The sequence below is a fragment of the Corynebacterium sp. KPL1986 genome (genome assembly GCF_000477975.1).
Taxonomy (GTDB): domain Bacteria; phylum Actinomycetota; class Actinomycetes; order Mycobacteriales; family Mycobacteriaceae; genus Corynebacterium; species Corynebacterium accolens.
In genome coordinates, this window is the sequence record NZ_KI515719.1 from 1,869,885 (window position 1) to 1,926,200 (window position 56,316).

General features: G+C 59.7%; 53 protein-coding genes and 4 pseudogenes (1 of these 57 cut by a window edge). 34 read left to right on the top strand and 23 right to left on the bottom strand.

The window, feature by feature from the left end; all coding sequences use genetic code 11:
- Positions 1–449: 449 nt before the first annotated feature.
- Together HMPREF1287_RS08565 and HMPREF1287_RS08570 are read right to left on the bottom strand one after the other, a co-directional pair.
- Positions 450–1,598 (bottom strand): hypothetical protein, encoded by a 1,149-nt coding sequence (locus HMPREF1287_RS08565; RefSeq protein ID WP_018121658.1) that lies wholly within the window; start codon positions 1,596–1,598, stop codon positions 450–452.
- Between the two features lie 81 nt (positions 1,599–1,679).
- Positions 1,680–2,012, bottom strand: a pseudogene (locus HMPREF1287_RS08570) (transposase); the annotation flags it as partial.
- Positions 2,013–3,129: 1,117 nt separating this feature from the next.
- On the opposite strand from HMPREF1287_RS08570, the gene HMPREF1287_RS08580 reads away from it, so the two are divergent.
- Complete coding sequence (locus tag HMPREF1287_RS08580) at positions 3,130–3,864, top strand: hypothetical protein (RefSeq protein ID WP_225746187.1); 735 nt, start codon at positions 3,130–3,132, stop codon at positions 3,862–3,864.
- A gap of 29 nt (positions 3,865–3,893) precedes the next feature.
- Positions 3,894–5,624 (top strand): hypothetical protein, encoded by a 1,731-nt coding sequence (locus HMPREF1287_RS08585; RefSeq protein WP_156905086.1) that lies wholly within the window; start codon positions 3,894–3,896, stop codon positions 5,622–5,624.
- Between the two features lie 548 nt (positions 5,625–6,172).
- Here the strand turns inward: HMPREF1287_RS08585 and HMPREF1287_RS12465 are convergent.
- The 7 genes and pseudogenes from HMPREF1287_RS12465 to HMPREF1287_RS08615 form a co-directional block, all read right to left on the bottom strand.
- A complete protein-coding gene (locus tag HMPREF1287_RS12465) occupies positions 6,173–6,295 on the bottom strand; it encodes a VOC family protein (protein ID WP_005276107.1) in 123 nt (40 codons plus the stop codon).
- Positions 6,296–6,360: 65 nt separating this feature from the next.
- Positions 6,361–7,071: pseudogene (locus tag HMPREF1287_RS08590) on the bottom strand (IS6 family transposase).
- A 267-nt stretch (positions 7,072–7,338) separates the two neighbouring features.
- A complete protein-coding gene (locus HMPREF1287_RS08595; RefSeq protein WP_023016443.1) occupies positions 7,339–7,953 on the bottom strand; it encodes a YdhK family protein in 615 nt (204 codons plus the stop codon).
- Positions 7,954–8,000: 47 nt separating this feature from the next.
- On the bottom strand, positions 8,001–10,235 hold the full coding sequence (locus tag HMPREF1287_RS08600) for a copper-translocating P-type ATPase (RefSeq protein ID WP_023016444.1): 2,235 nt from the start codon (positions 10,233–10,235) through the stop codon (positions 8,001–8,003).
- A gap of 51 nt (positions 10,236–10,286) precedes the next feature.
- Entirely contained in the window at positions 10,287–10,613 is a 327-nt protein-coding gene (locus HMPREF1287_RS08605) for a heavy-metal-associated domain-containing protein (protein ID WP_023016445.1), read from the bottom strand.
- 113 nt (positions 10,614–10,726) lie between these two features.
- Positions 10,727–11,854 carry a cell wall metabolism sensor histidine kinase WalK gene (locus tag HMPREF1287_RS08610; protein ID WP_005280523.1) on the bottom strand — a complete coding sequence of 376 codons (1,128 nt, stop codon included), beginning with the start codon at positions 11,852–11,854 and terminating at the stop codon, positions 10,727–10,729.
- Complete coding sequence (locus HMPREF1287_RS08615; protein ID WP_023016446.1) at positions 11,851–12,573, bottom strand: response regulator transcription factor; 723 nt, start codon at positions 12,571–12,573, stop codon at positions 11,851–11,853. Before HMPREF1287_RS08615 ends, HMPREF1287_RS08610 begins: the two co-directional genes overlap by 4 nt.
- Before the next feature lie 404 nt (positions 12,574–12,977).
- Here HMPREF1287_RS08615 and HMPREF1287_RS08620 point away from each other — a divergent pair, with 404 nt between their 5' ends.
- The 5 genes and pseudogenes from HMPREF1287_RS08620 to HMPREF1287_RS12865 all read left to right on the top strand — a co-directional run bounded on the left by HMPREF1287_RS08620 (position 12,978) and on the right by HMPREF1287_RS12865 (position 16,464).
- On the top strand, positions 12,978–13,553 hold the full coding sequence (locus tag HMPREF1287_RS08620) for a CueP family metal-binding protein (RefSeq protein WP_023016447.1): 576 nt from the start codon (positions 12,978–12,980) through the stop codon (positions 13,551–13,553).
- 71 nt (positions 13,554–13,624) lie between these two features.
- Positions 13,625–15,107, top strand: a pseudogene (locus HMPREF1287_RS08625) (multicopper oxidase domain-containing protein).
- Positions 15,108–15,179: 72 nt separating this feature from the next.
- Positions 15,180–15,378 (top strand): annotated as a pseudogene (locus tag HMPREF1287_RS12855) (hypothetical protein).
- Positions 15,379–15,556: 178 nt separating this feature from the next.
- Positions 15,557–16,225 (top strand): DDE-type integrase/transposase/recombinase, encoded by a 669-nt coding sequence (locus HMPREF1287_RS12860; RefSeq protein ID WP_023016450.1) that lies wholly within the window; start codon positions 15,557–15,559, stop codon positions 16,223–16,225.
- A gap of 11 nt (positions 16,226–16,236) precedes the next feature.
- A complete protein-coding gene (locus HMPREF1287_RS12865; protein ID WP_023016451.1) occupies positions 16,237–16,464 on the top strand; it encodes an integrase core domain-containing protein in 228 nt (75 codons plus the stop codon).
- Positions 16,465–16,753: 289 nt separating this feature from the next.
- On the opposite strand, the gene HMPREF1287_RS08635 is transcribed toward HMPREF1287_RS12865, so the two are convergent.
- On the bottom strand, positions 16,754–17,335 hold the full coding sequence (locus HMPREF1287_RS08635; RefSeq protein ID WP_023016452.1) for an LURP-one-related/scramblase family protein: 582 nt from the start codon (positions 17,333–17,335) through the stop codon (positions 16,754–16,756).
- A 28-nt stretch (positions 17,336–17,363) separates the two neighbouring features.
- Positions 17,364–18,497 carry an HNH endonuclease signature motif containing protein gene (locus HMPREF1287_RS08640; RefSeq protein ID WP_232215086.1) on the bottom strand — a complete coding sequence of 378 codons (1,134 nt, stop codon included), beginning with the start codon at positions 18,495–18,497 and terminating at the stop codon, positions 17,364–17,366.
- Between the two features lie 229 nt (positions 18,498–18,726).
- On the opposite strand from HMPREF1287_RS08640, the gene HMPREF1287_RS08645 reads away from it, so the two are divergent.
- Genes HMPREF1287_RS08645 through HMPREF1287_RS08655 form a run of 3 tightly spaced genes read left to right on the top strand, consistent with a single transcriptional unit; the run spans position 18,727 to position 20,181 of the window.
- Positions 18,727–19,068: a hypothetical protein gene (locus HMPREF1287_RS08645; RefSeq protein WP_023016454.1), complete on the top strand. Its 342-nt coding sequence runs from the start codon at positions 18,727–18,729 to the stop codon at positions 19,066–19,068.
- Complete coding sequence (locus HMPREF1287_RS08650; RefSeq protein WP_023016455.1) at positions 19,068–19,898, top strand: hypothetical protein; 831 nt, start codon at positions 19,068–19,070, stop codon at positions 19,896–19,898. The genes HMPREF1287_RS08645 and HMPREF1287_RS08650 overlap by 1 nt, the downstream gene beginning before the upstream one ends.
- Positions 19,876–20,181: a CHY zinc finger protein gene (locus tag HMPREF1287_RS08655; RefSeq protein ID WP_023016456.1), complete on the top strand. Its 306-nt coding sequence runs from the start codon at positions 19,876–19,878 to the stop codon at positions 20,179–20,181. Before HMPREF1287_RS08650 ends, HMPREF1287_RS08655 begins: the two co-directional genes overlap by 23 nt.
- Before the next feature lie 16 nt (positions 20,182–20,197).
- Here the strand turns inward: HMPREF1287_RS08655 and HMPREF1287_RS08660 are convergent, their stop codons facing one another.
- Positions 20,198–21,505 (bottom strand): M20/M25/M40 family metallo-hydrolase, encoded by a 1,308-nt coding sequence (locus HMPREF1287_RS08660; protein WP_023016457.1) that lies wholly within the window; start codon positions 21,503–21,505, stop codon positions 20,198–20,200.
- Between the two features lie 77 nt (positions 21,506–21,582).
- Between HMPREF1287_RS08660 and bioB the strand changes: the two genes are divergently transcribed.
- The 4 genes from bioB to HMPREF1287_RS08680 all read left to right on the top strand — a co-directional run bounded on the left by bioB (position 21,583) and on the right by HMPREF1287_RS08680 (position 25,102).
- Positions 21,583–22,563, top strand: coding sequence for a biotin synthase BioB (gene bioB / locus HMPREF1287_RS08665; protein WP_005276160.1), 981 nt, complete (start codon positions 21,583–21,585; stop codon positions 22,561–22,563).
- Positions 22,563–22,826: a hypothetical protein gene (locus tag HMPREF1287_RS08670; protein WP_023016459.1), complete on the top strand. Its 264-nt coding sequence runs from the start codon at positions 22,563–22,565 to the stop codon at positions 22,824–22,826. The genes bioB and HMPREF1287_RS08670 overlap by 1 nt, the downstream gene beginning before the upstream one ends.
- Before the next feature lie 220 nt (positions 22,827–23,046).
- Entirely contained in the window at positions 23,047–24,168 is a 1,122-nt protein-coding gene (locus HMPREF1287_RS08675; RefSeq protein ID WP_023016460.1) for an ATP-binding protein, read from the top strand.
- Between the two features lie 10 nt (positions 24,169–24,178).
- Positions 24,179–25,102, top strand: a complete 924-nt coding sequence (locus tag HMPREF1287_RS08680) for a Sir2 family NAD-dependent protein deacetylase (RefSeq protein ID WP_023016461.1) — start codon at positions 24,179–24,181, stop codon at positions 25,100–25,102.
- Here the strand turns inward: HMPREF1287_RS08680 and HMPREF1287_RS08685 are convergent, their stop codons facing one another.
- The gene (locus HMPREF1287_RS08685) at positions 25,103–26,116 is read right to left on the bottom strand and encodes a triacylglycerol lipase (protein WP_005276173.1); all 1,014 of its coding nucleotides are present in this window, start codon (positions 26,114–26,116) and stop codon (positions 25,103–25,105) included. It lies immediately after the preceding gene.
- 440 nt (positions 26,117–26,556) lie between these two features.
- Here HMPREF1287_RS08685 and amn point away from each other — a divergent pair, with 440 nt between their 5' ends.
- The 6 genes from amn (at position 26,557) to HMPREF1287_RS08715 (ending at position 31,859) form a co-directional block, all read left to right on the top strand.
- The gene (gene amn / locus HMPREF1287_RS08690) at positions 26,557–27,960 is read left to right on the top strand and encodes an AMP nucleosidase (RefSeq protein WP_005276174.1); all 1,404 of its coding nucleotides are present in this window, start codon (positions 26,557–26,559) and stop codon (positions 27,958–27,960) included.
- A 72-nt stretch (positions 27,961–28,032) separates the two neighbouring features.
- Positions 28,033–28,545 carry a phosphoribosyltransferase gene (locus HMPREF1287_RS08695; protein ID WP_005276176.1) on the top strand — a complete coding sequence of 171 codons (513 nt, stop codon included), beginning with the start codon at positions 28,033–28,035 and terminating at the stop codon, positions 28,543–28,545.
- A gap of 21 nt (positions 28,546–28,566) precedes the next feature.
- Positions 28,567–30,048: a SulP family inorganic anion transporter gene (locus tag HMPREF1287_RS08700; RefSeq protein ID WP_023016463.1), complete on the top strand. Its 1,482-nt coding sequence runs from the start codon at positions 28,567–28,569 to the stop codon at positions 30,046–30,048.
- A gap of 285 nt (positions 30,049–30,333) precedes the next feature.
- On the top strand, positions 30,334–30,822 hold the full coding sequence (locus tag HMPREF1287_RS08705) for a ferritin (RefSeq protein ID WP_023016464.1): 489 nt from the start codon (positions 30,334–30,336) through the stop codon (positions 30,820–30,822).
- A gap of 74 nt (positions 30,823–30,896) precedes the next feature.
- Entirely contained in the window at positions 30,897–31,250 is a 354-nt protein-coding gene (locus HMPREF1287_RS08710) for a hypothetical protein (protein WP_023016465.1), read from the top strand.
- A gap of 12 nt (positions 31,251–31,262) precedes the next feature.
- Entirely contained in the window at positions 31,263–31,859 is a 597-nt protein-coding gene (locus HMPREF1287_RS08715) for an HAD-IA family hydrolase (RefSeq protein ID WP_023016466.1), read from the top strand.
- Here HMPREF1287_RS08715 and HMPREF1287_RS08720 read toward each other — a convergent pair.
- Positions 31,842–32,975 carry an ROK family transcriptional regulator gene (locus HMPREF1287_RS08720; RefSeq protein WP_023016467.1) on the bottom strand — a complete coding sequence of 378 codons (1,134 nt, stop codon included), beginning with the start codon at positions 32,973–32,975 and terminating at the stop codon, positions 31,842–31,844. The genes HMPREF1287_RS08715 and HMPREF1287_RS08720 overlap by 18 nt on opposite strands.
- A gap of 108 nt (positions 32,976–33,083) precedes the next feature.
- Between HMPREF1287_RS08720 and HMPREF1287_RS08725 the strand changes: the two genes are divergently transcribed.
- Together HMPREF1287_RS08725 and HMPREF1287_RS08730 are read left to right on the top strand one after the other, a co-directional pair.
- Entirely contained in the window at positions 33,084–33,653 is a 570-nt protein-coding gene (locus HMPREF1287_RS08725; protein ID WP_034653731.1) for a TIGR00730 family Rossman fold protein, read from the top strand.
- Between the two features lie 71 nt (positions 33,654–33,724).
- Positions 33,725–35,395 carry a DUF885 domain-containing protein gene (locus HMPREF1287_RS08730; RefSeq protein WP_023016468.1) on the top strand — a complete coding sequence of 557 codons (1,671 nt, stop codon included), beginning with the start codon at positions 33,725–33,727 and terminating at the stop codon, positions 35,393–35,395.
- 22 nt (positions 35,396–35,417) lie between these two features.
- Here the strand turns inward: HMPREF1287_RS08730 and HMPREF1287_RS08735 are convergent, their stop codons facing one another.
- Positions 35,418–36,524 (bottom strand): AbrB family transcriptional regulator, encoded by a 1,107-nt coding sequence (locus HMPREF1287_RS08735; RefSeq protein ID WP_005276193.1) that lies wholly within the window; start codon positions 36,522–36,524, stop codon positions 35,418–35,420.
- A 58-nt stretch (positions 36,525–36,582) separates the two neighbouring features.
- On the opposite strand from HMPREF1287_RS08735, the gene HMPREF1287_RS08740 reads away from it, so the two are divergent.
- The gene (locus tag HMPREF1287_RS08740) at positions 36,583–37,353 is read left to right on the top strand and encodes a TSUP family transporter (protein WP_023016469.1); all 771 of its coding nucleotides are present in this window, start codon (positions 36,583–36,585) and stop codon (positions 37,351–37,353) included.
- Position 37,354: 1 nt separating this feature from the next.
- On the opposite strand, the gene HMPREF1287_RS08745 is transcribed toward HMPREF1287_RS08740, so the two are convergent.
- Both HMPREF1287_RS08745 and HMPREF1287_RS08750 read right to left on the bottom strand, forming a co-directional pair.
- A complete protein-coding gene (locus HMPREF1287_RS08745) occupies positions 37,355–39,625 on the bottom strand; it encodes an ATP-dependent RNA helicase (RefSeq protein ID WP_023016470.1) in 2,271 nt (756 codons plus the stop codon).
- Positions 39,626–40,291 (bottom strand): sugar O-acetyltransferase, encoded by a 666-nt coding sequence (locus tag HMPREF1287_RS08750; protein WP_023016471.1) that lies wholly within the window; start codon positions 40,289–40,291, stop codon positions 39,626–39,628.
- Positions 40,292–40,330: 39 nt separating this feature from the next.
- Between HMPREF1287_RS08750 and HMPREF1287_RS08755 the strand changes: the two genes are divergently transcribed.
- Genes HMPREF1287_RS08755 through HMPREF1287_RS08765 form a run of 3 tightly spaced genes read left to right on the top strand, consistent with a single transcriptional unit; the run spans position 40,331 to position 42,355 of the window.
- Positions 40,331–41,020 (top strand): alpha-ketoglutarate-dependent dioxygenase AlkB, encoded by a 690-nt coding sequence (locus HMPREF1287_RS08755; RefSeq protein WP_023016472.1) that lies wholly within the window; start codon positions 40,331–40,333, stop codon positions 41,018–41,020.
- A 39-nt stretch (positions 41,021–41,059) separates the two neighbouring features.
- The gene (locus HMPREF1287_RS08760; protein ID WP_005280576.1) at positions 41,060–41,599 is read left to right on the top strand and encodes an NADPH-dependent FMN reductase; all 540 of its coding nucleotides are present in this window, start codon (positions 41,060–41,062) and stop codon (positions 41,597–41,599) included.
- 36 nt (positions 41,600–41,635) lie between these two features.
- Positions 41,636–42,355, top strand: a complete 720-nt coding sequence (locus tag HMPREF1287_RS08765) for an SDR family oxidoreductase (RefSeq protein ID WP_023016473.1) — start codon at positions 41,636–41,638, stop codon at positions 42,353–42,355.
- Positions 42,356–42,423: 68 nt separating this feature from the next.
- Here the strand turns inward: HMPREF1287_RS08765 and HMPREF1287_RS08770 are convergent, their stop codons facing one another.
- Positions 42,424–44,001 carry an aldehyde dehydrogenase family protein gene (locus HMPREF1287_RS08770; protein ID WP_023016474.1) on the bottom strand — a complete coding sequence of 526 codons (1,578 nt, stop codon included), beginning with the start codon at positions 43,999–44,001 and terminating at the stop codon, positions 42,424–42,426.
- Positions 44,002–44,046: 45 nt separating this feature from the next.
- On the bottom strand, positions 44,047–46,287 hold the full coding sequence (gene betT, locus HMPREF1287_RS08775; RefSeq protein ID WP_005276214.1) for a choline BCCT transporter BetT: 2,241 nt from the start codon (positions 46,285–46,287) through the stop codon (positions 44,047–44,049).
- A 333-nt stretch (positions 46,288–46,620) separates the two neighbouring features.
- Here betT and betA point away from each other — a divergent pair, with 333 nt between their 5' ends.
- From betA to HMPREF1287_RS08800, 5 genes are all read left to right on the top strand, one after another.
- Entirely contained in the window at positions 46,621–48,396 is a 1,776-nt protein-coding gene (gene betA, locus HMPREF1287_RS08780) for a choline dehydrogenase (RefSeq protein WP_023016475.1), read from the top strand.
- Positions 48,397–48,586: 190 nt separating this feature from the next.
- Positions 48,587–48,715 carry a hypothetical protein gene (locus HMPREF1287_RS08785; RefSeq protein ID WP_023016476.1) on the top strand — a complete coding sequence of 43 codons (129 nt, stop codon included), beginning with the start codon at positions 48,587–48,589 and terminating at the stop codon, positions 48,713–48,715.
- A gap of 253 nt (positions 48,716–48,968) precedes the next feature.
- The gene (locus HMPREF1287_RS12870; RefSeq protein WP_023016477.1) at positions 48,969–49,178 is read left to right on the top strand and encodes a hypothetical protein; all 210 of its coding nucleotides are present in this window, start codon (positions 48,969–48,971) and stop codon (positions 49,176–49,178) included.
- Between the two features lie 113 nt (positions 49,179–49,291).
- A complete protein-coding gene (locus tag HMPREF1287_RS08795; RefSeq protein WP_023016478.1) occupies positions 49,292–49,651 on the top strand; it encodes a helix-turn-helix transcriptional regulator in 360 nt (119 codons plus the stop codon).
- Positions 49,648–51,540 (top strand): cation-translocating P-type ATPase, encoded by a 1,893-nt coding sequence (locus HMPREF1287_RS08800; protein ID WP_005280600.1) that lies wholly within the window; start codon positions 49,648–49,650, stop codon positions 51,538–51,540. Before HMPREF1287_RS08795 ends, HMPREF1287_RS08800 begins: the two co-directional genes overlap by 4 nt.
- A gap of 911 nt (positions 51,541–52,451) precedes the next feature.
- Here HMPREF1287_RS08800 and HMPREF1287_RS08805 read toward each other — a convergent pair.
- The gene (locus HMPREF1287_RS08805) at positions 52,452–53,177 is read right to left on the bottom strand and encodes a TIGR02391 family protein (RefSeq protein WP_023016479.1); all 726 of its coding nucleotides are present in this window, start codon (positions 53,175–53,177) and stop codon (positions 52,452–52,454) included.
- Between the two features lie 113 nt (positions 53,178–53,290).
- On the opposite strand from HMPREF1287_RS08805, the gene HMPREF1287_RS08810 reads away from it, so the two are divergent.
- Complete coding sequence (locus tag HMPREF1287_RS08810; protein WP_023016480.1) at positions 53,291–53,641, top strand: VOC family protein; 351 nt, start codon at positions 53,291–53,293, stop codon at positions 53,639–53,641.
- Here HMPREF1287_RS08810 and HMPREF1287_RS12875 read toward each other — a convergent pair whose 3' ends face one another.
- The 3 genes from HMPREF1287_RS12875 to HMPREF1287_RS08820 all read right to left on the bottom strand — a co-directional run bounded on the left by HMPREF1287_RS12875 (position 53,642) and on the right by HMPREF1287_RS08820 (position 55,543).
- Positions 53,642–53,941, bottom strand: coding sequence for a HEPN domain-containing protein (locus HMPREF1287_RS12875; RefSeq protein ID WP_366513730.1), 300 nt, complete (start codon positions 53,939–53,941; stop codon positions 53,642–53,644). It abuts the gene before it with no gap.
- Positions 53,942–54,271, bottom strand: coding sequence for a hypothetical protein (locus tag HMPREF1287_RS12615; protein ID WP_023016482.1), 330 nt, complete (start codon positions 54,269–54,271; stop codon positions 53,942–53,944).
- Positions 54,272–54,568: 297 nt separating this feature from the next.
- Positions 54,569–55,543 (bottom strand): NAD-dependent epimerase/dehydratase family protein, encoded by a 975-nt coding sequence (locus HMPREF1287_RS08820; protein WP_034653306.1) that lies wholly within the window; start codon positions 55,541–55,543, stop codon positions 54,569–54,571.
- Positions 55,544–55,625: 82 nt separating this feature from the next.
- On the opposite strand from HMPREF1287_RS08820, the gene HMPREF1287_RS12240 reads away from it, so the two are divergent.
- The gene (locus HMPREF1287_RS12240; RefSeq protein ID WP_198010394.1) at positions 55,626–55,958 is read left to right on the top strand and encodes a transposase; all 333 of its coding nucleotides are present in this window, start codon (positions 55,626–55,628) and stop codon (positions 55,956–55,958) included.
- Positions 55,959–56,157: 199 nt separating this feature from the next.
- Positions 56,158–56,316, top strand: the 5' portion of a protein-coding gene (locus HMPREF1287_RS12880; RefSeq protein ID WP_284637196.1) for a hypothetical protein. The gene runs 3 nt beyond the window's last position; only the first 159 of its 162 coding nucleotides appear in the window; it begins with the start codon at positions 56,158–56,160; the stop codon falls past the right edge of the window.

Below are 56,316 nucleotides of genomic sequence, written 5' to 3' on the forward strand. Positions count from 1 at the left end.
TGACGATTGTGGACAGCGGGGGTTAGTTTTTCCAGACGATTTTGACTCGCGTGGGGTCGAATCGTTTGTTTCCGGCCGTTCCGGGAAGGATGTGGATCTCCATCATCAGCTGCGCAAGCCGTCACTTATCCTCCACCGAGGCTTTATTCCACCACTGGCGGAAGTCCACATCCTCGTTGGGTAACGAGCACATCGCCTACTGCTGGCGGGAGATTAAAAAGGCGCAGTCAGCGGGCATGGAGGTGCGGGTCCATTGGGTTCGCAGCCACAGCGACCATGTTCTCAACGCGTTTGCGGACCACGCGGCGGTTAATGCTCGACGCTGCAAGCAGTGGGGGATACGAAAAAGCGTCTAAGCAAGTTCCGGTGGCGGATTCAAAAGGACCTGCGCGCGGCGCCCGAAGACATGGACGTGTGAAGTTTTGGTATGCCCTGACTGCCAAAGTGCTTTAAGAACGCCACTTATCAGCTGGACGATCTAGGAGTTGCGTGGCTTTTAGTCGTTTCACTCGGTCTGGGTTGATAGCGAGAAAATTTCCGGCCATCTTGAGATTTGGGCTGTATCCCTTGAATGAAAGTTTGCTCGAGGACTCCAGCTCTGGCCACATTCCGGCGGATTGAACGATAAGTTCGGGGTTCGCGCGTCGTTTACTCCAAAGCTCATTGGCATAGCGGAGAACTGAATGACAATACTGTGCGGTAGATTCAGTCAATCCGCTCAGGATCGTGTGAGCTGGTTGCATAAGGAGGAGGTCTTGGATTCCTTTTCGGGCAGTTCGGTACATCGATTCGCTTTCTGCCCACCCTGGTTGTAGATAAAAGGGTCGAATGACTGATTCACCCGGATTTTGATGGGGACCTTTCGTATGAGCGGTCCAGTTGACGAATGGGGCGCGGTGAACAATTGTGCTGCGATATTGCCTAAGCCAGGGGAGCCAATCTTCTGGACCATGCCTTTGCCAGTCTAGGAATAGTCCTAAGAGGTTGTTTTGTTCTTGTCTCCCGGCAGTTCCGACGTCGGCAAAAATTCCTGGGCGAAGTGTGTTGCCGGATTTCCCGTTTTTGTGAGCTTTGGCTGCGATATCTAAGATTCTGCCGCAGTCGGTATGGAGGAGTTTTTCTTTGAACCCGCCGACTGCGACTGTGACTGCTGCGAGCCGGTCTAGTGCTTGTGCGAGTGAGATGAGTGAATGGTCTTTAAATACGTGGAGCAGCTCGTTGTTTGGTGAATGAAAGACCGTGCTCAACTCTGGCGGAATTGGATCCCTCGCGCTACGGTCAGAGTTCTGGACATGGGCAATTTTCATATTCTGAGAGAGTTCGAGTTCTCTGAATTTTTCATTGCACAATGCGCTGGTGGACAGTGCTGTTTCGACACCGCTGATTGATGATAGGAGATACTCGCCGATTAGCGCGGAGTGCTTCCAATTGATTTGATCGGTCATCCATCCGATACCTGCCTTGTCCTCGTCGAGGTCGTTGAGGACGCTGTTGTACAACACTTGAGAGGCTCTTTTGGCGGCTTCGATGTGTGGTTTAGTCATGTTTCTATCAAACATCATTAGTTGAAGACGCGTCGCAGAAACGATGTCCTGCATAGACCTTAGGTCAAGTCCTGGGAAGTGGTGTATCTGGCTTTCGAGTATGTGGTTAGTTTCGGGGGCGGGGTTGGGTAAGCATTAGGCGGCGATCTCCTTGTCGTCGGTGGGAGTGTCGTCGACGAGGTTGGCAGCGATGATCTTCTTGGTCTGGGTCAGGCTTGTTAGCGATATGTAGCGTTTTTGCTGGATCCACTCATCGTGTTGTTTCGCAAGGACGGCCCCGACCGGCCGGATGACGGCTTCACGGTGTGGGAAGATCCCGACGACGTCGGTGCGACGTCGGATTTCTCGGTTGAGCCGTTCGGTGGGGTTATTGGACCAGGTCTTGGTCCATACCGGTTTCGGTGCGGTAGTAAAAGCTAACAGCTCATCGAGTGATTCCTCTAGGTAGTCGGCCACGTGAGGAAGCTTCTGCCCACAGAACTCTACATGCGGTATGGCAAACCTGCCTCAAGATGACGCGGGTGAAGTTGATCGGTGGTGGAAACTCAGACAAATGCGCAGGTAATTGAATGATTTGTTTTGTACCGGTTGGAGCCGGTAATCTATAAAAGCCCATGACGGGCCACGCTTTGACGTGAAGGTACACAACCCACACAGGGTTACTGATTTGAAGTGACTTTAATGTCACTACTGACCAGATTTTTTCTGGCTGGCGCAGGCGTTTGTCTGTGTTCTCGTGGCACACCCGTGTCGCGAGTCGGTAGCTGTGTGAAGGAGGGTTGATGGAAATTCCGTCAGCGCATTTTGGCCGTAAGGCCCATCGGGTAGTGCCCGACGACGCGATTGTGCGCGTCGAATTACGCTTGCCTGCGCCATTCGTGGCGAAGCTTTCTACTGAGTCAGCGAAGCGCGGGTGCTCCATGTCGCATGTGATGACGCAGTGGCTTTCCGAAGCAGGTCGCTTCCGTGGTGATGATAGTCAGGGTGCAGGGGGTGCATCTGTGACCTAAGACTGCTTATCGGACAAATCCGAAAACAAATTCAGGGCCCGATCCTGCACGATCGCGCCCTGTGGTCGCCGACGTTCTACCAAAACGTTGAGCGAAAGAATCCAATCACTTCACTTGGAGTTACATGAATGGAGATGCGTCTATTTTGTCATGCCTAAAAATATTTAGCAATTGTGCCTGCCGATCCAACGTTTTAAGTATGTGGGCGGTGAGCGCGCGTGGGTAGATTTACGGCTCTTGCAGCAGCAACGCCCGTTCTCGAGAGGCCCACTTCCAGGGACTATGTGCCCGGGGAGGTGTCGACAGTCTCGGTGATTGGTCAGGCGTCGCCGTCGCGGGTGCGCAGGTTGACTCGGCGTACGCTGCCGGATGAGGATCGTTATTTGCGGCTACGGGAGGTGGGAATCCACCGCCCGGCGGGGCCTCTGCGGAGTGAGGCTATCGCCCGAGCAGCGCTTGTCCAAGCTCATACGCGTGTTCTTGATGAAATTGCTGATGCTAAGGCGGCGCGGGTTGTAGCGCGGTACCTGTACGATGAGGCACTCGTGTGTGGCGTTGTTGACGAGGAGCGGGCGTTGACGCGTCCCGCTGTCGATCGGTGGCTTTTCCGTGATGATATTTTTAGTCGCAGGTCGCAGCGCACTTATCGCACGATTCTCTATGCTGCAGGCCGGACGTTGTATCCTCACGAATTTCCTGAACCGCATCGTCAACGAGGACCGCGGCGCAAAGCCGTTCCGGCGGCGGAGCTTTCGCTGGAGGCTGAGCTGTACGCCGTCGCTGCGAACCTTCGACCAATGTTGCGGGCGCAGTTGCTGACGATTTTGGATCTCACCACTGGGGCAGGCCTGTCGTCCCAGGAGATCCGGCAGCTACGCGGCAGCGACGTTTCTCCACTAGAGCTGCCCGAGCACACGGCAGTCCAGATCGCGGTGCGAAAACGGGGTGTAGTCTCTCGCGTGGTGCCTGTCGTGTGTCCCGTTCGCGGTCACCGGCTTTTGACGCGGGCACGCGATGTCGGTAACGGATATGTTTTTCCTATTGTTGGCGATTCCATGCCTCGAAACGCCGTCTGCCACGTGTCGGAAGAGCTCGTTGAGCTGGGGTTTCCTGGATTTAATGCTGCTGCGCTGCGGAATCGTTGGGTGGTAAAACTGGCCTCTGACCCGGGGGTGCCGGCTGCGATGCTGATGAAAATGGCGGGCATTGCTGATCTGCGTGTTCTCCATGATCTGGAGGCGGACCTGCCGCGGTATACACCGGAAGACGAAGCAAAAGCTTTGCTGCGATCTGAGGGGGAGTACCTCTGATGACAGTAGTAATGCAAGAGCAGAGAGTGATGATTTCCCCCGATTATGTGGAAAGTTGCGCTGCGGTTATTGAAAAATCGGGTGCGCACCAAATGATCGACTTTTATTTTCGCCAGGACCGTGGCGTGGGCGGACGGAAATCCTCCGGCCCGCGATATTCAATGTTGGGCGTGCTCACTGTGGGTTTGGCTTTGATTGGGATTCGTCGTGTGCCCTCGATGGCGGAGATCTGGCGCACCCTATGGACCCTAGAGCCTGCTCAGCAGGCCCGGCTCGACCTAGACCTTTCCTGCGGCGAGGGCACCTACAGGGCGTTTGCCATGTGGCTGACCCGGAGGCTTGAGCCGCTTGATTCACTGCCTGATGCTCCTGCGCGTCGTGTGAAAAATAGGGATCACCGTCGAATGCTGGCCGCACGCTCAATCGAGCAAGAACAGGCCTCCGAGGTTGCGTCCGAGAGGCTCCATCAAGTCGTCAACGCGCTGGTAGCAGGCTCAATCCATGAGCAAGCGCCCAAGGGATATCGCGGCGATATCGTCGCCGACGAGACCATCATCGACCTGGCAGGCCAGTCGACGGGACTAGGCAGTCGTGACACGAAACGCCGTGGCGCGGCCTACTCGGGTGGCTACTACATCAGGGATCGGGAGGATCATTCGTTGCATTCCGAGCTTGGCAATCGTCGCAGTACCAAAGGGGGCGTGGCCGTGGGTATTACTGCTGTATGTCGCGTCGGACCGCCACGAGCCGTGTACTCGGTCGCCCCGGTGATTACAGGAATTTCCATCGATAAGCCGAGCTCGGGCTCGGTGCAGGGATTGGCGCGAGCTATCCGATTTCATCAAGAAAACGGTTTTGACCAGCGCGTTCAACGTGGTCGTTTGCCGTTGTTGACCGTTGACATGGGCTATAACGCGAAAAGGTTTTTCAACGACGAATTGCTCGCTACAGGCTATGCGCCCGTGGTGCGCTATCCCAAAAATTGGCGAACAATTTTCGCATCTGACACCGCAGCTGGGGATGAACCTGCTAGTGGTCCTTTGCAAATCGCGGGCGAGTTTTATTGCCCTGCTGCACGCGACATTGCAGGCAACGGGAAGATCGTTCGCCGCACCATGGAACTGCTCGAGGAAGATGACGGTTTCGAGCGCCAGGATGCTCGGCTCGAAGCCCTTTTCCCGTTGATCATGGGGACGAATTCGAGGCCTTATCGTGCGCGTCAAGGTCGTGGTCGTCCTCGTAAGGATGAAGCCGATACCGAGCGGCCCGTGAAAATTGATTTGGTCTGCCCTGCAGTACAGGGGCGAGTGCGATGCCCACTCAAACCGGCTTCGATGACACTGGCATCCGAAGACGCCCCGGAGATTTCACCGAGCTGGTCTGCCGATCACTATAAGTGCTGCGCGCGGTCAAGTATCACACATACGTTCACCCCTGAGCAGTGGAAACGCGCTCAGTGGGGACTTGTCCCCGGCTCCTGGGAGCACGCCACTTATTATGAGGCGGCCCGCGCTATTACTGAGCAGCGTTTTTCGATCATGAAATCACCGCATGTCACCGGGATGGACTCTTTTAAGCGCGGTGTTCGGCGTGAACCGATGCTCTACATCACGCTCGCCTTATGGGTGGCCTCGACGAACCTTGCGATCCAAGAGTCATTCGAGCGGAAAACCGCAGGTCAAGACTCCATGACACGACGACTCCGCATGGTGCGTGAAGACACCGGCCGTGCCCTTGCCAAAGTCCCGCCCCGGACTTAATTGCCTGGGATTTGTTGTAAAACGCATGTTTTAATGCTCACCTGGCCTTTTCTAGGTGGGCATTTTTCATGTCCCCTCTTTGTGCTAGGCACTCTCGCCGACTGGTGAGGTGGCGATTCTAGGGGCGTATTTGTGCCACTAAGGGCGAGGGTGTGGGCGCAATTAATTCCCGGGAGATTTCATATCCACAGCTCGGGAGGCGCTTTTTGAAAAGCTGTGTTGAGCTGCCATCGTGAACATCACACAATGAGCAGTTGAACAAACTGCGAGACCGGAGGTAACAAACTCGAAAGGGTTCGTGACCTTCGGTTTCTTTGTTTTTCTGAACTTTGGCGGTTGAGGATTGCAAGTGTGGGAATTTACATCCTAACTCCCGCTCTCTTCTGTCGAACTCTTGTTTTCGATGGTGTCAACAAGTCATTTTGCTTGTTATTTTGATCTGACGTTCTGGCTTTAGCTCCCGCTTCGGGGCAATTGGAATCCTCCAACTGAGATGTTTTCCTTGGGCTGTTGGAGGATTTCCTAGTTGTTGAATCCCAATTTAAGAATTAAACGACTGGGCTGACGCGGAACAGGTTTCCATCAGGGTCGGCAACTACGAAGGTGCGGCCGAAGACGTCATCGTCGGGTGGCTGCACAATTTGGACTCCTTTTGATTGGTGCTGTTGCAAAGTTGGGCGGAGAGCAGCGAAGACTCAGTTTCTCATTCCCTGACGGCCGCTGCGTGTGGGCGTTGTTAGGCCGTCTCGAAGACCCGGTTGACGATCACCGCGTCCGGGTTCGGTTGCCCGTAGGCAAACATCGCGCCTAGCCCTTTCCGCAATGAGTGCATCGCCTCCATCCCTTTCAACGTCCGATATGCAGATGTCCGGTTCTTAAACGCGCCTTTTGGCCCGAGGATCCGCTTCAGCCGACCATGGTCGCCTTCCAGGATGTTGTTGAGGTATTTCACCTGCCGGTGTTCCACTGTTGGCGGGCAGATTCCCTCTGACTTCAACTCGGCGATTGCCCTGGCTAGGGAGGGTGATTTATCGGCGTTGATCACTCTGGGATACCCGGCTGACGCATTGGATCTGACGGCCTTGGCCAGGAAACACTTCGCTGCGGCCACGTTCCGATTCGAAGAGAGGTAAAACTCCAGGGTCTGGCCACCGGCGGTGATCGCCCGATAGAGGTAGCACCACCTGCCGCCGACGCGGATATAGGTCTCATCCACCCGCCAGGAACTAGCTTGCCAGTCAGGTACCTGCCGGTACCACCGTGTTTGCTTGTCCAGCTCAGGCGCGCATTTCTGGACCCAGCGGTAGATCCTGGTGTGATCGACCGGCACGCCCGGCTCGGTCATCATTTCCTCCAGATCGCGGTAGCTCACCCCGTAGCGGCAGTACCACCCACTGCCCACAGAATGATGTCACGGGGGGAAATGACGACCCGAGAAAATACCCATGGCTGTGATTAGTTCACGTCGCTCTTCCTACTGCCCCAACTTTGCAACAGCACCCAAAGCCCTGGAATGAACTCCTGTCACCAGGGTCATTCCAGGGCATATTTCCCTGACTAAGAGAAGCAGTGACACAGAAGGTCTACCTCAGCGTGGGCCCTGTGGGCGTGCAGGTTCCGTGTGTGGCTGGTGTGCTGCGGCATGGTCGGCAGCGATTGATGATCGACTCTGGAGTGGGTGCCTTGTCTGGTCTCGCGGTTCAGGGTGGGTGGACTATTCGGCGGGTTGGATCTCGCTCTCGGTGACCCACTTGTGGTTGGTCATCGTCATCCCGTCGACGGTGAGATCAACCATGTAGACCGTCTCCTCGGTGGAGTAATCGATGGTGGCCTCAGCACCCTTCATGCCGGACATGTGCTCGGCATCCAGGACAACGCTCGCCCCGTCGGGCAGGGGGGCCTGACCCGGATCGACGAGCTCCTCATGGACGACCCAGCGGTGGTCGGTAACCGGGGCTCCACCCTCGGCGGGGGTGTAGCTGACCGAATAGGTCGTGGTGTCAAACGCCCCGGAAATGGTGGCGGTGGCCCCGTCCATGCCGGGCATGTGGTCAGCGGTGAGGATGACCTCGGTGCCCACCGGGTACGTGGGATTCTCGGCCTCTTCAATGCCTGCCGGCGGTGCCCCGCCGTCGGCAGGGTGGTCGTGCCCGCCGTGCTCTTCGTCGGCAGTGGTGGTGTCTTCCTGGTGGGTCTCGTTGGTCTCTGCGGTTGCCGTCGTGGTGCTGGTGGTGTCGGCATCGTCGGAGTTGTCGGTGGCGTCGCTGCAGGCGGTCAGCGCCAGGGTGGAGGTCAGTACCAAGGCGGCGAGGGTAATGCTGCGTTTCATGAGCGTTCCTTTCAAAGGTGGTGTGAGTTAGGGGTCGAGAGACAAGGTCAGTCAGTAACGGTTACGGGGGATATCGACCCACTGTGTTCCTCCTTCCCGTCGGTCGGAGCCAGGTGAGCCGGCTCCAGATCAATGCGGCGCAACAGCTGGGCGTTCAGGGCCACCACGATGGTCGAGGCAGACATCAAGATCGCGCCCACGGCCGGGGACAGCACGAACCCGATCGAGGCGAGCACTCCGGCGGCCAGCGGCACGGCGAGGATGTTGTAGCCAGAGGCCCAGATCAGGTTCTGGATCATCTTGCGGTAGCTGGTCTGGGACAGCTCAATCATCGACAGCACTGCCCGCGGGTCATCACTGGCTAGGACCACCCCGGCAGATTCCATGGCCACATCCGTGCCGGCACCAATGGCGATACCGACGTCCGCGCGGGTCAGAGCGGGGGCGTCATTGACACCGTCACCGACCATGGCCACGCTCAAACCCCGGTCCTGCAGCTGCGTGACCTTGGTGTCTTTGTCCTGAGGCAGGACCTCGGCGAAGACTTCATCAATGCCTAAGTCCTGACCGACGGCGTGAGCCACCTGCTGGGCGTCGCCGGTGATCATCGCGACCTTCACCCCGCGTTCCTGCAGGGCTTTCACAGCGGCGCGGGATTCGGGGCGGATCTTGTCCTCGACGGCCACCGCACCGATGATCTGACCGTCGCGGACAATATGGAGCACACCGGCCCCACGCCCGGTCCAGGCGCTGGTGGTGTCGGTGAGCTCGGCCGGGGTGGTGAGGTTGAACTCGCGCAGCATGTTCGGCCCGCCCACGAGGATCTCAGCGCCATCGACAGTGGCCCGGACCCCCCGGCCGGAGGCGGCGTTGAAACCAGTTGCACGGATTTGCCGACGGGAGGCCTCGGGATGGGCGGCCGCGGCCGCCACGATGGCGCGGGCCACGGGGTGCTCGCTGTCGGCCTCCGCAGCGGCGGCCAGGGCCAGTAGCTCGTCCTCGGTGACGCCGACAGCTGCCGCGACACCGGTGACCGCGTGCGCACCCTCGGTCAGGGTGCCGGTTTTGTCGAAGAGCACCACGTCGATGGTGCGCATCCGCTCGAGCGCCATCCGGTCCTTGATGAGCACCCCGGATTTCGCGGCCCGCTCGCTGGAGATCGCAATGACCAGCGGAATCGCCAGGCCCAGGGCGTGCGGACAGGCGATGACCAGCACCGTAACCGTGCGCACCACGGCATCGTCCGGGCTGCCGATGATGGTCCACACCACCGCGGTGATCAGAGCGGAGATCAGCGCGAACCAGAACAACAACGCCGCCGCCCGATCCGCCAGGGCCTGGGCCCGGGAGGAGGACTCCTGGGCGTCGGCAACCATGCGTTGGATCCCGGCCAGGGCGGTGTCCCCGCCGGTAGCCTCCACCCGGATGCGGACGGTGTTGTCGGTGGCCACGGTACCGGCGACCACCTTGTCACCGGTGTCGCGGAAGACGGGACGGGATTCGCCGGTGATCATCGCCTCATCGAATTCGGCGGCTCCGTCGAGGATGGTTCCGTCGGCCGGCACCCGGGCACCGGCCCTCACCAGCACGACGTCGTCGACGACCAGCTCGGAGATGGTCACGGTGTGGGTGGTCCCGTCGATGACTTTCTCGGCCTCATCCGGCAACAGGGCGGCCAGTGCGTCAAGTGCGGAGGACGCGGCCCCGAGAGCGGACATCTCCAGCCAGTGGCCCAGCAGCATGATGGTCACCAGCAGAGCCAGCTCCCACCAGAAGTCCAGGTCGAAACCGCCCAGCCCCAGAGTGGTGACCCAGGAGGCGACAAACGCCACGGTGATGGCCATGGCGATCAGGAGCATCATCCCGGGTTGGCGGGATTTCAGTTCTTTCCATCCGCCCTTGAGGAAAGGCGTTCCGCCGTAGACGAAGATGATCGTGCCCAGCACCGGGGGGATCCAGGTGGATCCGGGGAATGCCGGGAGGTGGTAGCCGAGCAGGTGGGCGACCATGGGGCTGAAAATAACGACGGGAATGGACAGAATCAGCGACCACCAGAAGCGGTCCCGAAACATTGCGGTGCTGTGTCCGGCGTGTTCGCCGTGACCATGAACGTGGTGGTCTTCGTCCGGGGCGGAATGCGGGTGATCGTGGGGCATTGCCTGGCCGTGGGTGTCGGCATCTGCGTGGTGTTCGTGGCTGGCATGATCCGGGTGGTGGGTGTGGTCTGTTTCCGGAGCGGGGTGATCACCATGGTGATCACCCGAATGGTGGGAAGTGCTCATGACGTTCCTTTCGCTCAACCCGGTCGGGGTCGAGATGATGGGTAAAACTGATCAGGATAAGACGGTGTAGCCAGCCTCCTCGATGGCCCGGCGAACCATCTCCGGAGGTACGACACCGGTGACCGTGACGGTGGAAACTCCACCAGCAGCGAGATCAATCTGGACGTCGTCGACCTGGGGGAGGGCCTGAAGGGCCTGGGTCACGCTTTTCGCGCAGTGCCCGCAGGTCAGGCCGGTGACCTGGTATCTAGGGGAGGACCCTCCTGCTGCCGAGTCGCTGGCGGCAGGGATGGAGGCGGTGTCGGCACGTGAGGCAGGTCCGCAACAGCTGCAGCCGTGGGAGGCCATCGGCAAGAGGCGGGGCGGGGAGGGGATCATGGGAAAGCTCCTACGAGTCGGTGGGATGCGGCGATGCCACTCTCTAGCATATACCCCCCAGGGGTATATTTTCAATGGGTGGAGGGCGGGCTCTCACGCGGGGCAGGGTGTGGTCACCGAGCAGCCTCCTCACTGTCGGGAGGGGACAGCGGGAGGCGGAGGGCAAACACCGCTCCGCGACCGGGTCCGGGGGAGGTGGCGGTGAGAGTGCCGCCGTGGGCCTCGATCAATGCCTTGGAGATGGTCAGACCGATACCGGCCCCGGCGTCGTCCCGGCTGCGGGCGGCATCCCCCCGGTAGAAGCGTTCGAAGATGTGTCCGAGCTGGTCAGGTGGGATGCCCTCGCCGTCATCGGCGACGTGGATGAGCGCGGCGGACGCCCCCTGCCGGTGGACGCTGATCCGGACCTGCCCGCCGGCCGGGGTGTGCCGTAGCGCGTTCGACAGGAGATTGCTCATCACCTGGCCGAAGCGTTGCCGGTCCACGAGCACCCGGGCGGTGTCTGTAATGGTCTCGACCTGTAAATCGACGCCTTTGTCAGCATAAGCTTCCCCCGCGGCAGCAGCGGCGGTATGGAGCAGATCCCCGAGCCCTTCCTCCACCAGGTCCAAATCGATCCGGTGTTCCTGGGCCCGGGAGACATCGTCGATGTCTTCCATCAACCGGGTCAGGCGGGTGAGTTGGTCAGCCATGATCGTGTGGGTGGCATTATTCCAGTCCACGACCCCGTCCTGGAGACCATCGAGGTAGACCGTGAGCACCGATAAGGGGGTGCCCATTTCGTGGGCCAGATCAGAGAGCATCTGGCGACGGACCTGTTCGGTGTGTTCCAGCCGATCGGCCATGGTGTTGAAGGCATGCGCCAGGGTGGTGACCTCGGGGCCTGCTTTTCCGGCGGGCACGCGGATACGGGAGTTGCCGGCCGTCAGGCTGGTAGCGGCGCGGGTGAGATCCTGCAGGGGGGTGCGCAGACGACGCGATAACCACAGGCTGGCCAGCAGGGCGCTGATCAAGGCGGTGGGCAGGGCGACGGCCAGGGTGATCAGGTTGGCGCCCCGGTAGGCTTGCTCGGCATGGAACAGCTCCAGCGAGGGGTCCTCCCGGCCGGTCATCAACATATGATCATGGAACAGGGTCGGACCCACCATCGTGGCCACGGCCGCGGCCACCAGCAGGCTAATCACCACGACCAACACCTGGGCGGCCAGGAAGCGGAAGGTCAGGCCGGGTCCGTGATTCATGGCTGCTCCACCCGGTAGCCCACGCCACGCACGGTGTCGATAAACCCCCGGCCCTGGGTGTCGGTGCCGAGCTTGCGACGCAAGTTGCCGATGTGGACATCGACGATGCGTTCATCACCGACCCAGGTGGTGTCCCAGACCTCGGTGACCAGGTCGTGGCGGGTCAGCACCTGGCCGGGGCGCAGGGCCAGGGCAACCAGCAGCTCGAACTCCGTGCGGGTGAGCTCCACGGTCGTCTCCCCCACCCGCACCTGATGGGCGACGGGGTCAAGGATGAGGTCACCAACGATCAAGGGGGTGGTCACCTGCGGTGGGGTGGTGCTGGTGCGCGGGCGGCGCAGCACCGCATGCACCCGGGTCACCAGTTCCCGGATGCTAAAAGGTTTGGTGATGTAGTCATCCGCCCCCAGGGTCAAACCGCTGATCTTGTCGTCCTCGCTGCCACGCGCGGTGAGCATGAGGATGTAGCAGTCTGAGAAGGTGCGGATGCGTCGGCACACCTCCAGGCCGTCGAGTTCGGGCAGCCCCAGATCCAGGACCACGACATCGGGGGAAAAGCGACGGGTCTCGACCACGGCCTGGGTGCCGGTGTGCGCCTGGCGGGTATCGAAGCCGGCCCTGATGAGGTAGGAGGCCACCATCTGAGCCAGGGGTTGTTCATCATCGACGACCAGCACCCGCCCCGGGGGCGTGGCGGTGGTCGGTGTGCGGTCAGCCATAGGCCCCAGTATTGCTCCGGTCAGGGGGGAATACCACCCTCGCTCAGTGCCCGGCGGGGCAATCTTCATCAAATCTTCAAACATCACCCTTCGACTGCCGTCACCCTTGTGCCCCACCCCGGGCCGGCGGCATCGCCTCCCCTGGTCGGTTCAGCAGGCGCCACCAGGGATTTCACTGCCTGCACCGCATACCCGGGGCGGGTAGAAGGACATCGCCCACGGCTGTGGGGTGGTGTCCCGGTGGTGACCCAGCCCACCGAATCCACCCCCTTTTCGCCCTGCTATAAGGCTGTGAGCAGGGCTTTTGATTTCTAGTCCGTCAGGCACCCGTGCTAGATAAAGGTATGACATCGACCTTGAGGCGGTGTCTTCTCACGGTCTTACCACGATCCAAGGAGATTGACGTGAAACGAGCAGCGATCGCAGCCGCCGCCCTTGCCCTCGCCCTCACGGGGTGTTCGGCCGCCGACCCGGAACCCACCGCCGACGGGACGGTGTCCCGGGATACATTCCTGACTACCCATGGCCTGGCCGCCATGGACGCGGTGGAGATCATTGATCACCTCGACCGGCAGAAGGTCACTGAGCGTCCCACGGATCTGATCGCTTCAGTGCGTGCCGATGAACTGCTGCTCTCGAGCGATGACCAGGAAGTCGTGGTCGATCTTCCCGACAATCAGACGTATGTCTCGATCGCGCCCTATCTCACCTCCACCCACGACTGCTTCTACCACAGCCTCACGACCTGCCTGGGGGAACTCGACAATGAGGATATCCAGATCACGATCACCGATGAGGCGACCGGTGAGGTGCTGGTGGACGAGGCGACAACCACCTTCGACAACGGGTTTATTGGCTTCTGGCTTCCCGATGATGCCACCGGCCTGATTGAGGTCAGCTACCAGGGGCGTACCGGCACCGCGGAGTTTTCCACCGCCGACGATGGTGCCACCTGTGTCACAGACCTGCACCTGACGTGATGGCTCAGCAGGGTCCTCACCTGCGCCTGTCTCCCGTGTCACTGAAATCTAACACCAAGGAAGGTTAAATCATGATGAATGGATTTTCCCGACGACAGTTTCTGCTCGGCGGGCTCGTCCTCGCCGGCACCGGGGCCGTGGCCGCCTGCACCAGCGACCCTGGACCCGCTGCCTCGGCACCAGGTTCCTCTCTTCGCCCCACTCCCACCCCCACTGCGCTCGGTGAGCCGACGGTGCGCCGGACACTGACCGCCCGGCCCCTCTCTCTGGATATCGGCGGCATCGAAGCCAAGACGTGGGGATACGTCTCTGACACCGGGGATGCGGCCATTGAGGCCACCGCCGGCGACGTCCTCCAGGTCGATATCACCAATGAACTTCCTGAGAGCACCTCCATCCACTGGCATGGTATCGCACTCCACAACGCAGCCGACGGTGTGCCCGGCATGACCCAGGACCCCATTGAACCTGGCGAGTCTTTCTCCTATGTTTTTGAAGTCCCCCACAGTGGCACCTACTTCTACCATTCCCACTCCGGCCTGCAGCTTGATCGCGGCCTCCACGCCCCACTGATCGTCCGTGACCCGCAAGACGCTGAGGACCAGGACGTCGAGTGGACCATCGTGCTCGACGACTGGGTCGATGGCATTCAGGGCACTCCCGACGATGAGCTCGACAAGCTCACCGGAATGGGTTCAGGCGACCATAACGGGAAGAAGGGAATGGGAGGTCACGGCCAGATGATGCACGGCACCCCGGACCGGGTACTGGGCGGGGATGCTGGCGATGTGATGTATCCGCACTACCTCATCAACGGACGTATCCCCCGTGCTCACCGGACCTTCGAGGCTCGCCCGGGCGACAAGGCCCGCCTGCGGTTTATCAACTCCGGCGGTGACACCATCTTCAAGGTGGCCCTCGGTGGTCACCGCATGACCGTCACCCACACCGACGGCTTCCCCGTCCAGCCTCGGGAGACCGAATCGATCTACCTGTCGATGGGCGAGCGTGTCGACGTCGAGGTCATCCTCGGCGACGGCATCTTCCCGCTCACGGCTTTGGCGGTGGGTAAGGACGACCGCGCCTTCGCCGTCATCCGCACCGCCGGCGGCCAGGCCCCCCCACCCCGATGTCGACTTCCCCGAGTTGTCGTCCACCGGACTGCTTCTGTCCTCCCTGAAGCCAGCAGACCGTGCACTCCTGCCCGAGGACACACCAGACCGAGAAGTCAGTATCGACCTGGGCGGGCAGATGATGCCGTATGAATGGAGCATTCTCACCGACGGCCAATCCTCCTCCGCGACCGTGCAGGAGGGCCAGCGCCTGCGGATGGTCATGCGCAACAGAACCATGATGCCCCATCCCATGCACATCCACGGCCACACGTGGGCGCTGCCCGGCAGCGGCGGGCTACGCAAGGACACCGTCCTTCTCCGCCACGGTGAAACCATGATCGCCGACCTGATCGCTGACAACCCCGGTGAGTGGGCATTTCACTGCCATAACGCCTATCACCTGGAAACCGGGATGTTCAGCTCGCTTCGCTACGAGTAACCCCCACAGCAGGGTTGAGTGCCGAGGTGGGCGGGGGTGTCCCCCGAGTAGTGGACACGGCGTTGGTGTGAAGTGTCCCAGGTTTTGTTCCGTTTGAGTAGATGGGAAAATCTGGAATATGCCGAGAAAATTTGACCAGGATGCAAAGGATCGTGTGGTCCGTCTCGTGGAAGATCGCATCGTGGCGGAAAATATGTCGATGCACCCCGCGTGCCAGGCAGTAGCTCCAAAGCTGGGGGTTTCATGGCACACGGCTCGTCAATGGACTTAAGCCTGCCCGCCGTGCAGGAAACATCCCAGAACCTGTATCTGAAGATTTGGCCGCCGAAAATGCCAGGCTGCGCCGTGAAAATCAAGAGCTACGCGATACTAATGAGCTACTGAAGGCTGCCTCGGCTTTTTCGCCTCATGACTCGACCCGAAACGTTAAGAAATGATCCGGTTCATCGATGAAAACCGGAATCGTTTCACTGCCCGAGTTCATCTGCAAGACGTTGAAAAATAACCGGGCTGGTGGGTTTATCACCTCGCGTGGTTATCGCCAGTCCAAGGCTCGCGGGTTAAGTGCTCGTCGCCTTCGTGATACTGTTCTGGTTGAACGCATTAGTGCTGTTCATCGGGATAATTACGGTGTCTACGGTGTGCGGAAAATGTGGCATGCGCTTCGCCGTGACGGAATCGATATCGGTCGTGAACACGCTACCCGGCTGATGCGCCTGGCTGGCGTTTCTGGCAAAGGCAAAGGCGGATCACCAATCACAACCCGAAAAGCTAACGTGCCTGATTTGCGCCCGGACTTGGTCGAGCGTGAATTCAAAGCCCGGGGCCCGAACAAGCTGTGGGTGGCCGACATTACCTATGTACGGACACGAAAAGGATTCGTCTACACCGCGTTTGTCACCGACGTCTACTCCCGGCGGATCGTCGGGTGGGCGCTGTCAGATTCGATGCGGACCGAAGCTTTGCCGCTGCAAGCACTCAACCAAGCGACCCAAGTGTGCGAGGGAAACAACAGGTCTCATTCACCATTCAGATCACGGGTCGCAGTACGTCAGCGTTGTCTACAACCAGCGCCTTTCCCAGCATGGCATTGCCGCTTCCACTGGGACTGTCGGTGACTCCTACGACAATGCTCTGGCTGAAAACGTTAACGGCCCCTCATAAGAACGAGCTAATCCATACTCGCAGGTGGAATGACGTTGTAGAGGTAGAAATTGCGACATTCGAGTGGGTGTCATGGTGGAACGAGGTAAGGCTCCACCAAAGCCTGGGATACCGAACCCCGGCCGAGGTGGAAACCGAATTTTGGAAGAAAAACCCGCCACAGGCAATAATAGAAATCAAGGCAAATGCCTAGGAACAAAACTCGGGGCACTTCATTCCTTGGCGGAGTATGCAATGCCGTTCAGGTGGCTGCACTGCGAATCATCGTGGTGGGAACCGTACCTGATGGGGTGAAGCCCAAAGCCCTTTCTACGATGGGATCGATAAATAGCTCTGCAATGCTTATTGGATACATCATTGGGGCGCCAATCGTAAGTGCCATCGGCCCAGCCGCGGCACTGGCCGTATCCGGAATTGGAACCTCGGTGCTCACAGTAGGACCAGTCCTGAAACACCGTTTGCAACAATGACCATGTATTCACCTAGTTGCTATTTTTCTGCTTTTTCGTGCGCAGCATATCCATGCTCATTACGGCGCCGATGATGGCTGCGTGTTGTTGCTCGTTGAGGTCTGGCGCGATCCGCAGGAGATACGTGTTTTTACCCATGAAGTAGTTGCCCATGCCGGTCCACTTATTGGAGACATCGGCAAGCTGGCGATCCTGGGAGGTGATGGTGAGGTTCCAATCCCAGAAATCGCCGTGCACTTCGACGTCGGCAAAGCCCTCCATTGTTAATTTCATCTTGGTTTTGAACATGGAGAAGCGCTTGGTGATAACGGCCATGGGCTGTTCAATTCCCGGTAGGTGTACTTCGTAGGTATCCCGCAAAAAATTAGGCGGATCCGAGATCGTCATGACTGTTTGTTGGGGGTTGCCTTCGGCATCCGTGAGTGCGACCTCCAAGCTACGGGAGGGTTTAAACACCATTTCCTTAAGGCTGGTGGATTGCACGATGGTGCCCACTGGGGTCCCGTTGACATCAGAAATCATGAATCGATCCTTGAGGAGGGACTTGGTCTGGGAAATAACCAGCTCGTCGAGCGTGAATAATTTTTGCATCATGCCAGCCAATGTATTCCAACCGGCGAATTTAATCCTCCTCCCTAGGGGTGGTTTTTGCTTCTTCCTGTGCTTGGTGGGCCTCCTCGTAGGCTCGCGCGCGGTGGGCGGTCATGGTTTGTGCAAAAGTTTGCACCCAATTCTTATTCTTTTCTGCCAGTGGGCCGGAAGGATCGGTGACGGTCCAGGTGCCGTCTTCGAAGAGCCAAATAATGTCCCGGGTGTGTGGGTCCATGACGTAGAAGACGCGGCCATCGGTCTTTATGTTGTGGTGGTGCTGGCACAGGCACGCAAGGTTTGCGGGAGTCGTCGGCCCGCCATCCGCGTGGTTGATGCGGTGATCCTTTTGGCACACCGTGGCAGGGCGGTTGCAGCCAGGGTAACGGCAGGTGCCGTCGAATCCTTCCAGGAAGGCTGCCATATCCGGCGGGGTGACATATCCCTTTACCTCCTTATCCGGGTTCATTTCCCGGATCTTGGAGTAGGGCAGCGCGTTGGAGCGCGCCGGGTCGAGCCACCCAACGGATTCAATGAATGCGGGGGAGTTGGGGACATCGGTTGCCTTGTAGGCATTCAGGATGACCTGGGGTGCTTCGGTATTGCCGGTGAGGAGGGAAATGGCGGCATCGGCAAGCGAGCAATCCAGCTTGAGTGCAGTCTCCTTGATGCACTTATCTACGCACGCCATCACCGAGGGATCCGCGCTCAGCGTCATCGCCGTAGTATTGTTGCCCCAATTTTCCATGGTGTAGCGCGGCTGGGTCGGCCCCTTCTTGACCGCAAGGGTGTCATCTTCGAGGTTGATGAGCTCATTGATCTTTCTTTTAATCTGCGCTTGCGTCCGCATGGCCTGGTTGGCGCGGGTGGGAGTGAGGTAGGCGGTGAGCTGCTCATCGATGCGCGCGATTACCTCCGGGGTCGGGTTGCCCAGGCGGTTAAGGGATTTATTGATGGCAATGAGGCGGTCTAAATCTAAGTGATAGAGCTCGTGTTGCAGCTCTTTCAGCTGCGGGAGCTCTTCCAGGCGGTACAGGGCCATCAGGATATGGCCGATTCGCCCTTCATTAACTCCGGTGGTGCGGTAGAGGGATTGGGTGACTAATTCGAAATCAGAATCGAGATCGGGGATCTGTTCAGTCCAGAACTCGTATTCAGTCTTCCGCATTTCAAAAGCTAAGCGTGTAGTGGGGTCTTTGGTGTTGGTCGTGGAAAAGTAGGGATCTTCCATGGCGCTTAAAACCTAAATTTGTTGTGTGAACGTGTATACGAAAAACACTATAGAACACCCGCCGGACATTCGCCTGTTTTAAGGTGTTTCTGCAGGTAGAACTGCATATTCTTCCGTTAGGATAACCAGCTTAAGAAGCAAAATTATGTGCTAGCTTGAGGAAGGTATGAGTCAGGAGCAGGAAACGCAGGAAGAACCCGGGCGTGCGTGGTGGCAGTGGTGGGCGCCCTTGGCGATGATCGCTGTCTTCTTGGTGCTCCCGCCGGCGATTTACCAGGCGGTTTCTGGCGTGACGCTGTTCGGCATCATGGGTGGGCTTACCGTGCTTATTGCTCTTATCGATGCCACCACATTCCGCTACTCATGGACCATCTTCTGGGTTGCGGGCATCGCCTATTTCGCGGCCATGGAGATGTACTTCAACGAGGGGACATGGATTTACCTGCCGGTAGTGGTCCTTTTGGCGTTGGGTGCTAGCAAATTGGGCGCCAAGTTGAGGAAGCGCTGATGGAAATCTGGCGGTTGGATCACCCTGAGGCTGGCCTGCTCGAGGTTGAGCGCGGCTACGATGCCGAGTTCGCTGAGCAGGGCGAATGGCCCAAGGAGCCGAAGGAATTTACGCCGGTGTTTGGCGATGCCCCCTTTATCCGCCGCATCCAGCTCTGGCGCAAGAATCCTGCACCCCGCATGCAGATGGTGGTCAACGGCGAGGTTCGCAGCCGGCACGACAAGCCGCGTGGTGGCCGTTATTCATTGCAGAAGAATCTGGAAAACGATCTCTCATTCAGTGAGAATAGTGCGCCGCTGACTAAGCCTTATGTAGATATCCAAGCCACGCCCTTTGGGGAGATACAGGATGTCTACTACCGCGATGGGGAGGAGGCCGTGGCCTTTGATCCGCCGCCGGGCTCCTTGGGTGAAAAGCGGCGCCGGGCAATGGAAGAAAGCCCCTTCAAGCGCGTGCTGTATCCACTGCTCGGTGGGCTGGGGAAGTCCGGGTGGGCCATCGCGATGATTGTTTTGGCTCCTATTATTAGCCGCATCCTCTCGCGCTTGCTGCCGGATTGGGAGCTGCCAGATGTAGATTTCCCAGAGATTTACCTTCCGCTGCCAAATTTGCCGAACCTGCCGGAGCCACCGCAGATTACCTTGCCCGCGCCGCAGTTTGCGGTGCACTTTGAAGCACCGGAGTGGGTGGTTTTCCTTATGGATTACAGCAGGGTGTGGATGCCTATAGTTATTGCCATTGCCTTTGGGGTGATGGCGGTGCGCAATGCAAAGAAATCGGAGGCGAAGAAGAAGGAGTGGCAGAACCATGAAGATTCGCGGCGCGATTGATGCGGAGGGCCGGTGCAAGCATTGGCATTCCCCGCTCGACGTGGTGGCCAATAAGTGCGCGAACTGCGGCGAGTACTTCGCGTGCGCGCTGTGCCATGCGGAGCTGACGGATCATGAGTTTGGGCCCATGCTTGTCGATGCCCCCGCTGCCCTCTGCGGTTCCTGCGACCTTGAGATGGATTACCGGCTGTATTCCTCTGTCGAGGCATGCCCGCAGTGTGGGCATATGTTTAATCCCGGCTGCAGCGCGCATGCTGGGATCTATTTTCAGGTCACCTCGTAAAAGCGAGGGGAGAGTGCTACTGGTTCAGGCCCAAGAAGCGGTTGACTAAGCTGTGGTAGGCGCGCACGGTGAGATCGAGATCCTCGAGGTAGAGGTGCTCATCGTGGCTGTGTAGCTGTGAGTTGGCGCTGGCCATATCGCGGCCCTCGGCATGCATGGCAAAGCCATAGGCATTGCCGCCCTTGCGGCGGGCAAAGCGTAAATCGGACCCGCCGGTGGCATGAACGGGCACGACGTCTTTATTGGGGAAGAACTCTTTGGCGGTGGCCTCAATGGTGCGCCAGAGCTCGGTATCGGTGGAGGACTGGGTGGCGTTTTCGGTAATGAGGTGCTCGATTTCTACCTCATTGGCGAGATCGCCCAGTGCGCTGCGGAGGAAATCGTCCAAGTCTTCCTGGGTTTGCCCAGGGAAGGGGCGGATATCCATCTCGAGGTAGGCGTGGGAAGGAAGCACGTTGATGGCTCCGCCTGCGCGCAGGACGGTCTCGGCGATGGTGGTGTGGCTAAAGGCGTGGGCGTAGGCATCGAGGTTGCCGAACTTGGTGTAGTCACCGGTGCCATCGATAAGCTCTTTTTCGGTCTCAGGATCGAACTTGAAGGTGCGGACGAAGCCCTCCCAGATCTCGTTGGAGGCTGTGGGTGGCTCGGCCTCGGCGATGCGGCGGGCGACCTCGCCGATCTTTACGATGGCAAAGTCTTTGCCGTAGGGAGTCGAGCCGTGCCCGGCATCGCCGGTGACGTGGAGGCGGCGCTGGCCAGCACCCTTTTCGCCCACGTTGAAGCCCACCGCGCCGGGCAGGTGGCTACCGCCGGTCTCGGAGAGGCAGTTCTTCCAAGAGAAGGCATCGGGGTGGTTTTCTGCCATCCACCGCACGCCCAGGCCACCGCGGGCCTCTTCATCGGCCATGCCCACGAAGGCGAGCGTTCCGCCGGGGTTGCCGGCGCGCGCTACCTCGCGGGTGACGGCGGCCATGGTGGCGGTAATAAAGAGCATGTCTACGGAACCGCGGCCGTAGAGCTTGCCGTCTTCAATGAGTGCCTCGAAGGGCGGCTTAGTCCACTTGGGTTCGTCGACGGGGACGACATCGGTATGCCCCATAAGGGTGAGGGGCTCCTTGGCGGGATCGCCGGGGACGGTCACCACGATGGACACGCGTCCCGGGTGGGATTCAAAGCGCTCGATGGAGACGTCTTCACCGGCAAAAAAGTTCTCAAGAGTATCGGCATTGCGCACCTCAAAGCCGGAATCCGGGGTGAGGTCGTTTACGCAAGCATTGCGGATGAGTTCTTGGAGGAGTTCGAGGGTGTCATCGTAAAGCGTCATGCCCCTTAGGGTAATCCCGCGAAAAAAATTTTGTGATTTTGGCCAAAGTTGAACGGCGTTCAAGTATGGTTCACTGCATGAGCATCATCGACATCGCCCGTGAGAAAGCTCTGGAGCAAGGCAAAGGCCTTAACCAGGAAGAACTACTACAAGTACTGCAGGTTCCAGATTCCCAGCTGGAAGAAATTGCTGATATCGCCCACCAGACCCGCCTGAAGTGGTGCGGCCCGGACGTATCGGTGGAAGGCATTATCTCCATCAAGACCGGTGGTTGCCCAGAGGATTGCCACTTCTGTTCCCAGTCCGGCCTTTTTGAGTCCCCAGTGCGCGCAGTGCGCCTGAACATCCCTGAACTGGTGGAAGCGGCACAGAAGACCGCCAAGACCGGCGCTACCGAGTTCTGCATCGTCGCTGCGGTGAAGTCCCCGGATGACCGCCTGCTGGACCAGGTGGGCGAGGCCATCGCCGCCATCAATGATGCCGTTGACATCGAGATTTCCTGCTCCCTGGGCACCCTGACCCGCGAGCAGGCACAGCGCCTGAAGGACATGGGCGCACAGCGCTACAACCACAACCTGGAGACCTCCCGCTCCTACTTCCCCAACGTGGTCACTACCCACACCTGGGAAGAGCGCAAGAAGACCCTGGATTACGTGCGCGAGGTAGGCATGGAAGTCTGCTGTGGCGGCATCATCGGCATGGGCGAGTCCCTGGAGCAGCGCGCTGAGTTTGCAGCCCAGCTGGCAGAGATCGATCCGTGCGAGGTTCCGATGAACTTCCTCGACCCTCGACCGGGCACCCCATTCGCTGATCGCCCGCTGGTTCCGCTGGGAGAGGGCCTGCGCGCCGTTGCTGCATTCCGCTTGGCGATGCCCTCCACCACCCTCCGCTTCGCTGGCGGCCGCGAGCTTTCGCTTGGCGATGACGGCACCGAGCGCGGTTTGCTCGGCGGCATCAACGCCATCATTGCCGGCAACTACTTGACCACCTTGGGTCAGGAAATCGAAAAGGATGTGGACATGCTGGGCCGCATCGATCTCCCGATCAAGGCTCTGTAGTGTCCGAGCCGAACTCTGAGTTGGCAACCGCCGTCCTGGCCGGGGACGAGCCAATTTTCCACCCCAATACCGGCAAGCCGATCGAAGAGGTCTTCAAGCTGCACCCCGCTGCAGCCGCCGGCCTCGACGTACCGCGCTACTGCCAGATCTGCGGCCGCCGCATGGTGGCCCAGGTGCGCCCCGATGGCTGGCACACTAAGTGCTCGCGCCACGGGGAGCTAGATTCTGAGTGGTTATACGTAGAGCAGCTACCAGAGAGCTAGCACTACCAAGATAAGGAGCCGCTGCCGCAAGGCAGGCGGCTCTTTTTTCTATTGAAAAACAGCCGTGAACTGCGGGTAGGTAATCCTACTTGCGAAATTTGGTGCGTCCTACTTTAGAGATTTGGTACTCTCTACTTTAGAGATTTGGTGCGTCCTACTTGCGAAATTTGGTAAATATATGTTTGTTCCTCGGCAGCTCAGTGGATCTATAGCGCAGTTAATGAAATGGTTTCCAGTTGTTAGCGTGACGGGGCCGCGGCAGTCTGGGAAGTCGACTCTTCTGAGAGAAATGTTTCCGGACTTGTCATACCTCAATCTTGAGGATCCAAGTATCCGAAGGGTGGCACAAGAAGATCCTGTGGGTTTCCTTTCGAGCCAACGTGGACCGTTGATTATAGATGAGGCTCAATATGCACCGGATCTGTTTTCCGTTGTCCAACTTCGTTCGGATGAAGTGGGAAGCCCTGGGCAATATATCTTATCCGGATCGCAAAATTTCTTGCTTATGGAATCCATAACGCAATCGCTGGCGGGCCGCGTTGGGATCAGTCATTTGTTGCCCTTCGGCCTCTTGGAAGCTCGCTCTATATCAGCTGATCTGACCGTTGATGAATTTATGGTTCGTGGTGGATATCCGCGCTTGTACCAGGCTCAAATTCCTCCGGAAATCTATTTTGAAAACTACGTGCAGACTTATCTCCAACGGGATGTGAGTGGGTTACTCAATGTTCGGAATAGTGATAGCTTTTGGCGATTCATTAAGGTCTGTGCGCTGCAAGCTGGAAACTTAATCAACTATTCCGCAATCGCAAATGAGATTGATGTTTCTTTCCAGACGGTAAAAAATTGGGTCTCAATTCTGGAGTCTAGTTTCATCATATTTTCTTTACCCAGCCACCATTCCAATCCCCGGAAGGTGCTTACTAAGACCGCGAAGTTGTATTTCTATGATACTGGCCTGTTGTGCCACCTTCTTGGTATTTCTTCACCAGAAGAACTTTCTGTGCATCCACAGTCAGGTGCAGTGTGTGAAAATATGGTGGTAGCAGAAACCATGAAAACGCATATTCACTCTGGTCGCAAGCCGGATCTACGGTTCTATCGGGATAGTTCTAAAAGAGAAATCGACCTATTGGATTTTACGGGCGGCGATCCTAAGGCTTATGAAATCAAGGCATCGCAGACCTATCATTCCAAATACACGCGTCATCTCGCGACTGTAGGTGAAGAGCTGGAGATCAAACCCGCAAACCGCACAGTGCTATACCGCGGCCAATATTCCTTTCAAGCACATGATGCTGAAGTAGTCCCGATTGAGCAGTACTTGCAATCGCTTGATTAGATTGGTGGGTATGGATCCCGCCGTAGCTCACGCACATCAGTCCGCGCTGCGATCGATTGCGCGCGTCGTGGAGGAGACGGCGCCGCATACGGAGGCGGGGAAGGCTTTGGGGGACATCGCCAAGCAGCTGCGGGAAGGGCCGGTGATGGTGCTGACGGGGGCGGGGGTATCGACGGAATCGGGGGTGCCGGACTATCGCGGGCCGCGGGGCTCGCTGAGCAGGCACCGGCCGATGACGTATCAGGAATTTCGCCATGATCCGGCCGCTAGCCATAGGTATTGGGCGCGTAGTTTTGTGGGCTGGCGCGTGATGGATTCTGCGGTGCCGAATCGCACGCATTATGCGCTCGTGGAGTTGGAGCGCGTCGGGCTGGTTAATGGTGTGGTCACCCAAAACGTGGATGGCCTGCATAAAAGGGCGGGTACGGAGAGGTTGGTGACGCTGCACGGTGATATGGAAACCGTGGTGTGCTTGTTGTGTGGGCACTATGAGGATCGCGGGCACTTCGATGCGCGTTTGGCGGTCGCAAACCCGGGGTATCTGGATCGTCTGGTGGTGGAAAGGGACCAAGTTAATCCGGATGGTGACGTGACGTTGGATGAGAAAGACGTTGCGGCGTTTCGGATGGCTGGCTGCGAGCGCTGCGGATCGGAGCTGCTCAAGCCGGACGTGGTGTATTTTGGTGAGCCCGTGCCAGCCACGCGGCGGGATGCGGCATTTGCGCTATTGAACGAGGCAAGTTCGCTGTTGGTGGCCGGTTCTTCGCTGGCGGTGATGAGCGGGTACCGTTTTGTGCTTGAGGCAAAGAAGCAGGGCAAGCGCGTGGCCGTCATCAACGGCGGGCCAGGCCGCGGGGACAAGAAGGTGGATACGCTATGGCGCACGCAGGTGGGCCCGGCATTTGATGCCCTGCTCGATGAGCTGGAGATTTAATCAACGCGGCGTGTGCTCGACCATCCTGAGCAGCGTGCGCACGATGGCGTGCACGCGCCTATCCATGGGCATATCTTCGTGCATGACCACGGCATGGCGGTCAAAATCTTGGATATAGATATTGCGCACCGCACCTTCGGGCGCGCCCTCTGGGTCGAGGAAACAGGTCTCGGGCGGGACGACGACGGCATCGGAACGCGTGGCGATGCAGGTGTAGCTCACGCCGGATTCGAGGTCGCCATCGCGGTTGACATCGCGAAGCACCTCGCTGCCTACCACCTGGTCCATGCCGGCGGGGCCAAACCAGCCATCGATGATGGAGCGGATCACCGCCTCTTGGCGTTGGGTTCGAATGAGGCGACTGGCGATGCCCCCGTGGGTCGTCCCATGATTAGGCGCGCTGATGCTCATGAGGTGGACGACCTTTTCGGCGCCGCCGTCCATGCGCATCCAGTACCGCGCGAGCAGTCCGCCCTGGGAGTGGCCTACCAAGATGACCTTTTCTGCTCCGGTGACGGCGAGCACGGTATCGATATACGCGCCGAGCTGCTGCGACGATTCCGGGATGGTCTGCGTGGCGCGGTGACCGTAGTCAGGGGCAAAGACCGCCCAGCCGTCTTGGCGCAAGATATTGCCCATAATTTGCCAGACGCCCTTGGTATCGCAGGTGCCGTGGATCAGGATGACCGGCCAGGGGCGCTCGTCGCTCGGGCGGGCGCCCCAATCGTCTTCGAAAACGCCGCGCGGCTTCGTGCGTGCGCCGAGGGGCAGGGTCCTTGCGGCATCGGCATCGAGGGCGGAATCGCCGGGACTGGACTTGTCCTTTTCGGCCTTGAGGCGGTCAACGATCTCGTCGGCGACGTCATCCTGCAAAGCACTGGCCGCGGCCGGGGAGGCGATGCCAAGGCGTGGCGAATCTTTTTCTTCGGGTGCATCTTCCTCGTTCACGCGCCCGAATTTGAGGAGTTGTTCAGAAATAATGCTTTTCAACTCTGCAAGAGATTCGACAGCCATGCCTTCCAATCATACGCGTTAATGCAGGTAAATGGCCTCTTTAGAAAAGTTGAAGAAATTTATGGAGAAAGCCCTTGACCTCACGCCATAATCTTTGTAAACTTAGGCTTGCCTAATCACGGGCGGTGCTTACGGCGTAGGGCGCTCCACTCCTTGCCGCTAAGTGCCAGAGATTAGTCATGGGGAGAGGGCCCGCCGATGCGCAGTCGGCGGGCCTTCGTTTATGCCTCGGGAGGGTTAGTCGTCGAAGCAGGCGGCGGGTGCTTCATCCTCACGCGGGGGAATGGGAAGATCAACGGGAAATTCACGGGTGGCGGCAAAAAGCTCCACCCCAATATTAGTGGCAGGCATAGAGCTAACGATACCAAGTGGGTGTTCCGGATTCAGAGCTGGAAAAGACTCCGCTGCCGTACTGCGCTGTCCCCGCTAAACTCGCGGTTATGACCGATCTGCAGCATGTCCACTCCGTAGATGAAGCGGTGACTCGCTTAATTGAGCATTATGAAACCTCGTGCGAGATGGCGCGCGAGGCTCTTGCCTCCGGCACCCTCGATGATTATCGCCATGTGGTTTATCCCAAGGTGACCGTGGAGATCCGTAAATGGCAGCCGATCGACCGCTCCGAGCCCTTTGGCTATGTGGACGAGGCCGGCAAGTATTCTGCGGTCGTCTCCAAGCCGCACATCATCCGAGAGTACTTGCACGAGCAGCTGACTCGGCTGACTAACAATTATCCGTGCGATATCTTCGTGGGCCAATCGGATGAGCGCATTCCGCCGGAATACATCAAAGATGCCCCGGCGGCGCCGCAGGAACGCGGCCCCATTCCGCGCCCGACCTTGGATGAGGTCAATGATGCGATTATTGATGGCGAGTGGGATGCGTTTCACGGCGGGGAAAAGCCGCTCTTTCACTTCGGGGCGCAGCGCTTCGATATTGCCTGTGCGCGCATTGAGCATTACACCGGCATCGAGGTCGATACGGTGCAGAAATACATTCTGTTTACCAATTACGCGATGCATACCACGGAATTCGTGAAATTCGGCCTGCGCGAGCTGACCAAGGAGGATTCGCGTTATACGGCGCTGGTATTGCCCAATGGGGAGACCATTCACCCTAATGATGCGGTGGACCTCGACCTGGATGGGCTAACGCTGACCTCGCGCTTTCAGATGCCCCGGTTCGATCTCATTACCGCAGGTGGCGATGGCATCACGATGATCAACATCGGCGTGGGGCCATCGAATGCCAAGACCATTACGGACTGCTTGGCCGTGCTGCGGCCGGAGGCCTGGATCATGATTGGCCACTGCGCCGGCATGGATGGGCGCATGCGCATCGGTGACCTGATCTTGGGCAATGCCTACGAGCGCCACGACCACATCTTGGACCGACAGGTGGTTTCTTCCACACCGATTCCGGCCATTCCAGAGGTCCAGCGCATGCTGGAGGCGGCCGTCGATGAGGTCTACGGTAGCGATAATTCGCTCATGCGCACCGGCACGGTGCTATCGACCGATGACCGCGATTGGGAGTGGCGCACCAGCCGGGATCTGTGGGAGTGGTTGCGCACTTCTACCGCGGTGGCGGTGGACATGGAATCGTGCGCCTTGGCGGCGAATGGGTACCGCTACCGCGTGCCTTATGGCACGCTGCTGTCCGTGTCGGATCTGCCGCTGCACGCCGTGCCGAAGCTGCCGGCGCAGGCCCAGGCGTTTTATTCCAACTCCAAGGAAGCCCACGTCATGTGCGCGGTGCGCGCGGTGGAACAGCTGGCAGAAAATCCGGAGCGCCTGCGCACTCGCAAGCTGCGGCGGACGCTGGGAGAGGTTCCTTTCCGGTAGCTGCTTTCCCTTGGTAGGTATCGCTAGTTAAACTACAAAGAAAGCCCATGACGCAAAAGGAGCCGCGCAATCGTGACTGAGAATTGGATCCACCCGGACCGGGAGAACCTCACTTGGGAAGTCTTCGGCGAAGCGAGCCGGAATCTTTCGGAGCAAATCGTGGAATCCGGCTGGTTTCCTGACTTGATCGTGGGCGTTGCCCGCGGCGGCCTGATCCCGGCCGGTGCCATTGGTTATGCCATCGGGGTCAAGGCCATGGGCGCTATCAACGTGGAGTTCTACACCGATATTGGCCAGACCTTGGATGAGCCGATCATCTTGTCCCCGCAGTTGGATACGGATTCCCTCAAGGGCAAGAAGGTGCTCGTCGTTGATGACGTGGCCGATTCCGGCAAGACCTTGGATCTGGTGGTGAACTTCTTGGAAGAAACTGCCGATGAGGTGCGTTCCGCTGTCGTCTACACCAAGCCGAAGACCATTTTCGAGCCGGACTATTCGTGGAAGAAGACGGATAAGTGGATCAACTTTGCCTGGTCGGTGCTGCCGGTCATCACGGCGGATGGCTCCTTTCAGGAAGGCTCGTAGTAGCTACTAGTATGTGCAGGCGTGATTAACGAGCAGCCTGCACCCACCGGCGTCATCGCCAGTTTCCGCTTCGCATTTTCCTCACCTGCGCGTTTGCGCAAGGAAGTGCTCGGCGGGCTGGCGGTGGCGCTTGCTTTGATCCCGGAAGTTTTAAGCTTTTCTATTCTCGCTGGCCTCGACCCGCGGGTGGGGCTGTATTCTTCGGTGATTATGGCGATGGCCATCGCCTTTACCGGCGGGCGGCCCGCCATGATTTCCGCAGCGGCCGGTGCGGTTGCCCTGGTGGTGGCCCCGCTCGCCCACGAGTATGGGCATGATTATGTGGTGGCGGCGGTGCTTGCGGCCGGTATCATCCAGGTGCTGTTGGCGTGGGTGGGCATCGCCAAGCTCATGCGTTTTATCCCACGTTCGGTGATGACGGGATTCGTCAATGCGCTGGGCATTATGATGTTTACCGCGCAGCTGCCGCACCTTATTGATGTCCCCTGGATGGTCTATGTGCTGGTGGCCATTGGCCTGGCCATCATGATTGTTTTGCCGCGGTTTACCCAGGCAATTCCGGCGCCGTTGGTGACCATCGTGGTGGTAAGCATCATCGCCGTCGCGGCGGGGTGGAAGGTGCCGGATGTGGCGGACCAGGGCGAGCTGCCCACGACGCTGCCGGGCCTTTTCATTCCGGATATTCCGTGGAACCTGGAGACCCTGCAGATCATTGCGCCCTACGCCTTTGGGATGGCGCTGGTGGGCCTCATGGAATCGCTGCTTACGGCGAAGCTTGTCGATGACATTACGGATACCCACTCCGATAAGACCCGCGAATCCTTTGGCCAGGGCATTGGCAATATATTGGCCGCGGCGATTGGCGGCATGGGCGTGTGCGCAATGATTGGCCAGACCATGATCGGCGTCAAGGTATCCCAGGCGCGCACGCGCTTGTCGACGTTCCTCGCCGGCGCCTTCCTCCTCGTGCTGTGCCTGCTTTTCGGCGAGGCGGTAGGCCGCATTCCGATGGCCGCGCTGGTCGCGGTGATGATCCTCGTGGCGGCGACGACGGTCAATTGGCATTCCATCCGCCCGCGCACGCTCAAGCTGATGCCGCTTTCTGAAATCCTCGTCATGCTGCTGACGGTCGCGGGCACGCTGGCCACGCATAACCTGGCGGTAGGAGTGGTCTTAGGCGTGGTGGCTGCATCGATTGGCTTTGCCCGCCGGGTGGCGCACCTCGTGGAAGTTGAGTTGGTAGATGGATATACCTACGTGGTGCATGGCCAACTCTTCTTCGCCTCCTCGAATGATTTGGTTTACGCCTTTGATTACACGCTTGATACGGACTTCGTGGTGGTGGACCTTACCGATGCCGAGGTCTGGGATGCCTCGACGGTGGCGACGCTGGATGCGGTGCAGAAAAAGTACGCGGATCGCGGCATTGAGGTGGAGTTTCGGGGCCTCGATGGGGCGAGCGCGCAGCGCCTGGAGCGCCTGAGTGGGCAACTGGGTGATTAATATCACATTGCAAGTTTGATGTGCGGGGGCGTACCCGCCGCAAGGCGGTAAATGGAGCGACCTAGCGCGGCGAGATTGGCCGTTTAGGGCAATGACCTCGAACTATTAGGCGATATTAACTTTGCGCCGTGGTGCAGCTTTGTCTTAACTAACTTAGGTGATCCAATCTGAAAAATGCCCCTGAGGTGCGGGTTTGATTAAGCATACCTTGCTAGACGGGAGATTTTATTTGGGTATTGTAGTGCCTACAACCAATTAATTGATTCCTACAGAAAGGATTTAGCAATGGATGAGAAGCTGCAAACCCTGCTAAACAATCAGGTCATTAACGAGCACGGCGCCGCTATGGTCTACACCCAGCTGGCCTACGAGATGGACAACCTGTCCTTCCCGGGCATGCGCGATTGGTTCATGGCTCAGGCTGGCGAAGAGCGCGTTCACGCACAAAAGCTTGCGGATCACCTCTTGGCACGCGGCTACCGCGTAGAGCTCAACGATATCCCGGTTGGCTCCATCAAGGCTGCCACCCCGCTGGATGCGTTCGAAGCTTCCTTGGCGCACGAGCAGAAGGTCTCCGAGCAGATCCGCGAGATCGCCCGCGTTGCCCTTGACATCCAGGACTTGGACTCCCGTCAGCTCATTGACTGGTTCTTGGCTGAGCAGATCGAGGAAGAGGACACCGTTTCTGAGATCATCGACCAGATCAAGCTGGTGGGCAACGATGGTGCTGGCCTGCTGCGCATCGATTCCCGTTTGGCTAACCGCAACTCCTAAGTTGTGAATAACAAACACATCAAGATTTAAATCAATCCTCCCATGGCACTGCGCTGCTGTGGGAGGATTGACGTATGTCTGCACACCTCAAAACAACCCTCTCCGCCACCCTGGCGGTATTGGCATTAAGTCTCATCATTGGGGCTGCGGTCATCTCAAGCCACGTCACCCTCGGCATCTTTTTAACCACTGCGGCGCTCATGCTGAGCCCGTTTGCGGGGGTGGTGATGCTGGCGTGTGGGGTCATCGGCAAGCGCGGGCTGGTCAACCGCTCCCTATATTCCCTGAGTGGAATGCTGATTTTGGCCTCGCTGGCCGTGCTCATCGTTTTGCCGATGGCGCAGGCGACGCTGGCGCTGGTGATTTTTATCGCCGGTATCGCGGTGGGGATCGTGGCAGTGCAGACCCAAGCTACTAGGCGCGCATAAACTGGATGCATTATGCCGAAGTTGCTGTTTGATCTCTACGGCGTGCTGCTGCGCCCCGCCACGCCGGAAGCGCACGCTGAACTGGAGCGCTTCCTCGCGCCGGCAAACCCAGAGGCATTCTGGGAGGCCTATAACTTTTTCCGGCCCGATTACGATGCCGGAATTTTTAGCGATAGCCACTACTGGAACGAGATTGCCGCCCGCGCGGGGATGGAACCTATTGATTGCGCCGGGGCCGTGGCCTGCGAGAATCAGTACCTGCTCGAGGCGGACCCAGAGATGGTGGCGCTGGTTAAAGGGCTCATCGGGGAGGGCTTTAGCGTGGGGATTTTATCCAATATCCCCACAACCCTGGCGGAGCAGGTGCGCGCGCAGCACCCGTGGTTAACTGAGTGTGCGGCGGTAACGTTGAGCTGCGATATCGGAGTGGCTAAGCCGCACCCAGAGGCCTACCGGGTGGCGGTGGACGCGCTCGCGGCGCAGCCGAAGGACACGCACTTTTTCGATGACAGCATCGACTACATCGAGGGCGCGACCTATTGCGGGTTGCACACCCACCTATTTACCGGAATCGACTCTGCGCGTGAGGTTCTACGCGGTCTGGAGTGAGCGGCCGAGCTCCAATGGCTCGCGCAATAGTTGATCGGTGGCCACGGTACGGGCGACGGCTCGCACGATTTCTTTGTGGCTTGGAATCATGCGCAGTTCCAGGTCCTCCGAGGCGGAATCGCGCACGGTGGAGGCAAAAAGCTGGGGCGCGCGGGAATCGCCGGTAAAGGCCCCGCCGGCAATGACCACGGTTTTTGGTGCGTATTCGTGGACCATGTCCGCCGTAATCTGGCCCAGCTGGCGGGCGCGCTCATCCAAAATGGCGCGCACGGCTGAATTGGACTCGGCGATGGTCGCGACCTCGGGCAGGGTACTGGCCTCGATGCCGTGGCGGCGCACGGCCTCCAGGATGGACTGGGTGGCCAAGAGGTGTTCGGAAGCGCCGTGGCCCAGCACGTCAGAGTGGGTCTGCGGGAGCGGGATGATGGAATTGACCTCGTCATCGACGGAGAGCGCAGATCCTAAGGAATCATCCGCGAAGAGCAGGAGAACGCGCTCGTTCGTGCCAATCTCGGCAGCCTGGGTCTCCGAGCCCAAAATGGCGGAAATGGCAGAGGTAACAACCACGGGAACGCTAAATTGGAAGCGCAGGCGCGCGGCGATATCCACGCCGTGCCAACCCAGGTTATCCGCGGTGACTAGGCCCTCTTCATCCACGGTGCCCGAGGTGGTAATCCCCAAGGCCACGAGCCGGCGATCTAGGCCCGTCATCATGCGGTTGATGCCGGCCATGATGTGTTCAAGAAAGTCTTCCTCCGTCAGGCGGGCGACAGGAGTGGCGATCTCTTCTTCTGAAACGGTGCGGCCCTTGATGTCATAGAGGCCGATATAGGTCTCAGAGGTGCCGACAGCGATGCCGCCGAGCACCCAGTTATTATCCGCGGCCTCGAGGGGAACGGTAGGGCGGCCCCGGCCCTGGGATTGGGTGAGGTCGGTGCGCTCTTGGATGAGTCCTGCGTTGAGGAGCGCGGTGGTAGCGCGGGTAATGGTGGGCTGGGAGAGTCCGGTGGCTTCTACCAGCTCACTACGGGTAATGATCGGGTTCAGGCGCACCAGGTGAAGGCACTTAGCAGCCGGTGTACGGGGGCGGGTGAACACGGGGCCAGGTTTGATCATGAAAGAAAGTATATGTGTCACAGACTGCTTTGTCTAATCTATTCATAGGTATATGTACCGAATGGTCTAAAGGTGGAGGTAGGCCGAAAATTCCCTATGCTGGGGCGCATGAAATCAGTAGCGGTTTATTGCGGCTCCGCCGTGGGCAATTCGCCCGCCTATAGCGCAGCGGCACAACACTTGGGCGGCGAGCTTGCCCGTCGCGGGCTGAACTTGGTCTATGGCGGCGGAAATATCGGCCTCATGCGTGAGGTTGCCAACTCCTGCTTGAAGGCCGGCGGCACCGTCACTGGCGTCATGCCGCAATCCCTGGTGGATTTAGAGATCTCCCACCCAGGCTTGACCCGCCTCGAGGTCGTGGATTCTATGGCCGAGCGGAAAACCCGGATGGAGCAGCTGGCGGATGCCTTTATCTGTTTGCCCGGCGGCGTGGGCACGTTGGAGGAAGTGACAGAGGTACTGACCCAACAACAGCTGGGCAGCATTCGTGGGCCCGTTGGCTTGGTTGACGTGGAAGGTTTTTGGCAGCCCTTTTATGACATGTATGCCGCCATGGCTGAGGCGGGCTTCATCCTGCCTCGCTTTGTAAAAGCACTGGTCATAGAGGAAAATCCCGCGGCCGTGCTGGATGGTTTTGTCCAGTGGCACTACCCGGGCACGAAGTGGAACAACGATTAGCTAACAAGTTTGCAACATTTGGGTGGGGCTGGGTGGCCTATCAACAAGATAAAGGGTTAGACTTCCCTCTTATGAGTTCTGAGCAGACCGCTAAGCGCCAGCCCTCTCTACTGGACGCTTCGTGCGATAACTTCGTTCACGACCTAGCCGAGCTATCCCCAACTGATGCAACCGCGTGGGGAATTGACGGTTTTGAAGGCGAATTGCAGGATTTTTCCCCCGACTATTTTGAGGCGGTCGCTGATCGCACCCGCGATATGGTTGCGGATCTAGATGCCTTGGATGACACCACCGATGAATCCGATGATGAGGATGACTTCGATGATGTGGATTATGTCACCGCCGCCGTCTTGCGGGATCGTCTCTGCTTAGATCTGGATTTGCACCACCACGGCGAGGATATTCGCAGCCTTAATAATATTGCCTCGCCCGTGCAGACCATCCGGGATTCCCTGCTGCTTATGCCGCAGGAGACCCAGGAGGACCGCGAGGCCATTCGCTCCCGCCTGTCCAAGGTCAAGGGTTCCCTCGATGGCTACCGCGAGTCCCTGAAGGAAGCGGCCTCCCACGGCATGGTGGCACCGCACCGCCAGATCTCTGAGGTCATTGTGCAGTGCGAGCGGCTTGCCGATGCCGACTCCATGCTCGAGGGCCTCGGCCTCGACCCCGACTCCGCCGAGGTAAAGAAGGCCAAGGAGGCCTTTGGCGAGTTCTCGGATTGGCTGTCTAATGATCTGCAGCCGCAGTCCTCTAATAAGGACGCGGTGGGCCGCGAGCGCTACGAGCGTTTCTCCAAGCTTTTCGTCGGCGATTCCGTGGACTTGGACGAGGCCTATGAATGGGGCCTTGACCAGGTGCGTTACCTGCGCGGCGAACAGGAGAAGATCGCGCACGAGCTTTATGGCTCGGAGTGCTCGGTGCGCTCTGCCATGCGCAAGCTGAACCACGAGGAACGCTATACCCTGCGCGGTACCGATGCCTTGGTGGAGTGGATGCAGAGCAAGGCCGATGCGGTCATCGCCGAGCTCAACGGCAAGGAATTCGACATTCCGGAAGAAGTCGAAGAGATCGAGTGCTGCATCGACCCAGCCGGCACCGGCGGCATCTTCTACACCCCGCCCAGCGATGACTTTTCGCGCCCGGGCCGCATGTGGTGGTCCGTGCCGGAGGGCCAAGATACCTTCCACACCTGGCAGGAGCTGACTACCGTGCACCATGAGGGCGTACCGGGTCACCACCTGCAGCTGGGTTCTGCCCTGGTACAAGAGGATCTCAACCTGTGGCGCCGCGCGGTGACGTGGAATTCCGGCCACGGCGAGGGTTGGGCCCTATACGCTGAGCAGCTCATGGCCGAGCTGGGCTACATGGACGATCCTGGTGTGCGGATGGGGCTGCTCGATGCCCAGCGCCTGCGCGCGGCCCGCGTCGTGGTGGATATCGGATTGCACCTGGGCAAGAAGCTGCCGGACTGCACCGTATCCGGCGTATGGGATAAGGCCCACGTGAAGACCTACATGCGCGAAAACACCGCCATGGATGATGCGAACCTCAACTTTGAGGTCAACCGCTACCTGGGTTGGCCGGGCCAGGCCCCGTCCTATGCCTTGGGCCAGCGCCTGTGGCAAGAAACCCGCGCCGCCGCCGAAGAGCAGGGCATGAGCGCCCGCGAATTCCACTCCGAGGCGTTGGCTCTTGGCTCGGTGCCCATGTCGGTGCTGCGCGAGGCCGTGCTCAATAACTAAACGCGCAGGCTAGCCGCGCACGCTAGCGCCTTTTAGCAAACTTGCTGACAGCCCTGATGAGCTGCGGCAGGTACCCCGCAATGACCAGCACGGCGATGAGGCGGGTGAGCTGCACCGCGATAACCACGGGGCCAGCCCCGCCTTCCGCGGAGAGCGCGAGCACGGTTTCTAGCGCGCCGGGGCTGGTGGCTAGGTAGGCCTCGAAGTAACTGATATTCAGCCAGTGCATCAGCGGCCACGCCGTGGCCGCACACAGGCCGAGGACGGCGGCGATGGAAAGAATCGTCGCGGGAAGTTGTTTGGCAAAGGCCTTGAGCGATGGGAGGGAAAGCCCGCCGCCGCAGACCCACCCGATGGATAAAAAGGCGATGACCTTAAAGGCATAGATCGGCTCCAGCGTATGCCCCTCCGGCAGGAAGAAGGAGGCCAGCACCGTCAAGATCAACGGGCCGAGCACGGCCGCTGCGGGCAGGTGCAGGAATTTTCCAAGGCTTTCACCGACCAGCGCGATAACGAGCACCAACGCGATGATCCACCAGGTGGTTTCCGCCTCCAGCCTTAAGTCACCGCCCCTTCCGGCCGGCGTATCGAGGAAGGTCACGACGGCGGGAAGGGATATGGAGACGATCAATAACCGCAGGTATTGGGTGAGCGCGACGTAGCGGTAGTCGGCACCGAGTTCATCGGCAAGCGCGGGCATGAGCGAGGCACCGCCGGGGAGCATGGACAGGATGCCGGTTTCGGAGGAGACGTCCCGTGGCCGCTGGCGGTGCAGCATGACGCCGCAAAAAATTCCCAACGCGATGGTGACAAAGGACATGGTTATGGCAGCCGGCAGGTATCCCACCAATTGGCCGAAGGAAACTACCGTCAGCGGCAGCGCGGCCATGATGCCGATGAATCCGCGCGATAGCCCATAAAATTTGCGGTTGACCTTGAGGTCTTCACCGGTGATAAGGGCCATGGCGCCGGAGGCGATGATCGCGGCCAAAATCCACGCGGCCGGCACGTGCCACATACTAAAAAGCCAGCCCAAGAGGATGGAGACGGGGACCACGATGCCCCACCGCAGGATGGTGTGGGTGTCTACGCTTATTCCCCAGTGCCGCTGTGCCACGTATTCTCCCATCTTCTGCTCGTCTTCGATCGAGTCTAGACCTCCCCGCCGCGGGGTTTATGATCTCCTCATGGATATCGACGTGGCGCAGTGGGCGGTGCTCCTTGTGGGCGCGGCGGGAGCAGGCTGGATCGACGCGGTCATCGGCGGGGGAGGCCTCGTGCTTATTCCACTATTGCTTGCCGTGGTTCCGGGGCTCGCGCCGGCAACGGCGCTGGCCACCAATAAACTTGCGGCGGTATCCGGCACGGCATCGGCGGCCGTGACCTTGGTGCGCAAGGTGCGCCCGCCCGCAGGGGAGCTCGTTCGCTACGCCCTCATCGCCCTCGTGTGCGCCGGGCTGGGCGCGAGTGTGGCGGCGAATCTTAATAGTGAGATCATGCGCCCGCTCATCATCGTGCTCTTAGTGGTGGTGGGCGTCTTCGTGACCTTTAAGCCGAGCTTTGGCACCACCGAGTCTCCCGGGATCCGCGGCGGATGGCGCACCTGGGCGGGGCTTGTGGCGGTGGCGGCCATCTCCTTTTATGACGGCATCTTTGGCCCGGGTACCGGCATGTTCCTGATTATGGCCTTTACCTTCATCTTCTCCCAGAACTTCTTAAAATCCGCGGCGATGGCCAAGGTGGTCAATACCGCCACGAACCTCGGTGCGCTGGTGACCTTCATCCTTGGCGGCCACGTGTGGTGGGCCCTTGGTATCGCGTTGGCCGCCGCCAATATCCTCGGCGCCCAGGTGGGCGCGCGGACGGTGCTCAGCGGCGGGACGAAGTTTATCCGCTATGCCCTGCTTACCTTGGTAGTGGTCATGAGCTGCTATTTATCCTGGCAGCAGTGGGGTTAGGCTACATCCGGTTCTTGGTCCGCGCGGTGGCGATGGCATTCCACGGATCCTCGGGCCACGGGTGCTTGGGGTAGCGTCCGCGCATATCGGCGCGCACCCCGGCGTAGGGGCCGGACCAGAAGCTAGCAAGATCATCGGTTACTGCTAGCGGGCGGCCGGCGGGGGAGAGCAAGTGGAATTGCACGCGGTTGCCGCAGTACTCCGGGGATTCGGCCAGGCCGAAGCATTCTTGCAACTTGATGTGGACCACGGGGCGCTCGCCCGACCAATCGATCTTGGCATCGCGGCCGGAGGGCACGGGCAGGCGCTGAGGTGCGAGCTCGTCCAGGCGGGTGGCTTCGGGCCAGGGGAGCAGGCGCTGCAGGGCGGGGTACATGTCTATTTTGGCGGTGGGGGTTCCCGCGGCAATCTGGTGCAGCTCGGGCCCAAGCCACTCGGCGGGATCGGCGGCATCGACTTCCGGCCAGGGGTCGCCGTAGTGCGCGTGCAGGTGGCGGAGCCTATCTTTTAAGCTCTGGGCCTTCTCGCTGAAGGTAAATAGGCCGAGGCCTTCTTCGCGGATGCCGGCGGCAAGGGCCTGCGCGGCGGCATCGCCGGTGACCTTGACCGGGGTTTCGGACAGCACAATCGCCCCGGCCGCCCGGACTTTGACCCCGCGCACGCGGCCCCCACGCAGGAAGGCGCGGGTTTCTTCTGTGACGCCGATGGCATCCAGCGCGGCAGACTCTTCGATGCGCGCGGCGGTGCGGATGATGGGGTTTCCGGCATTGGAGAGGGTGACCTCCGCGATGGCGAGCCACGGCGAGCCGGCCAGCCCGGAGTTATCCAGCAGCCGGGCGCGGGTGCCGCTGGCCAGCAGGTAATCTTCGCCCACGCGCTTGGCCACCTGCTCGGGATAGGCGGTGGCGACGACCTCGCCAGGGTCAGCGGGTCCGAGATCCTCCACCAGGCGAGACAGGCGCCTGATTTCCTTCTGCGGTGCGGGGCGGCGGGTGAGATCGGTGGTGTTGGTGGGGGCATCGGCAAGCGCGGCGATGGTGGGCGCCGCCTGGCTGCCGTGCCGGATAAGGGCCGCGCCTTGGCGGGGATCGGTGGGCAGCAGGGCGAGTTCCTGCGTCGCGCCAATGCGCTCGAGGGTGGCGCGCGCGGCCGCAAGGGCTTGGGCGGGCGGCGAATCGAGCAGCGGGAAATCCGGGCCCGCGCCCCAGCAGTCTAAAAACAGCGCAGCCTGGGTGAGGTCCGCGGACAGGATCTCCGGCGTGGTGTGCGGGGAAAAGTGCTGGTAATCGTCCTGGGAATAGCAGCGAATGACCGTACCCGGCGCCTCACGCCCGGCACGGCCCGCGCGCTGGTCCGCGCTCGACCTCGATGTGGAGACCGTCACCAGGCCAGACATGCCGCGCTGTGCATCGCGCCGGGGAACGCGGGCCAGCCCGGCATCTACCACCACGCGCACGCCAGGCACCGTCAGCGAGGATTCCGCGATGGACGTCGCCACCACAATGCGCTGCTCATCGGTATAAAGCGCGGCATCTTGCTCTGCGGTGGTCTGCTTGCCGTGCAGCGGGAAAACATTATGGCCCTGCAGCTCCTCGCACACCAGGTTGACCTCGCGCACGCCGGGCACGAAGACCAGCGTGGATTCGTGTTGGCGGGCCGCCTGCTTGGCGATGCCCCCGTAAAACTCCCGCGACCCCGCCGCGCGCCCCGATTGCGGCGCGTACTGGATATCCAGGGGATAGGTCACCGCCTCTGTGGTGTGGACGGGCGCGCCCATGAGCTGGGAAAAGCGCTGCGCGTCGACCGTGGCGGACATGGCGATGACGCGGAAGTCTTCGCGCAACTCGGTCAGTTCCAGGCACATGCCGAGCACTAGATCCGTATCCAGCTGGCGTTCGTGAACCTCATCGATGGCCACGGCGGCCACGCCCTCGAGCTCCGGATCCTTCAGCAGGCGGCGCAGCAGCACGCCCGGGGTGACGAACTCGACCTCGCTGCCCGCGCGGGATTCGCCGCGGATGGCGAAACCGACCTTATCCGGGGTGCCGCTGAGGGTGCTTAAGCGCTGGGCGGCCGCGCGCACGGCCACGCGGCGCGGGGCGGTGACGATGACCTTGCCGCGCCCTGCGGAATGATTGGCTAGCGCCGGTGGCACGAGCGTGGTTTTACCCGTGCCGGGCGGTGCCTGAATGACGACGTTTCCGGTGTGGGGCAGCGAATCGATGGTCTCGGCTACGGGCAGCCCCGCGCCAATGCTGGCGAGATCGAACATTTACTGCGCGGCCCCAAAACCTTCCACGGGGCCGTCCAAATCCTTGCGCTCCCACGAATCCTCATCGCCGTCCAGCGTGCGCACCACGCGGCCGGGCGTACCCAGGACCAGCGAATTATCTGGGATATCCTTGGTCACCAGCGTGCCGGCACCAATAACGCAGTTTTCACCAATGGTAACCCCCGGCATGACGGTGGCATTGGCCCCAAACCAGGTATTGCGCCCCACGGTGATGGGGTGGGCGATTTCCCACCCGCCCTCGCGCATCGCGTGATCATTGACGGGGTGGCCCACCGTAATGAACGAGCAATTGGGCCCAATCAACACGCGATCACCGAATGTGACCTTGGCCTGGGCCAAAATGCTGCTGCCAAAGTTGATGAAGACGCCTTCCCCACAGACGATATTGCAACCGTATTCCATATTCAGCGGCGCGTGCGCCCCCGGCACGTGTGATTCCTCCGGCAGGATCTCCCGCAAGATTGCCTGCGCCTGCTCCTTATCGGTGTTGTGCAGATCGTTGAACTGCCCAATCAGCCCAAAGGTGCGCTGGTGCTCCTTGTCGATGTCCCCCATGCCCGGCAGGTGCCACTGCCCACCGGTCATTCGCTCCCAAGTGCCGTAGCGTTGCAGGTCGTGCAGCTTTTGTTCATCCATGTGAGCCATTGTAGAGGCCTCCACGGCGGTGGCGATTAGAGTGGAGGAATGCTTTTTGATTCACTGCCGCGGCCGAATGCGTACGTCGCGCCGGGCGTGGGGCACGTGCCGGGGTGGGTGGGCATCGGCAAGCAAAAGGTCCTTGTAGAAGAGACGCGGGAGATTGCTCGTGCGTATGCGCATACGCCGATGGCGATGGTGCAGCCGCGGCTGAAATCGGGTGGGCAGATGAGCGTATTTCAGCTGCATCTTGGTCGCTATTGGCATTATCCCAGCTACCGGTACGTGGACAATATGGAAGGCACGCGGGTGCCGCCGGTGCCGGATAGCTTGCGGGAATTGGCCCCGGTGGCGCTGCGGCAGGCGGCCCAGGTTGCCCCGGAGCTTGAACCATGGGTGGATAACTTCGTGCCGGAGATGGCGCTGGTGAATTATTATCCGCCCGGCTCGGCGATGGGGATGCACGTGGATGACTCTGAGGGATCGCCCGCGCCCGTGATTTCGCTTTCGATTGGGGATGAGGCCCTTTTTCGCATAGGCCATACCGAAAATCGCACTAAGCCCTGGGACGATGTGACTTTGTGCTCGGGTGATTTGGTGGTCTTTGGCGGGCCGAAGCGCTTTGCCTACCACGGGGTCGTGCGGGTAAATGATGGCACGCTGCCGGAGGGATGCGGGCTGCAGGAAGGCAGAATCAATATCACCATCAGACAAGTTTCGGCGAGCGCGGTAGGCTAGGGCGGGTTACATAAAGGTTGAAGGAAAGAGGTTTTTCTTATGTCCCGAATTGGCATCATCATCGGCTCCACCCGCGATAAGGCGGCGGGCCAGGCAGTAGGCGAGTGGGTCAATGACCTCGCCCAAGGCCGCGAGAACGGTGTGGAGTACCAGCTGTTGGAGCTCAAGAAGTTCAATGTCCCCATCCTTACCAGCGAGGTTGTTCCGGGTGCGGCGAATAAGCAGTACGATGACGCCAACGTGCAGGAGTGGTCCAAGGCCGTCGATGCCTGCGATGGCTTTGTCTTCGTGACCCCGGAGTACAACCACTCCGTGCCTGGTCCGTTCAAGAATGCCTACGACTCGCTCGGCGCGGAATGGGCGGGCAAGCCGGTGGCCTTCGTGGGCTATGGCTCCGTCGGTGGCGTGCGCGCGGTCGAGGCATGGCGCAATGTCGTGGCTAACTTCTCCATGCCACAGCTGCGCAACCAGCTGGACTTTAATATCTTCACCGACTGGAACGATGGCGAATTCCGTCCCAGCGATGACTCCTACGAGCGCGCAAACTCCCTGCTTGCTGAGCTCGAGGACGCACTTTAAGTAAAAGGCCCTGCACCGCGCAGCGCGCTGCGTAGCATGGGGTGCATGAGTGAAAAGAAAGTAGCAGTAGTAACCGGCGCCTCCTCTGGCATTGGGGAGGCCACCGCGCGTTCTTTGGCCAAGGACGGCTGGCACGTTGTCGTGGGCGCGCGCCGCACAGACCGCCTGCAGCAGCTTGCCTCTGAGATCAGTGGCGAGGCCTATGAGCTGGACGTTACCTCCGATGTTTCTGTTTCCAAGTTCGTCTCCCACCTCGACCGCGTAGATCTTTTGGTCAATAACGCCGGCGGTGCCAAGGGCTTGGAGCCGCTTGTCGATACCTCCATTGAGGACTGGCAGTGGATGTACGAGACCAACGTGCTCGGCACCGTGCGCATGATTCAGGCGCTCATGCCCAAGTTAGAGCGGGTGCCGGATCTTTCCGGACTGATTATTAACGTCGGTTCCATTGCTGGCTGGACCGTGTACGAAGGCGGTTCCGGCTATAACACCGCTAAGCACGGCGTGCGCGTGATTTCTCGCGCGCTGCGCCTAGAAAACCACGATGTGCGCGTTACCGAGATTGATCCTGGCCGCGTGGCCACGGACTTTTCCTTGGTGCGCTTCAAGGGCGATGAAAAGCGCGCGGCCAAGGTGTATGACGGCCAGCTCAACCTCGTGGCAGAGGACATTGCGGAGGCCATCCGCTGGGTCGCCGCCCAACCGGCCCACGTCAACGTGGATACGATGACCATTAAGCCGCGCACGCAAAGCTAAGGCCCCGCGGGGCTCTTAAAAAGAGCAGCGGCGGGGCGGGGCCTAGGCTTTATCTTCCTGCTTGAGCCTTATTGCAGGCCAAACTGATCCCATGCGGCAGGGGCCAGGTTCTGGTACACGTGCTTGTGCTCTTGGTATTCGGCAAGGCCGGTGGGGCCCAGCTCGCGGCCGTTGCCAGACTGCTTGTAGCCGCCCCATTCCGCCTGCGGCAGGTACGGGTGGAAATCATTGATCCAAACGGTGCCGTGGCGCAGGGCGCGGGCAACGCGCTCGGCGCGGCCGGCATCGGAGGTGTACACCGCGCCAGCCAGGCCATACTCGGTATCGTTTGCGATCTCGATGGCCTCTTCTTCGGTGGTGAAGGTCTCGATGGTCACGGTCGGGCCGAAGGCCTCATCGTGGACGCAGTCCATCTCGCGGGTAGCGCCATCGATGATCGTGGGCAGGTAGTACACGCCCTGGCCCAGATCCGTGGTGCCGGTGCCGTGCTGGCCGTTGGTGTCCTCGCTGGTGGCGGCGCGGCCTCCGGTGAGGATCTTGGCGCCTTGTTCGCGGGCCTTGTCCACGTAGGCTGCTACCTTCTCGCGGTGGTCGGCCGAAATAAGCGGACCGGTCTCGGCCTTGTCATCGGTGGGTCCACCGATCTTGATCTTCTCGGCGCGCTCGACCAGTGCGGCAACGAACTTATCGTGCAGGGACTCTTCCACCACGATGCGCGAGCCGGCGGAGCAGACCTGGCCGGAGTGGAAGAAGGCGCCGTTGAGCGCATTATCCACGGCGACGTCGAAGTTGGCATCAGCAAAGATAACGTTCGGGTTCTTGCCGCCGAGCTCTAGCGCCGTGCGCTTGACGGTTTCGGCCGCGTTCTTTGCAATCAGCTTGCCGGTAACGAGGCCGCCGGTGAAGGAGACCATATCCACGTCGGGGTGCTGGGAGAGCGGATTGCCGCAGTTAGCGCCGGCGCCGGTGATGAGGTTGCCCACGCCATCCGGCAGGCCGCATTCCTTTAGCGCCGCCATGAGCAGCATCGCGGTGTGCGGGGTCAGTTCCGCTTGCTTGAGCACGAAGGTATTGCCGGCAGCAAGAGCCGGGCCTACCTTCCAGGACACCTGCAGCAGCGGGTAATTCCACGGGGTAATCAGGCCGCAGACGCCCACCGGCTCGGCATCGATGCGTGAGCGCAGGTTGGGATCTTGCGGGTCGACCACGCGGCCAGCTTGGTGCTGGGCCAAGGTGCCAAAGTACTCGAAAGCATTGGCAATATCGTCCATATCGCCCAGGGATTCCTCGTAGCGCTTGCCGGTATCCGCGGATTCGGCTTGGGCGAAAAGCTCCTTGTGCTCACGGATGAAATCCGCCAGGCGGATGACGATCTTGCCGCGCTCGGCGGACGGCGTTGCGGCCCACTCGCCCTTATCGAATGTTTCACGTGCAACCTGGATGGCACGCAGGGTATCTGCCTCGGAGGCCTCAGAGACGACGCCGACGGTGGAGCCATCGGCAGGGCAGATAATGGTGCGGGTCTCGCCATCCTGGGCGGCCTCCCACTGGCCGTTGATGAAGAGCGACTTCGGGGCATCACCGGAGTGCACGCCCTGGAGCAGTTCGGTGGTCGTGGGATCGAACAAGGTGTTCTGGGTGCTCAAAGTGCAAGCAACCTTTCTCTAATTGCGGCGGTATTGCCCGCCAGTTTAACTATCTTCGCGCCAGGTGCGTTCCGGCTCGGCGCCATCGGAGACATCGGAATCGCCCGGCTGGCTTTGCTGCATGTAGAGGAATGCCAGGTGGCGCTCGTACAGGTCCAGCACGTTATTGATGATCTGGTTTTCGGAGTAGCCGTAGACGTCATAGCCCAGCGAACCGGTCATGTCGTAGACCTCCAGGCGGTAGTACTCGCCGTCGCCCTCGCAGAAGTCCGGTCGCTCCGCGGAAACCGGGAAGAGCTGGTAGCGGAATTGGCGCTCGTTGTGCAGCCGGACCTCGAGATCGAGCTGGGGCAATTCGGCATCGGGAAGCTCACTGGTAAGCAAGATGGCGTCATAGCCGCGGGTGCGCATTTGCGTGGCCACCTGCTCGAGGGCGTAGGCGGCAGTTCCCCGCAGGTAGTCATCCATGTCCTGTTTGGTGGGGAAGGAGTTGGCGCGGTCCAGGCGGTTCTTCCACAGGTTGGAATCGCTCGGCTCGCGCTCGGTGCGGCTGCTGATGGCGCCGTGCAAGGCGGTTTTCCGGGCCTCGCGCTGGACGATTTCCAGGCGCAGCGACTTCCAGAGCGAGAACATGATGAGGTAGACCACGAACGCGAAGGGCAGGCCCATGACCACGGTTGCGGACTGCACGGTGGCAATGCCATCGAGCTGCAGCAACGCCAAGGTGAGCGCGCCGACGGTAATGGACCAGAAAATGCGCAGCCACCGGGCGCCATCCTGCCGGTTATCCGTGATGCGGGAGGTGAAGTTGGACATGACCAGCGCACCGGAGTCCGCCGAGGTGATATACAGCAGGAGGCCGATGAAGGTGGTCAGGAAGATGACGATGGCGGAGCCAGGGAATTCCTGGAGCATGTCATAGAAACCCTGCTCCGGAACGTTGATGGCGTTTTCCGCAAATTCCGGATAATCACCGGAGCGCACCATGTCCAGGGCGGTATTGCCAAAGAAGGACATCCACATCAGGATGAACAGGAAGGGGAAGGTCAGCGTGCCCAGGATGAACTGGCGCAGCGTGCGGCCGCGGGAAATGCGGGCCAGGAATAGGCCGACGAAGGTCGCCCAGGCAATCCACCAGGCCCAGAAGAAGAGGGTCCAGGACTGCATCCAGGTATCTACGCTGGCTTGGTCCTCAGCAAAGGCGAAGGTCTCCAGCGTCCAGGAGGGGAACTTGGAGACGTAGTCACCGATATTGGTGACGATGGCGTCGAAGAGGTAGGCGGTCTTGCCAAAGACCACGACGTAAACCATCAGCGCGATGGCCAGGTACACGTTGAGCTCAGAGAGGAAGCGAATGCCCTTATCCACACCGGATACGGCCGATAGCGTTGCGATGACCACCGCGACGATGATGAGTGCTGATTGCAGCCCCAGGCCCTGCTCGATGCCAAAGATGAGGTGGAAGCCGTAGGACAGCTGCACCACGCCGATGCCCAGGGAGGCGGTGACGCCGAAGACGGTGCCCAGCATGGCGGCAATGTCCACGGCCGAACCAATGGGTCCGTGCACGCGCTTGCCGATGAGCGGGTACAGCGCCGAGCGAATAGCCAGCGGCATATTCAGGCGGTAGGCGAAGTAACCAAAAGCCATGCCCATCAGCGCATAGAGCGCCCAGCCGGTAAGCCCGTAGTGGAACATGGCATAGACCACGGCCTCTTTGGCGGCCTCCATGGTTTCGCCATCGCCCACCGGCGGATCCATGTACATCGTGACCGGCTCGGCCACGGCGAAGAACATGAGGTCCACGCCGATGCCGGCGGCAAAGAGCATGGATACCCACGAGAAGGTATTGAATTTGGGCCGGGAGTGGTCCGGTCCCATGCGGATGCTGCCGGTATTGGAAAAGGCGATGTAGAGGACAAAGACCACGGCGATGGTGGCGGTCAGGACGTAGAACCAGCCCAGGTTCGTGCCGATCCATCCGGTGACGCTGGCGAGGGTATTCGCCGCGGACTCCTGCCCGAAGCCCGCGTACAGCGCCATGGCGATGATGAGGACACCGGAAATGATAAAGACCGGCCAATTGGGCTTGGGCGCGGCCACCTCATCGGCGCCGACATCATCGCCGGTTTCGGCCTTGTAGCTGCCGACGATGGCGCGTACTTGGTTGCGCGGTTTACGGCCCTTGTCCCCAGCTGAGCGAGTATCCCCAGCGGAGCGAGCGAGAGAGGTGTCGGAGTCCCCTGTGCGGGACTCCTCATGGTCGTGCGGACCAAGGTTAGCCATCTACTTCTCCTAGTCTTGATCGATTAAGTACCGAATCCTTCGCACGAGTGCCCCATAGTCCCCGAAAAAGAGGGGTGAGAGATAGGTTGGTGGCATAAATCATATGCGGGCAATCTATGCGTAAAGACCCCGGATTTCATCTACTTAGATGCATATCCGAACACCGTAAATATACATTAATCTGGGAAAACGTCCACCGGATGTGTATTCTGGGGGCGCTATTGTGCATAAATGAAAGCGAAAAAGCGCAGATTTTTTGCGCAGGATACAATGGATCCGCCCGAAAGACGGCGAGAACTACGCGTGAGATGGCTCACAGAAGGAAGGGGATTTATGGGTATTGTGGATAAGTTGACTAAGAAGCGCTCGACAAAGAGGGCGACGGATGAGGTCAGCGATGTGGTCGTCGTCGGCGGTGGCTCTGCCGGCTCCGTCATCGCGGCTCGCCTGACCGAGGACAAAGACACCCGCGTGCTCGTTCTTGAGGCCGGACGCCCGGATTCCCTGTGGGACCTATTCATCCACATGCCTTCCGGTTTCTCTTTCCCCATCGGGGCAAAGAACTATGACTGGATGTATGAATCCGATCCGGAACCGGAGATGAATGGTCGCCGCATCTACCATGCGCGCGGCAAGGTGCTTGGCGGTTCCTCTTCCATCAACGGCATGATCTACCAGCGCGGCAACCCCATGGACTACGAAAAGTGGGGTCAGAACCCGGGCATGGATAACTGGGATTTTGCCCACTGCTTGCCGTATTTCAACCGCATGGAAACCACCGCTGCCGCAGAAGACGATGATCCGCGCCGCGGCCACGATGGCCCGCTCTACCTGTCCCGCGGACCTGCTACCTCGGAGCTTTTCCAGGCGCTATTTAAGTCGGTACAAGAAGCGGGCTATAACCTGACCAATGACGTCAACGGTTACCGTCAGGAAGGCTTTGCCCCCTTCGATCGCAATATCAAGCACGGCAAGCGTTGGTCTGCTGCCCGCGCCTACCTGTACCCCAACCAGGACCGCGACAACCTTGAGGTGCGTACCCGCGCATTTACCACCAAGATCCTCTTTGAAGGCACCAAGGCAGTGGGCGTGGAATACGAGTGGCAGGGTGGCACCCACCGCGTTTTCGCAGACAAGATCGTCTTGTCCGCCGGTGCCATCAATACCCCGCAGCTGCTAGAGGTCTCTGGCGTGGGCGACCGCGAGATCTTGGAAAAGCACGGCATCGATGTGGTCAAGCACCTGCCAGGCGTGGGTGAGAACCTGCAGGACCACCTCGAGGTCTACATCCAGTACGAGACCACCAAGTCCACCGCTTCCTCCCAGCCTTACCTGGATAAGTGGCGTTGGCCGTTTATGGGCCTGCAGTGGCTGCTGACGAAGAAGGGCCCGGTGGCTACCTCGCACTTTGAGGGCGGCGGTTTCGTGCGCTCCAACGAGGATGAGGCCTACCCGAACTTGATGTTCCACTTCCTGCCCATGGCGGTGCGCTATGACGGCCAAAAGGCCGACGTTAAGCACGGCTTCCAGTGGCACGTTGGCCCGATGTTCTCCGATACCAAGGGCCACGTGCACATCAAGAGCTCCGATATCCGGCAAAAGCCCTCCATCCTCTTTAATTACCTGCGCACCGAGCAGGACCGCCGCGAATGGGTAGAAGCCGTCCGCGTCGCCCGTTCCCTGCTGGATACCAAGGCGATGGAGGAAGTTGGCGCCCGCGAGTTCAGCCCGGGCCCAGAGGTCCAAAGCGATGAGGAAATCTTGGAGTGGGTCCGCAATGACGGCGAGACCGCACTGCACCCATCCTGCACCGCCAAGATGGGCGATGAGTCCGATCCCATGGCCGTGGTGAACCCAGAGACCATGGGCGTATGGGGTATCGATGGCCTGTATATTGCCGATGCTTCCGTATTCCCCTCGGTTCCCAACGGCAATATCTACTCCCCGACTATGATGGTGGGCGAGAAGGCTGCGGACCTTATTGCCGGCCGCACGCCGCTCGAGCCGAACCACGCCGAGTGGTACAAGGCTAAGCAGGATATGCCGCTCTACGCTGAGGGCGAAGCAGTCCGCGATCACAAGCACTCCATCCAGGGCGCTGACCACTAAGCACCCTCCCGCGGGATTGCTCTAGCGCCGCGTTTCCCATTGTGGGGCGCGGCGCTTTTGCTTGCCGACGTCCCCCTTTCCCCACCGCGCACCCCTCCGCCTGGCCAGAACCATGATTTAATCGCCGGGCAAGGAATCGGCCCCAATGGAATGAAGCTGGAATGAAGCGCCAGAGTAAAGGAGGTCAGTGATGCTCAGCATTATCGCTGTAGTCATTAGTATCGTTTTCGCCGTTGCCGTTATTAAGAAGCTCGATGACATCGATACGCACCTGAAGGAGCTGCTCGCCGCGCGCGAAGATAGCGAAACACCGCGTTAATCGTGCGGGTGGCTAAGGAGATGGTGAACGAATTTCGAATTAACCAACTGCAAAAGGCCCATACCGACCGTGAAATGGAATTTTCCTGCGATGTAGCTTGAAGGCTATGGCTTCGTAGACCTAAGTGGTTTCCAAGCAGCAGTTCCAGTACTTCGTACGTGGGGTAGCCAACACCGCCGACTTCAAGGAAGTATCATTCCCGGATACCAGCGAAAAGAGTTAGTCATTTGGCTATTAGAAAGCTTCGCTACGTGTGGTTCGACCCGTACGCAATGTCCGTGAGTGTCTAGCCCTTGAGGGAGAACCTGGTGTCAGTGTCGCTGGCCGCACCTACGCCGCCGTCATGCCCGCCGACACCCTGTTCATCACCATCCCCACAGGGGTGGGTGTGGACATTCACGTGAAGATTCTGGAGAATTTCGCCGCCCACGTCGCCCCCTCGTTGTTGGCAGCCGAACCGTGAAGGACCAGTCATCGCCTATCCCATCGACTAATTCTTGCAGGTCGCAGGACTTTCGCGTGACTGTTAGTTCAGCCCATTTTAAATAGTTCACCGAACACTGTATAGTTCAGCATATGCTGACTATTGCTTCGCGCCTCGACGTCATGAACCGGCTCGGCCGGGCCATGGCTGATCCGACGCGCTCCCGAATCCTGATAACCCTACTAGACGGTCCGAGCTACCCGGCTGTGCTCTCGCAAAGCTTGGATCTGACCCGCTCGAACGTTTCGAACCACCTGTCTTGCCTGCGCGATTGTGGCATTGTCGTCGCTGAGCCGGAGGGTCGTAAAACCCGCTACGAAATCGCCGATCCGCACCTCGCGGCAGCGCTCGAAGCGCTAGTCAACGCGACACTGGCCGTCGACGAGAATGCCCCCTGCATCGACACTGAGTGCTCGGTGCCCGGCTGCGGCGAGAAAGGAGCGGACGTATGAGTTCAGCATGTGGATGCGAACACGAACCCGCCACGGAGATCGACGAGCTCGATCGGCCATGGTGGAAGGACCCTGAGCTACTGCTGCCGATCTTCTCCGGCGTAGCCCTCATAACAGGACTGGCGCTGGACTGGTCCGACTTGGAGACGCCCGCGACGGTACTGTATTGGGTTGGGCTGCTGTTGGGCGCTTACACGTTCGCGCCTGGAGCGATCCGGAACCTTGTCATGAAGCGCAAGCTCGGCATTGGCTTGCTAATGACGATCAGCGCGGTCGGTGCGGTGATCCTCGGATTCGTCGGAGAGGCCGCGGCGCTAGCGTTCCTGTACTCGATCGCCGAGGCACTGGAAGACAAGGCGATGGACCGGGCCCAAGGCGGACTGCGGGCGCTGTTGAAGCTGGTACCGCAGACCGCGACGGTGCTGCGCGACGGCACAGCGGCCGAGGTCGTAGCGAAGGACCTCGAGGTTGGCGAGCTAATGCTCGTGCGCCCCGGGGAGCGGATCGCCACGGACGGCATCATTCGGTCCGGGCGCTCCAGCCTTGACACCTCAGCGATCACCGGAGAATCCATTCCGGAGGAGGTTGCGCCCGGCGACGAAGTGCCTGCGGGAGCGATCAACTCCGCCGGGGTGCTGGAGGTCGAGACGACCGCAGCTGGAACGGACAACTCGCTGACCACACTCGTGGACCTAGTCGAGCAAGCGCAGGCGGAAAAGGGCGACCGCGCCCGGATCGCCGACCGGATTGCCCAACCCCTAGTGCCCGGGGTGATGATCCTGGCGGTGCTGGTCGGCGTTATCGGCTCGCTGCTGGGCGACCCTGAGACGTGGATCACCCGTGCGCTGGTAGTCCTGGTCGCAGCGTCGCCGTGCGCGCTGGCAATCTCCGTGCCGCTGACGGTCGTGGCCGCGATCGGCGCGGCCAGCCAGTTCGGAGTGGTTATCAAGTCCGGCGCGGCGTTCGAGCGACTCGGCGGCATCCGTCACCTGGCAGTGGACAAAACCGGAACCCTTACCCGCAATCAGCCTGAGGTTACCGGAGTGGTCCCGGCAGACGGATTCGATCGGCCGCAGGTGCTTTCCTTCGCGGCAGCAGTTGAGCAGCAATCGACACACCCCCTCGCTGCGGCGATCGCGGCAGCGGGGCCCGAAGCGCCCACCGCCTCGGACATCAGCGAGGAAGCTGGGCATGGCATCGGCGGCACCGTCGAAGGCCGACGGGTGCTGGTGGGCAGCCCCCGATGGATCGACGCCGGGCCACTGAAAGCAGACGTTGAGCGCATGGAGTCCGAGGGCCAGACCTGCGTCCTGGTCACCGTCGATGACGCTCTCGCCGGGGCGATCGGGGTCCGTGACGAGTTGCGGCCCGAGGTGCCCGAAGCCGTGCAGGCCCTGCACGCCAACGACGTGGAAGTAAGCATGCTCACCGGCGACAACTCTCGCACCGCCCGGGCGCTGGCTGGAATCGCCGGAATCGACGACGTGCGCGCCGAGCTGCGCCCTGAGGACAAGGCAAGCATCGTCGCCGAATTCTCCTCCAAGACGCCGACGGCGATGATCGGCGACGGCATCAACGACGCGCCGGCACTGGCGGGTGCGACGGTGGGCATAGCGATGGGAGCGACCGGCTCTGACGCCGCGATCGAGTCCGCTGACGTCGCCTTCACCGGCCACGACCTCCGGCTAATCCCGAAGGCGCTGCAGCACGCCCGCCGAGGAAGCAGGATCATCAACCAGAACATCGTGCTGTCTCTGGCCATCATCATCGTGTTGATGCCACTGGCGATCAGCGGCGTGCTGGGCCTGGCCGCCGTCGTGTTGGTTCACGAGGTCGCCGAAGTGATCGTGATCTTGAACGGCCTGCGGGCTGCGCAAGCGAAGCGCTGAGGCTGTGACCGGCAAGTCTCATAAGGGTTAAACCACACGCCGAGCGGACACACCTTGGGCCAGGAACGTCATTCGAGTTCACGGTCCGTCTCCGTGGAATTGGGATCGTACCCGGTGGCCTGTCCGTTCTCGGTGCGTGTGGGCACGGGGGCTGTGGGCGAGCCACCACCCGGCACGTGCCCCAGCCGGTCAAGGGCCCCCGAGCGCTCGGCGTCTCCAGTGCAGATCGTGGAAGGATCGAACTTGCTCAGGGACCAAGCGTCACTGCGAGACTCTTTTCGTCCCGCAACTTGAATAGTTCAGCGGCCTTGATACCACGGACATCTATTCAGAGTGCTGCCGAGTCTCATCGACACAGCCCGCGACTACCTGGGCAGTGTGTTTGACAAAAGACCCCACCCTCATCAGCGTTGCCGAGCCCTCGCCGTTCCAGTTGCCGTAACCGACTAGATGCAGATTCTTCACCGCGGTTTCGCGGCCGCGCATGAGGTGGCGGAATAGACCGAGAGCCGAACGAAAACCAGCGCACCAGATCAGATGGTCGTGCTCACTAAAGCTATCGAAGATGGGGGATGTCCCCGAGGTTCGGGCCGGAATCGCCGCCGAGAATCCGGCGGCGGCCGCGTCGGCGAACGAACAGGCCGCGCTTCAACCTACCCCCCCAATAACGCGAAGCGTCATCAACGCCCCGCGTTACACGTTTAATTTGAACTCCACAGAGTGTCGGCGCAGTTTAACGTGTGCGAGATTCATTCTTGGACCCAGCCCAGTCGCTGGCGTTAACCTTGCACAAAACTACGGCGATGGTCCTGGACGGCCTTGCTGACTGAGCACCCGGCACCTCCATCACAGGCGTTCGTGCTCCCCACATCCTTCGCTCAAGCGGACTGCTATCCCGTAAACCGATGTTGTCACCCCTCCAGGACGGTAGCCTTATCAACCCAGCGAGCCAATAGGCTGAAAGCCGCGAGCTGCTCCAACGCGACTTGCTCCTCACCACCGTCGTGTGGAACATGCATCCCGGGATTGCGGATAGCCGCGTACAAGCCCTCTGCAAAGGCGCGGGCGCCCCGATGCAGGTTCTCAAACGTCTTACTGCCATCATTTTCCATAAGCCGAAGGCGCGGCACATTACGCTTCGGATCACGGAGTGAAAACGCCTCGTTGAAAAGTGCTGTTTCAGATACGTCTAGGCGGTTCAGTTTCGCTTGGGTCTCTGCATTGACGCGGATGGCAGCCTGCATCACGGCTTGATGGTAGTGCCCGTGATTCCAGTAACCCTTGCCATTTTCCCACGCCCACGGATGCAGATTGGCTGCATCTAAGTCTGGCGTGTTCTCTCCGAGCTTTTCAGCGAGTTCAGACCGACGTTCAAGCGCTGTCTTGGCTCGGGCCGCTTGACCCCTCAGCCAGCTATACTCCTTGTCCTGGACCGGAAGTCCTTGTCTCCACCCGGGAAGCACTCGGTCAAGGATCATTTCAACGACATGGGCGCGCGCCGCAGCCTCAGTCGGCGATCCACTCATAACGGTTCCAAGGTAGGCGATGCCCGGGCCCATGTCGGGGACTACCTTCGCTGTGACTTGCAGGAACGCGTCTATCTCATTGATCGCCCACTCGGGGTCCAGCTCGGCCATGCCTCCATTATGACGTATGGGGCTGACATGGCCGGAGAGAACTGGTCTGATACCCCCACCAGAAACACCTCGCATTGTTGCAGGCGCGCTGACGCGCGCACATAATGGAAACCATGAGCGACCCCAACTTCACGATCCGCCAGATCACCTTCGACTGCCACGATCCCTCAAAGCTCGCCAAGTTTTGGTCCGCCGCAACCGGCTGCGAAATCGCCGCGGATTACGGCGATTTCGTGATGGTTGATTCCACCCCGGCGCTGGGATTTCAGCGCGTTGAGGAACCGACACCTGGGAAAAACCGCATGCACGTCGACGTTGGCGGGGCGGAGCGCGAAACTTTAATAGAACGCCTCAAAGACCTAGGCGCCACCGAACTCACCACCCACGAAGCGCCGGGATTGGTGTGGACCGTCATGCAGGACCCGGAAGGCAACGAGTTCTGTGTGGGCAGCCCCAAGGCCTAGCTACACATTGCACCTAAATTCAACCATGTGCTCATCGAATTTTTCAATCAGTCGCCGAACAAAATCAGCCCAATTACGGACTAGACCAAGGTTAAGCGCATCGGGCGTTGAACCTCGATGCACAATTTCACCTCGTATTATGACCAGCTCGGAAACCTGTTTCCGCACCGCCGCGTTGGTTTTCTTCTGCCATTTGATTTCCCGCAGCGGGCAGAAACCGAGGATACTTTTGTACAGGCTTTCGACACCGCCAACGCTAGCTGTGTTGAATCCGTAACGGCCGTCCGAATCTCCTTCGATTCACAATCGAACAAGTTCAAGTACAGCCGATCGCCACGAGTCGCCCACGAACACCCACGGATCACTACTTTGCTCAGCCACCCACGACCGTAACTTTTCCGGCAGCTCATCGGCTTTCTTATTCGTCAAAAGCCATTCAACCGTCTCGATCAGTGATTCTTCGACATAGACCTCCCACGCCGTATAGCAGAGGGATGTACCCGCGCGCAGTAACGGCCCGTAACCTGGCCCCGCGGGCTTTCCCGGCTTAGGGTCCTTCTGTGCGGGATGGTGGTCAAGAAGGGAATTGACATCCTCTAAGAGTTCTTGGGCAGCCTCTAACGCAGTCATATCCCTGACTTCCTTTACTTCTTGTTTCCAGAGGTAGTATTAAATTTAAACTCGACGGAGTGGCGAAAGAAGGCTACCTCACTCAGTTGCAAGCGATTCGAGAAGCCGAAAAGTGTGCCGCAAGGCGTTTCCTGCTCGGAAAGGCAGCCTCCGCAGGCTAGATCGTTCCGCGTCATGAAGAGCTAGCACCGCCGAAGTTCCCCTCAAGTCAGATTCGGACTCATTCTAACAGTCAGTCGCGGGGCGAAAACCAACTCAGCGCGGTCCCGACTGCAACTAAAACTGGTCCTGCCGAAACTAAATACCATCTTCTAACCGCTGGCGAAGCACGACTTCCTCTTCATCGCTGAGCCCAGTGAGTCTTTCCCCCTGATGTTCTTCTTCGAATCGCAGCGCATCCGCCAATGTTTCTTTCAACGGGCGAATCCGCAGGCCAGCTTCGTAGGCTGCGGCGCAATCGAGTAGCGCGATGTTGCGAAACTGTTCACCTGGTACCCACAACGGCAACGATTTTGGGCCCATCCACGGGGTTACATCATTAGCGAGAAGCAGTTCATCAGAGCAAGGTCGTTCCGTAGCCTCCGATGCGGTTAACTCACGCGAAATCTTGAACACATCGGACAAGGAAGTAGCAAACCCCGTAGCGTTAAAGGTTCCGAAAGTCCCAACTTCTGCAGACTCAACTATCCAGCCTGCAAGGTCTTTCACATCAATCATAGCGACGGGAAACGCCGGGTCTGGGACGATCACGTTCTCACCCGTGGGATGCGCGAAGCGCCACGGATAGTAACCACTGCGCCCTGTTTCGTCGCCGTAGCCGGCGATCAGACCGGATCGAACTACCATTACCGACCGATTTGTGCTGCGATAAATCGTTTCGCAAGCAGACTTTGCGGCTGGGTACTGCCCCATGTTCTTCATGTAGTCAATTTCAAGCGGAGCGACTACGGAATCAGACTCAGAAGAAATACTTCCCTGATCCTCATATACGCTGCTCGAGGACACAAATATACGATGCTTGGCCTCGAGTTTCGCCGCCGCATCCCGCGCATGCTTCGGCTGACTCGTCAGATCCACAATGGTGTCCCACGTTTTCCCCGCAACCTCATCGTACGCACCGTCACGGTCACGGTCCGAACTCACAAAGTCAGTTCCGTTGGGAACCTTCCCGTTACCCCGTGCAAGGCAAGTAACTTCATGTCCTCGCTCGACTGCTGCAGTCGCTATGTGTCCTCCAAGGAAACCGGTACCACCGAGCAATAAAAAGTTCATGTCACTAGTTGTGCACGAAACCTTCTCACACGTGAAGTGTCCCAGGTTTTGTTCCGTTTGAGTAGATGGGAAAATCTGGAATATGCCAAGAAAATTTGACCAAGATGCGAAGGACCGTGTGGTCCGTCTTGTAGAGGATCGTATCTTGGCGGAAAACATGTCGATGCGCCCCGCGTGCCAGGCAGTAGCTGCAAAGTTGGGGTTTCATGGCACACGGCTCGTCTATGGACTTAAGTCTGCTCGTCGTGCGGGAAACACCCCAGAACCTGTGCCTGAAGATTTGGCTGCCGAAAATGCCAGGCTACGCCGTGAAAATCACCAGCTTCGAGATACCAATGAGTTGCTGAAGGCTGCGTCAGCTTTTTCGCCTCACGACCAGGCCCCAAGCCTCGGTTATGATCCGGTTCATCGATAAATACCGCAATCATTTCTCTGTCGAGTTCATCTGCACTGGCGCTAAAAGAATAGCCGGGCTGGTGGGTTCATCACCGCGCGTGGTTATCGCCAGTCCAAAGCCCGAGGGCTAAGTGCTCGTCGCCTTCGTGACGGTTGTTCTAGTTGAACGCATTAGTGCTGTTCATCGGGATAATGACGGTGTCTTAAGCGTGCGGAAAATGTGGCATGCACTTCACCGTGACGGAATCGATATCGGTCGCGAACAAACCGCCCGGCTGATGCGCCTGGCTGGTGTTTCTGGCAAAGGCAAAGGCGGATCACCAATCACAACCCGTACACCTCAACGTGCCGGATCTGCGCCCGGATTTGGTCGAGCG

Coding starts and splice junctions, on each gene's coding strand:
- HMPREF1287_RS08715 (WP_023016466.1), top strand. CDS start 31,263: ATGCCGAAGTTGCTGTTTGATCTCTACGGCGTGCTGCTGCGCCCCGCC.
- HMPREF1287_RS08725 (WP_034653731.1), top strand. CDS start 33,084: ATGAAATCAGTAGCGGTTTATTGCGGCTCCGCCGTGGGCAATTCGCCC.
- HMPREF1287_RS08615 (WP_023016446.1), bottom strand. CDS start 12,573: ATGGCTGACCGCACACCGACCACCGCCACGCCCCCGGGGCGGGTGCTG.
- HMPREF1287_RS08645 (WP_023016454.1), top strand. CDS start 18,727: ATGAGTCAGGAGCAGGAAACGCAGGAAGAACCCGGGCGTGCGTGGTGG.
- HMPREF1287_RS08720 (WP_023016467.1), bottom strand. CDS start 32,975: ATGATCAAACCTGGCCCCGTGTTCACCCGCCCCCGTACACCGGCTGCT.
- HMPREF1287_RS08745 (WP_023016470.1), bottom strand. CDS start 39,625: ATGTTCGATCTCGCCAGCATTGGCGCGGGGCTGCCCGTAGCCGAGACC.
- HMPREF1287_RS08680 (WP_023016461.1), top strand. CDS start 24,179: ATGGATCCCGCCGTAGCTCACGCACATCAGTCCGCGCTGCGATCGATT.
- HMPREF1287_RS08785 (WP_023016476.1), top strand. CDS start 48,587: ATGCTCAGCATTATCGCTGTAGTCATTAGTATCGTTTTCGCCGTTGCC.
- HMPREF1287_RS08705 (WP_023016464.1), top strand. CDS start 30,334: ATGGATGAGAAGCTGCAAACCCTGCTAAACAATCAGGTCATTAACGAG.
- HMPREF1287_RS08750 (WP_023016471.1), bottom strand. CDS start 40,291: ATGGCTCACATGGATGAACAAAAGCTGCACGACCTGCAACGCTACGGC.
- amn (WP_005276174.1), top strand. CDS start 26,557: ATGACCGATCTGCAGCATGTCCACTCCGTAGATGAAGCGGTGACTCGC.
- HMPREF1287_RS08635 (WP_023016452.1), bottom strand. CDS start 17,335: ATGATGCAAAAATTATTCACGCTCGACGAGCTGGTTATTTCCCAGACC.
- HMPREF1287_RS08675 (WP_023016460.1), top strand. CDS start 23,047: ATGAAATGGTTTCCAGTTGTTAGCGTGACGGGGCCGCGGCAGTCTGGG.
- HMPREF1287_RS08800 (WP_005280600.1), top strand. CDS start 49,648: ATGAGTTCAGCATGTGGATGCGAACACGAACCCGCCACGGAGATCGAC.
- HMPREF1287_RS08765 (WP_023016473.1), top strand. CDS start 41,636: ATGGGGTGCATGAGTGAAAAGAAAGTAGCAGTAGTAACCGGCGCCTCC.
- HMPREF1287_RS08685 (WP_005276173.1), bottom strand. CDS start 26,116: ATGGCTGTCGAATCTCTTGCAGAGTTGAAAAGCATTATTTCTGAACAA.
- betA (WP_023016475.1), top strand. CDS start 46,621: ATGGGTATTGTGGATAAGTTGACTAAGAAGCGCTCGACAAAGAGGGCG.
- HMPREF1287_RS08740 (WP_023016469.1), top strand. CDS start 36,583: ATGGATATCGACGTGGCGCAGTGGGCGGTGCTCCTTGTGGGCGCGGCG.
- HMPREF1287_RS08605 (WP_023016445.1), bottom strand. CDS start 10,613: ATGATCCCCTCCCCGCCCCGCCTCTTGCCGATGGCCTCCCACGGCTGC.
- HMPREF1287_RS08795 (WP_023016478.1), top strand. CDS start 49,292: ATGCTGACTATTGCTTCGCGCCTCGACGTCATGAACCGGCTCGGCCGG.
- HMPREF1287_RS08735 (WP_005276193.1), bottom strand. CDS start 36,524: ATGGGAGAATACGTGGCACAGCGGCACTGGGGAATAAGCGTAGACACC.
- HMPREF1287_RS08820 (WP_034653306.1), bottom strand. CDS start 55,543: ATGAACTTTTTATTGCTCGGTGGTACCGGTTTCCTTGGAGGACACATA.
- HMPREF1287_RS08730 (WP_023016468.1), top strand. CDS start 33,725: ATGAGTTCTGAGCAGACCGCTAAGCGCCAGCCCTCTCTACTGGACGCT.
- HMPREF1287_RS08655 (WP_023016456.1), top strand. CDS start 19,876: ATGAAGATTCGCGGCGCGATTGATGCGGAGGGCCGGTGCAAGCATTGG.
- betT (WP_005276214.1), bottom strand. CDS start 46,287: ATGGCTAACCTTGGTCCGCACGACCATGAGGAGTCCCGCACAGGGGAC.
- HMPREF1287_RS12615 (WP_023016482.1), bottom strand. CDS start 54,271: ATGACTGCGTTAGAGGCTGCCCAAGAACTCTTAGAGGATGTCAATTCC.
- HMPREF1287_RS08610 (WP_005280523.1), bottom strand. CDS start 11,854: ATGAATCACGGACCCGGCCTGACCTTCCGCTTCCTGGCCGCCCAGGTG.
- HMPREF1287_RS08760 (WP_005280576.1), top strand. CDS start 41,060: ATGTCCCGAATTGGCATCATCATCGGCTCCACCCGCGATAAGGCGGCG.
- HMPREF1287_RS08640 (WP_232215086.1), bottom strand. CDS start 18,497: ATGCGGAAGACTGAATACGAGTTCTGGACTGAACAGATCCCCGATCTC.
- HMPREF1287_RS08565 (WP_018121658.1), bottom strand. CDS start 1,598: ATGCAGGACATCGTTTCTGCGACGCGTCTTCAACTAATGATGTTTGAT.
- HMPREF1287_RS08805 (WP_023016479.1), bottom strand. CDS start 53,177: ATGGCCGAGCTGGACCCCGAGTGGGCGATCAATGAGATAGACGCGTTC.
- HMPREF1287_RS12865 (WP_023016451.1), top strand. CDS start 16,237: ATGCTCTGGCTGAAAACGTTAACGGCCCCTCATAAGAACGAGCTAATC.
- HMPREF1287_RS08660 (WP_023016457.1), bottom strand. CDS start 21,505: ATGACGCTTTACGATGACACCCTCGAACTCCTCCAAGAACTCATCCGC.
- HMPREF1287_RS08585 (WP_156905086.1), top strand. CDS start 3,894: ATGATTTCCCCCGATTATGTGGAAAGTTGCGCTGCGGTTATTGAAAAA.
- HMPREF1287_RS08600 (WP_023016444.1), bottom strand. CDS start 10,235: ATGAGCACTTCCCACCATTCGGGTGATCACCATGGTGATCACCCCGCT.
- HMPREF1287_RS12240 (WP_198010394.1), top strand. CDS start 55,626: ATGCCAAGAAAATTTGACCAAGATGCGAAGGACCGTGTGGTCCGTCTT.
- HMPREF1287_RS08755 (WP_023016472.1), top strand. CDS start 40,331: ATGCTTTTTGATTCACTGCCGCGGCCGAATGCGTACGTCGCGCCGGGC.
- HMPREF1287_RS08710 (WP_023016465.1), top strand. CDS start 30,897: ATGTCTGCACACCTCAAAACAACCCTCTCCGCCACCCTGGCGGTATTG.
- HMPREF1287_RS08595 (WP_023016443.1), bottom strand. CDS start 7,953: ATGAAACGCAGCATTACCCTCGCCGCCTTGGTACTGACCTCCACCCTG.
- bioB (WP_005276160.1), top strand. CDS start 21,583: ATGAGCATCATCGACATCGCCCGTGAGAAAGCTCTGGAGCAAGGCAAA.
- HMPREF1287_RS08650 (WP_023016455.1), top strand. CDS start 19,068: ATGGAAATCTGGCGGTTGGATCACCCTGAGGCTGGCCTGCTCGAGGTT.
- HMPREF1287_RS08810 (WP_023016480.1), top strand. CDS start 53,291: ATGAGCGACCCCAACTTCACGATCCGCCAGATCACCTTCGACTGCCAC.
- HMPREF1287_RS12860 (WP_023016450.1), top strand. CDS start 15,557: ATGAAAACCGGAATCGTTTCACTGCCCGAGTTCATCTGCAAGACGTTG.